Here is a 54,342-nt window from a genome sequence, read left to right as displayed (position 1 = left end):
GTGCCTTGCATCGAGCGCAACGCAATCGCTGCGGTGAAGGCAATCAACGCAACGCAAATGGCCCTGCGCGGCGACGGCAAACACTTCATTTCCCTGGATCGGGTGATCCGCACCATGCGCGATACCGGCGCCGACATGCACGACAAATACAAAGAAACTTCACGGGGCGGCCTGGCGGTGAGCTGGGTGGAGTGCTGAGGAGCATTCCCTGACCGTTCGCAACACGTGAGCCCGAGCAAGAATAATAACGAGGCAAAAACGATGACCGATGTACGTACACCTGCTGCCGATAATCCTGCTGTAGACCTGACCCGCAATAGCGAAATAACCCACAAAGGCTGGAGCAAACACGACACCACCTGGATGCTCGGCCTCTATGGCACGGCGATTGGCGCCGGCACGCTGTTCCTGCCGATCAACGCCGGTGTCGGTGGTTTCTGGCCGCTGCTGCTCCTGGCGGTACTGGCCTTTCCGATGACCTTCTTCGCCCACCGTGGCCTGACGCGCTTCGTGTTGTCCGGCCGTTCCGGGGACATTACCGAAGTGGTGGAAGAACACTTCGGCATCGGTGCCGGCAAGCTGATCACGCTGCTGTATTTCTTCGCGATCTTCCCGATTTTGCTGGTGTACAGCGTGGCGCTGACCAACACCCTGAGCAGCCTCATGGAGCACCAGTTGCACATGACCCCGCCTCCTCGGGCGATTCTGTCGCTGGGGCTGATTCTCGGCCTGATGGCGATCGTACGTTGTGGTCAGGGCGTCATCGTCAAATGCATGAGCGTGCTGGTTTACCCGTTCGTCGCGGCGTTGCTGCTGCTCGGCGTCAGCCTGATCCCGAACTGGAACGGCGCATTCTTCGCCACCGCCAGTGAAGGCATGCCGCTGCCGCTGTTCTTCAAGACCTTGTGGCTGGCGATCCCGGTAATGGTGTTCTCGTTCAACCATTCGCCGATCATCTCCGCCTTCGCCGTCGATCAGAAACAGCGTTACGGCGAGCAAGCCGAACGCAAAAGCAGCGGCATCCTCGCCATCGCCCACGCGATGATGGTGGTGACGGTGATGTTCTTCTGCTTCAGCTGCGTGCTGGCGCTGTCCCCGGCTGATTTGGCCGCCGCGAAGGCGCAGAACATTTCGATCCTGTCGTACCTGGCCAACCACTTCCAGACCCCGGTCATCGCTTACGCGGCGCCGTTGATTGCGCTGGTGGCGATCACCAAATCCTTCCTCGGCCATTACATCGGCGCCAGCGAAGGTTTTCAGGGCCTGATCGTGAAAAGCCTGCGTGGCCGTGGTCGCGTCATGTCCAGCAGTTGGCTGAACCGAGTCACTGCGCTGTTCATGATCCTCAGCTGCTGGGCCGTCGCGACCTTCAATCCAAGCATCCTGGGCATGATCGAAACCCTCGGCGGACCGATCATCGCGTGCCTGTTGTTCCTGATGCCGATGTACGCCATCCGCCGCGTGCCGGCGTTGCGCCAGTACTCGAATCAGGCCTCGAACGTGTTCGTGGTATTGATCGGCTTGATTGCACTGTCTGCGATCATCTACTCGTTCATGCCCTGAAACGGGCAGGCAAAAAGAAGGCGGGCCAGAGTACCCGCCATTTTTTTGCCGTATCCATTGTTCGACAATTTTTCCGGCATGCACCTTGCTATATCCCTTACGCAACACGGATGAAAGCACATGAACATGGAAGGCCGGTGGTCTGGTGTTGCGAACTAATCCCGATCACGGCCGTCAACAACTGCACGTTCAATCAGGCAGTGACGCATTATGGACAACCCTTTTCAGCTCATTACCGATGCCTTTGCACCGGATTATCAAGTCAACCTGAGCATTCAGGGTCTGGACGGCAGCATCATGCTGACCCTCTCCAAAAGTGGCCGCGTGGTGGCCAAACGGATGATCAGCGCCGAACAGCGCAATGATCCCAAGCGCCTCAAACGCCTGGTGCAAAGCATTCAATTCGGCATCGCCATCGAACAGGGCCACAGCGCCGTGGCCATCCTCGAAGCCATGACCGACGGCGACAATCGCAACCCGCCGCCGCCCTTGGTCAAATCCCGGCCCCGACCTTCAATGGGGCTTTAAAGCTCGCCCTTCTCCACTTCGGGATGCTCACCGGAACCCGCACCGATCTTGCGCTGCGGGTGTTCGATCTTCACCGAAGGGAATTGCGACGAGGCGTAACGCACCACCAGAATCGCAAACGCCAGCAGCAGAATCCCGCCGCACAGGTAGATAATCCCCACGTCTGGCGGATTGTGGTGCGAGACGTTGGAGATCAGCAGCCGCGTCAGTGCGGTGATCGCCACGTAGATCAGGAAGCGCACCGGCATGTGGTTGGTCTTGAAGTAAATCCCGACCATCGCCCCCAGTTCCAGGTAGATGAACAGCAGCAAGATGTCATCGATCTTGATGTGCCCCGCCTCGATCATCTGCAAGAATTCCATCACCGCCGCCCACGCGGTGACTGCACCGATGGCGAACAGCGCGAGGTAGTGGAAGGTCTCGACGAACAGGTTGCCCAGGGACTCGGCCAGTTGGTGCACGTTCTGCCGCAGATTCTCGGCCCAGTTGATTTTCACGATGATGGTTCCTTAGCTCGATTCGAGCGGATGATGCGGGTTGGACGTGACGGTTGTTCTGCATGCAGAAAAAAGGCCAGATACTGTTGGGTGAGATGATGGCTGCGTGATATGAGACACGTGAGTGGCATCAGGACGGACGCCTTCGCGGGCAAGTCGGATCGCCGCACCGCTCGCTCCTACAGCGTCCGATACAGTTCACCTGACAAACCCTGAAATCGGTCTACATTAAAAAGCCACTACCCAAAGCGCTGGGATTCGCTTATCCTTTTCGCTGTATATAAATACAGTAGTCGAAACAGACAACTAATGTGAAGGCATGTGAGGTGGTGAATGGCCGTCGAAGTGGTATACCGCAGCAGCCGAGATCTGGAGCGCTTGTTCATGGATAAAGCCGAAGCTGACCGTCATGACAAAATGCTCGAACTGGCCGAATTACTGGCTGAAGTGTTGCAAAAAGCCGTTCCGTCCCTGACCGAACAGCAAGTGGAAGAAGCCGGGATCTACATGGCGAAAAACCGCGATGTGTTCGCCAAGGCGTTCAAGAGCCAGCCGGACGCGCTGTCCGAATTACTCAATGTGCCAGCCGAAGTGACTGAACCGGTTGAAGTCGCTGCACCTGTTGAAGCGACGGGCGCTGAGCCGACCAAGCCAGCCAAAGCCGCCAAGACGCCAAAGTAAGCAATGCCCGAATTGAATAGGCCCTGAGTCAAATGACTCAGGGCCTTTTTCATGCCTGTGGAAAACTTAAGCTTCGGGTTGTTCCAGTGCCTCGACCAACGCCTTGAAGAATCGCGCCGCCTCGCCACCGGTGACCACACGGTGATCGAAGGTCAGGGACAACGGCAGGATCGGATGCACCACCACCGCCCCCTCGACCGCCACCGGTTCATCGCGGATCGCCCCGGCGGCGAGGATCGCCACTTGCGGCGGCACCACCACCGGGTTGGCGTAGCGGCCGAACAAGGTGCCGAAGTTCGACAGGGTCAGGGTCGCGCCCATCATTTCCTGGGGCGGGATCGAGCGCGCCTGAACATCGGCCCGCAGTCGCATCACACCTTCTTTCAAATCCGCCGCGGTGCGCTGACCGACATCGCGCAACACCGGCACAAACAAACCGTCCGGGGTATCCACGGCAATGCCCAGGTCGAGCCGTTCGTGCTGTTTGAGCGCCAGAGTTTTGCCATCGAAGGCGCTGTTGAGCACCGGTTCTATGGCGCAGGCCGCCGCCATGGCCTTGGCCAGACGAATCAGCGGTTCTCGTGCCTGCCCCCAGCGATGCAGATCGGCATCACCGAAAATCGTCACCGGCACCACTTCGGCATGGGACCTGGCCATGTTCAGCGCCATGCTGCGTCGCACTCCGCGCAGCTTCTCGCCGCCGAAGCGTTCGCGTTCGGTCTGGGCCGCGTTTTCCACGTCGCTGCGGGTGATCTGGCCGTCCTGACCGGAGCCGACCAAGGCGCTCAGTTCAATACCGAGCTGCCGAGCCAGTTGACGCACCGCTGGCGTAGCTCGGTTCGCCAGGTGCTCACGAGTCGAAGGTGCAGCGCCGATGAAAAATGCATCCTCCTGATTCGTACCACCGCCCTCAAGCCGCCCGACCACAGTGCCCGCATCCGCTTCGCCTTCGTAACCTAGCAGAGGTTCGCCAACGTGAAGGATGTCGCCCTCGCCACCGAATGTTTTCGCCACCACGCCGTCGTAGGGCGCGGGAATGTCCACCAGCGCCTTGGCGGTTTCCACCGACACCAGCAGTTGGTCAGCCTTGACGGTATCGCCGACCTTGACGCGCCAGCGGACGATTTCCGCCTCCTGCAAGCCTTCGCCCAGATCCGGCAGTTTGAAATATTTCATCGCAACCTCCTCGGCCTCAGGCGTCTCTTCAGGGGTAGTGCTGCATGACGGTGTCGCAGGCATGAAGAATGTCTTCGACGCCGGGCATGTACAGCGATTCCAGTCGATACAGCGGCGGCGGGATGTCTGGCGCGGTGACTCGCTGGATCGGTGCCTGCAATTCCAGAAATACCCGTTCGTAGAGGCTCGCGGCGATTTCCGCGCCGACCCCGCAGGAGCGTGGCGCTTCATGCACGATCACGCAGCGACCGGTCTTGCGCACCGAGGCTTCCATCGTGTCGAGGTCCAGCGGTTTGATACTGGCGACATCAATCACTTCCGCCGAGACGCCCTGCTCGGCCAGTTGCGTGGCGGCTTGCAGGGTTTCCATCACGCTGGCGCCCCAACTGATCAAGGTAAGGTCGCTGCCTTCACGCAGGGTGAAACAGCTGTCCAGCGGCAGGCGCTTGCCGTCATCCAGCAGTGGTTGCGGGTTCATTCGATAGAGTCGGGTGGGTTCGAGAAATATCACCGGGTCCGGGTCGTCAATGGCCGCGAGCAACAAGCCATAGGCCCGGGCCGGCGAAGACGGGATCACCACCCGCAGCCCCGGAATGTGCGCGAACAGCGCTTCGGTGCTTTCGCTGTGATGCTCCGGTGCGCGAATCCCTGCGCCCATCGGCGTGCGCATCACCATCGGGCAGGTGATCCGCCCGCGCGTGCGGTTGCGCATGCGACTGGCGTGGGACACCAGATGCTCCATGGTGGCGTAGATGAATCCCATGAACTGGATTTCCACCACCGGTTTCAGGCCTTGGGCCGCCATGCCCACCACCAGCCCGCCGAGCATGGTTTCGGCCAGCGGCGAGTCGATCACCCGCTTGAAACCAAAGCTGTCGCGCAGGCCCAGCGTGGCGCGGAATACGCCACCATTCACCCCGACGTCTTCACCGAGGACGATAACGTTTTCGTCTTCGCTCATGGCCCGATGCAACGCCAGATTCACCGCTTCCAGCAGCGTCACCTTACCGTTACTCATGGCCCGAACCTCCCGTCCGGCGCGCCACCCGCTCCAGAAATTCTTCGCGCTGTTCGGCCAGGGCTTGCGGCCACTGGGCGTAGACATGATCGATCACCGATTCCGGTGCCTGCAGGCCCGCCGCTTCGAAGTTATCCACAGCCCCCTGCACCAAGCCTTGGCATTCGCTGATCAGTGCCTGTTCGCGACCCTCGTCCCATACGCCTTGCCCGGCCATGAAGCGTTGCAGGCGTTTGATCGGTTCTTCGAGCCAGGCCTGTTTGACCTCGTCCGCCGACCGGTAGCGCGTGGCATCGTCGGCGGTGGTGTGATCGCCGAGGCGATAGCTCAGGCATTCGAGCAACACCGGGCCTTTACCGTGGCGCGCCCGTTCGAGGGCTGCTTGCATGCGGTCGTAAACGGCGAGCATGTCATTGCCGTCGACTTGCTCGCCGTGGAAGCCGGCGCCAATGGCTTTCTGCGCCAGGGTCGGGGCGCCGCACTGAATGCGTCGCGGCACCGAGATTGCCCATTGGTTGTTGTTGATCACAAACACCACCGGCAACTGCCAGGCACCAGCAACGTTGAGGGCCTCGAGGAAGTCCCCTTTGCTGGTTCCGCCGTCGCCGCACGTAGTGACGGCGACCCGATGCTCGCCACGGATTTTGAAGGCGCTGGCGACGCCGCAGGCATGCAGGGCCTGGGTGGCGATCGGCACACAGATCGGGAAATCCTGAGCGACCGCCGGGTCGGCAAAGTCGCTACCACGTTCATCTCCGCCCCAATACAAGAGGATTTCTTCCATGCGCACGCCGCGCATCAACTGCACAGCGGTGTCGCGGTAATACGGGATCAGTACGTCTTCGGCGTGCATCAGGCTGCCGACCGCGACGCCAATGGCTTCCTGACCCAAGGTCGGCGCGTAGGTGCCAATGCGTCCGGTGCGTTGCAGGGCGACAGCTTTCTGATCGAAAAGGCGGGTCAGGACCATCTGCCGATACAGGCGCGTCAACAGATTGAAATCGTCGGCCCAGTCGGGAAGATTGCCGAGTAACTGGCCGTCAGGGGATAGAAATCGGGTGTAAGGCAGCTCAACCTTGTGAAGCATCACAGGGCTCCTGGCACGCGTGAGTCGGCGTGCATTTGTCAGGCCCGACGTTTGTGGCGCAGGGCTTGGGGAGCAATGGCCGGATAGGCTCTCACTCCTTTCAAACTTTTCACCGGTACAGCGTCACCGGTACAACACTTTCTCCGCCAACTCATCCGCCACCCGGGCCGGAGAACGCTTTTCCGCCTGGGCATGGGCGAATACTTCGGTCAGCCGTGAACTGATTTTCGACAGGTGCGCGGTAATGGTCGTGAGCTCTTCCCCGCGGTGTTTGAGCGACACGTAGATCAGCCCGCCGGCATTGATCACGTAATCAGGCGCATACAAAATGCCCCGGCGCTCCAGCTGATCGGCGATTTCCAGATGGATCAGTTGGTTGTTTGCCGAACCGGCGACCGCCGAGCAGCGCAGTTGCGACACACTGTTGCTGTTAAGCACACCGCCCAGGCCGCAGGGCGCGAGTATGTCGCACGGTGTGCTGAGCAGAGCATCGTTTGCGATGGGATGAGCGCCCAATTGCTCCATGGCCAGCTGCACTTTGCCGTGATCGATGTCGCTGACCAGCAGCTCGGCACCGGCGGCGTGTAGCTGTTCGGCCAGGGCATAACCGACATTGCCCAGGCCTTGAATGGCTATGCGCAGTCCTTCGAGATTATCGCTGCCCAAACGGGCCATGGCGGTGCTGCGAATACCGGCAAATACGCCCATGGCCGCGTGCGGCGCAGGGTCGCCAGCGGCGGTGGTGCTGGTGACGAATTGGGTTTGCTGGGCGATGCAATCCATGTCCGCCACCGAAGTGCCGGCATCGATGGCGGTGATGTAGCGACCGTCGAGTTCGTTGACGCAACGCCCGAAGGCTTCAAATAGCGCGGCGCGGTTTTCCACATGGGCCGGGCGAACGATCACCGCAACGCCACCACCCTGAGCCAGGCCGGCCAGCGCCGCCTTGTAACTCATGCCTTGGGCAAGGCGCACGGCATCCTCGATCGCGGATTCATCGCTGGGGTAAGCAAGGTAACGACACCCGCCCAGGGCAGGTCCCAGACGGCTGTTGTGGATGGCAATCACCGCCTTCAACCCGGTGACCGGATCGACGCTCAGGTGCAGCGATTCAAGGCGAGTGCTTTGCATGAGAGCGAACATCGTAGGGCTCCCGAATCACTTCTTGTAGTCGCCAGTATAGGCTTGCGCACAAAAATTGCAGAAGCGCACCGGAATAAGCGGCGCCGCTTTGAACGCTTTCGGACATAACCTGTTACCACCTGTGTGCAGCACTGGACGAAAGCCTGTGACGGGGCTAAAACGAGGCATTCCCCGGAGATTTTGATGACCCCGCGCCAACGTTTTTTCGACTGTCTGCAACGATCACCGCCCGCGCTGTTCGAGGCGGCGCTATGGATCGCCGCCGAGCACGATAAAGAGCTGGATCCCGAGACGGTGCTGGCGGACTTCAAGGACCTGCAACAGCGGGTCAGCTACGGGTTGCCGATGCTGCCGGTGAGTGAATTGGCGCAACCGTTGTTGCGACGAATGAATGACCTGGGATTCGCCCAGGACGACTCCACGCCCTTGCGCCCGCAAGTGGCGTTACTCAATAAAGTGCTGGAACGTCGGCGGGGGCAGCCGCTGGTGCTGGGCCTGATTGCACTGGAACTGGCCAGAAGGCTGGAGATTCCCATGGTCGGGGTCAACTTTCCCGGGCATTTCCTGCTGCGGGTGCAAGGCGCCGATCACCTGCTCGACCCGTGCGGTGGGCGACGGCTGTATCCCAATGATTGTCGCGAATTGCTGCAACGTCAGTACGGCCCGAACATGAAGCTTGGCGCCGAGCATTTGCTGACCGCCGAACCGGCGCAGATGCTGCAGCGGTTGTCGCGCAACCTGCGCCAGTTGTACCTCACGAATGATGACTACATTGACGCCCTGATCGACGCCGAGCGCGTCCTTGAATTGGGCAACGCCAGCGCCTCCGACTATCTGGCCCGGGCCAGCCTTTATCAACGACTGGACTGCCCGAATGCCGAGCGCTTTGACCTGGAGCATGCGCTGCTGCTCAGTGACGATCCGATTCAGAGGATTCGCCTGACTGAACGACTCGGGCACCTACCGCCCAATTCGGTCGTGCATTAAAAGCAAAAGATCTTGTTTCTGACAACCTTGTTACGGGGTATCGGGCTGATTCGCCGGATGGGCCAGGAAGAAGGCTGGGTGTGTCGCTGCCAGCGCCGCCACTCGACGAATTCGCGGGTAGGCCTCAAGGGAAATATTGAAGCGCTCGGCCGCATACAACTGCGGGATCAAATAGACGTCCGCCAGCCCCGGTTGATCGCCAAAGCAGTAACCGGTGTCACCGATCAATTGCTCCACCGTCGCCAACCCTTGGCTGATCCAGTGACCAATCCACTCCACCACCTGCGGCTCATCGTGTCCCAACTGCCGAAGCTTGTTGAGCACGCTGACGTTGTGCAGCGGATGCACATCGCAACCGATCACCGCCGCCACGCCCCGCTCATGAGCGCGGGCAGCGAGGTCTTTGGACAGCAATGGCACCTGTGGATAACGTTCCTCCAGGTACTCGATGATCGCCGGTGACTGGATCAGCAACTCGCCTTCGTCGGTGCGCAAGGCTGGCACCCGGCCTTGCGGATTGATGCCCAGGTACGTCGGCTGCCGATGTTCGCCACCTTGCGGCGCGATCAGGTTGATTGGCAGCGCCTGGTAATCCAGCCCCTTCAACGCCAGCGCGATACGCACCCGGTAAGACGAGGTCGAACGGTAGTAGGTATAGAGTTCCATGACCTGACCCTCTTAGCGCGCTGGCAACACTTTGCCACGGCATTCGCCGAAACCGATGGAAGCAAAACCCTCGCGACTGCAACGCGCGCGCAAGATGATTTCGTCGCCATCCTCAAGAAATTTACGCACCTCGCCCGACGCCAGTTCGATCGGCTTTTTACCGCCCTCGGTGATTTCCAGCAGGCTGCCGAACTGACCGTTTTCAGGGCCCGACAGCGTGCCAGAACCGAACAGATCACCGGCCTGCAACTGGCAGCCGTTGACGCTGTGGTGCGCAACCAGTTGTGCAACGGTCCAGTACATGTGTTGGGTGTTGCTGAGGGTCAGGCGATGGGCTGGCAGATTTTGCTCGCGCATCGATTCGGTCAGTAGCAGCACTTCGAGTTCGATGTCGAAGGCACCGGCGGCCTGATCACGTTTGTCGAACAGGTACGGCAGCGGCTGCGGATCGCCTTCCGGGCGCGCAGGCTGGGCACGACGGAACGGCTCCAGCGCTTCGGCCGTCACCACCCACGGCGAAATGCTGGTGATGAAACTCTTCGACAGGAACGGACCCAGCGGCTGGTATTCCCAAGCCTGGATGTCCCGCGCCGACCAGTCGTTGAGCAGGCAGAAACCGGCGATGTGATCGGCGGCGTCACCGATGGCGATGGAGTCGCCCATCGCGTTGCCCTGACCGATCCAGATACCCAGTTCCAGTTCGTAGTCCAGACGTGCGCACGGACCAAATGTCGGCTCGGTCTGACCGGCCGGCAGGGTCTGGCCTTTCGGACGGCGAACGTCAGTGCCGGACGGGCGAATGGTCGAGGCACGGCCGTGGTAACCAATCGGCACGTACTTGTAGTTCGGCAGCAACGGGTTGTCCGGGCGGAACAGTTTGCCGACATTCTGCGCGTGCTCGATGCCGACGTAGAAATCGGTGTAGTCGTTGATCCTCGCCGGCAGGTGCATTTCGCAATCCGCCGCCAGCGGCAGCAGTTTGGCGCCTTGAGCCTCGATCTTGCCGTGCAGGGTGCTGCCTTCAGCAAACAGTTCCAGCAGACGTTCGCGCAAAGCGACACGAGCCTCGCGACCCAATTCGAAGAACGCATTCAACTGGCCGCCACGGGTGGCTTCGACTGCTTTCTTCGCAATGCCATCGAACAGGCCGGCATCCAGTGCCGCTTCCAGATCAAAAATGTGATCGCCGATCGCCACACCACTGCGCGGCGCGGAGCCCTTCACGCTGAACACGCCCAACGGCAGGTTCTGCAGCGGAAAATCCGCGTGGCCGTTGGCGGAGGCAACCCAGCTACGAGTGATGGAAGTCTGAGTCATGGGTTATCTCCGGGTCGGGTCGAAAGTGGCGGGCAGCGTGGCCCAGCAAGCGTCGTAATTGTTTTGCAGTTGCGGGCAATCCAGGGCGAATAGGCTCGGACGCAACACTTGGCTGGTCTCGAACATGAAGGCCATGGTGTTATCGATTTTAGCCGGCGCCAGTTCAGCGTTGATCGCCTTGGTGCAGGTCTCGCCGTCCGGGCCGTGGGCGCTCATGCAGCTGTGCAACGAGGCGCCGCCGGGTACGAAACCTTCGGCCTTGGCATCGTATTCGCCCTGGATCAGGCCCATAAATTCGTTCATCAGGTTGCGGTGGAACCACGGCGGACGGAATGTCTTCTCGGCCACCATCCAGCGTGGCGGGAAGATCACGAAGTCGAGGTTGGCCAAACCATGCACGCTGGTTGGCGAGGTCAGGACGGTGAAAATCGACGGATCCGGATGATCGAAACTGACCGTGCCAATGGTGTTGAAACGGCGCAGGTCATATTTGTACGGCACGTTATTGCCGTGCCAAGCGACCACGTTCAGCGGCGAATGATCGAGCTCGCAACCCCACAACTGGCCGAGGAATTTCTGCACCAGGGTGGTCGGTTGATTGAGGTTTTCGTAATGGGCCACTGGCGTCAGGAAGTCGCGGGGATTAGCCAGGCCATTACTGCCGATCGGCCCCAGATCCGGCAGGCGCAAAGGGGCGCCATGGTTTTCGGCGATATAGCCGCGGGCTTGCGGGTCGAGCAGTTCGACGCGGAATTTCAGCCCGCGAGGCAGGACGGCGATTTCCAGCGGTTCCAGCTCCAGCACGCCCAGTTCGGTGGCGATGCGCAAGCGGCCCAGTTCCGGCACCAGCAACAGTTCGCCATCGGCGTTGAAGAACACGCGCTCCATGGAACGGTTGGCGCGGTAGTTATAGATACTGATCCCGGAGGGTTTTTCCGCGCCCGAGTTGGCGGCCATGCTCACCAGCCCGTCGATGAAATCGGTCGGTTCGGTCGGAATGTCCAAGGGGTTCCAGCGCAGGCGATTGGGGGTTACTTCACCCAATGGGCCGCCGGCCAGCTGCCGATCCAGTTTGACGAATGCCGGGTGGTTGGCCGACGGCTGAATGCGGTACATCCAGGTCCGTCGTGCTTCGCTGCGCGCCATGGTAAAGGCCGTACCGGAGAACAGTTCGGTGTACAGGCCGTAAGGGGCTTTTTGCGGGGAGTTCTGGCCGACGGGCAGTGCGCCGGGCAATGCTTCGCTGCTGAATTCGTTGCCAAAGCCTGACTGATAAGCCAGCGCTGGCGCCGTTGAATCGAGGTTCATGGAGCCTCCTGAACGGGAGTAGACAATGGCCTGGCACTCTGCTGAAGAGGTCTTGGCACGCCTGGGTTATTTTTATCGTAATTAGATTACGCATAACGTAATTTGATTGGTATTGACCGTCAAGCTATAAAGACGCCCATTCGTCCCGGGATCACACCGCCTCCATGACCAGCGAAAGCAACGGTAAACAGAAAGTCCGCTCGGCCGAGGTCGGCACCGACATCCTCAAGGCGCTTGCCGAGTTGTCGCCTTCGACCTCATTGTCGCGCCTGGCCGAACACGTACAGATGCCGGCGAGCAAGGTTCACCGCTATCTACAGGCGCTGATCGCCAGCGGTTTTGCCGAGCAGAACACCGCCACCAACCACTATGGCCTCGGCCGTGAAGCGCTTCGGGTCGGCCTGGCTGCTTTGAACAGTATGGACGTGCTTAAAGTCGCCGCCCTGCCCTTGGCCGAGTTGCGTGATGAGCTGAATGAGACCTGCTTTATAGCGGTGTGGGGCAATCAGGGTGCGACAGTGGTGCACATCGAACCGGCGGTGCGGGCGGTGACGGTAGTGACGCAATTGGGCTCGGTTTTACCGTTGCTCAGCTCGTCGACAGGGCTGGTGTTCAGTGCCTATTTACCCCACCGCGAAACCGATGAGTTGCGCGATCTCGAAGTCCGCGCCGCCGACGTTCATCCGTTGGCCGATGAGCAGGCTTACGCCACATTGTGCGAACAGATCCGTGCACGCGGCTTGCACCATGTGCACGGCTTGCTGATGCCCGGCGTGGATGCGTTGTCGGCCCCGGTGTTCAATGCGGTCGGGCAAGTGGTGGCGGTGATGACCATCGTGGGCCCCACTTCGTTGTTCCATGCCGACGAAAGCGGCCCGGCGGCGCAGCGTTTGCTGGCAGCGACCCAGGCCGTGAGTTGGCGGATGGGGTATCAGGTTGACGATCCCGGTCGCTGAGCGGAACTACCACCTGCGGGCTGTCATTAGCGCCGGATGATGGTAGTTTTGCTGGTAGCGCTTTGAGGATCGTCGAGAACCTGCTGAATCACCGCCAGTGCCCGCTCATGCAGTTGAGGTTGGCCAGTGGCTTGGGTGAACAGCTTTTCCACGGTGTACACATCCCCCAGCAATCCGATCAGGTCCTGCTGCAATTTTGTGGGCTGCAAACTCCCATACCCCGACTTGCCCAGCGACGCCAACTCAATCAGCGCATCTCTGAAATGGATCAGGGCGTTGGCCCGATTGCCTACGGAGTAGGCCTCCACGCCTTGCACCAGATTCTTGCCCAGCAAGGCTGCGCCCAACGCGATACTGACGGGCGGAAAGACAATGCCAATGATGCTGACGGCCGTTACAACGGCGTCGTAGCTCAGACCAATAATGATTTCTTCAAGGCTTCGGGTTTTCTCGTCAACATCGGAGATGACCTTGCCCAGCACGTCGCTATAGCAGTAGTACAAGTCCGTGACCCGACTGTTACGCTCCAGCGTCGGCGCCTCGGAGAAGTTGGCCAATTGTTCAAGATCGGTCAGGTAAGTACCGACCTGCGGCTGATACTTCTCGTGTATTCGCTCGTAGAAATAGTCGCCCAGGCCGCGGGTTTTCACCCCACTTACGAAATCGTTGAATGGCCGCAGCTCGCAACCGTCCGGTGCGTCAGGCGTGTACAGGTATTCCTCGACCTTCCCGGCGAAATGCAGCCTGAAAACATACACCCCGACCACCAGACGTCCCTTGAGATGGAGTTGGAACAAGGCACTGTGACGCACATCTCCAGGTGCCTCGCCCACCGGCCAGTCCGGTTGCGAGTGATCAAATGCCACGACCACCTTCTTCAGCTCGTCGAAGTGTTCCTTCGGCAAGCGTCCGGCGAACAGCGCCTGCATGGCTGCCATGGTCATTTGACGTTTTATGATGCCTATGTAAATCCTTCGCTTGAAGATGCCGTCGGGATGGGAGCGGTTAACATAAGTCGTGCGCAACATATCGATGTACTGCTCGCCCGCGCGCAACGCTCTTGACCAACCGGCGATATCGCGGATATCAAGTGTGTCGAGTGACGGGTGGTCAGTCGCCACGGTAAAGCGCGGATACAGGTCCAGACCGACGTCGTCAGCGTAAAAGTGCACTTCGTCGGCAATCAGCCGAGTCAGTGTCATTTGTTGATTCTCACTGACTTGCACGTAAATTCGATCAGGGTCGATCACGACAACTTCGCCTCTGCCAAGAAGGACACCCTCCACACGCTGCTTGACCAGTTGATGGCAAAAACGCTCATAGGTGATAAAGCCGCCCTCACGGACTTCAATGGTTTTCAGCGCCTTGAGTTCGGTATTGATGCGCGCAAAGGTCTGACGCAACTCATTGGATGCGGTGCGATAGTAATAGGGCGTCTGGCTTTCTTCCTGCGCCACCAGCCACGCACGATGATTGAACACAACCGTATTCAGCACCTCGGCCCCTGTGTAGGGGGTTGGCACCGGCTCGACACCCCGCCATAGATCGGGACGTTGCGAGACCTTTTTCAGGTGGCCGCCGATCACTTCGCGATCCAGTGCATGGGCTCGCCAGAGCAGATAGTCGCGCCCTTCTGGCTTGGCCATCCAGCCGCAGATATCACCGCTCAGTCGCCTGAAACTCGGCAACTCATACCAGTCCTGTCCACCCGGCGAATCCGCAGCGTAGAGGAGCCAGTCATCCTGGCTGGGGCTGCGGCTTCCGATAGCAACCAGCCCCATGAACGGTCGAGTGTTTAGGGGGCTGTCACTCGTCAGCTTCAAAGACGCCAGCGTCAGGTTCGTATCACCACTCACGGCACGCCTGACCCGCTGAAAATTGGTGTCGGTGAGATGTCCACGAAGCTTCGCGGCAAATGCGCTCAGCAATAGCTGATCCCGGGTGACATTGTTCATCGCTGCGAGCACAGTGTGGCGTTCATACGCAGCACGAAAATCTCTGCCATAAGCCGCGCGCATGTCCTCGTCCAAGTATTCCTCCAGCCATTGCTGATTCAATCGGGCGGGAATGCCTTTACCCTCAAATGTGATGTTTGCCCGCTGGCCTTCCTCATGCTGCCCGCACAACAATAAATCCGTCAGGGAACGCTTGTCTTCCTGACTAATTGTGCAGCCGGCCTCCTCGAACCGATATTGGCTGGTGGTCATAAGTGTGTCGGGATCAAGGTCGCTGTCAAATTCCAACTGCAGAAGTTTGCTGGCCACATCCCGAGCATAAATCTGCAAACTGGCCTGCGCCCCAAGTTGTTTGTCCAGATCGACCTGATTGGCAATCAACTGCTGTTCCATTTCGCCATAATTAAGTTGATCGGCAACACTGGCACGTTCAAGCCATTGCGGACGATTGTCGATAGCGTGAGGAACGTATGCATTCATCATGTTCATTTTTTTGCCCTTGAAAAGTTTAATAACCAGACGCGACATTCGCCTAATCAAAACTAGTTCAGGGCCATTCAATATAAAAACAGTTAAGCGATACCAATCATTTACAACTTAAACCCTGTGTAACCGCCCCCCCGAATCTAACCGGAGGCCCACCTATTAATTTTCCGCTTAGTATAAGCTCGCCCCCCCTAATAACTTGGCCTTGGCCACGCTTGCGTCCTGCGCTCGACACGCCACTTTCCATGTATGCGCCGCGCGTGAGTTTTAACCGTATGCAGTGAAATAAAGAGTGTTTCGGCAATTTTTTGATTGGAATGACCCAGTGCAATCAGTTTCAGCACTTGCAGCTCACTGCTTGTTGGCATCGCATGCCCCAACTCGTGCCGACGAACTGTCGCTCGCTTTCGCCGATGTTGAATGAACGCCGGCACGGCTATTCCAGTATTGGGATCGAAAGGAATTCGATAGGCCGCAGGAAAAAAACATCCTTGTTAATAGAGGTAGACCTCGCACGCCTTCGTCGTCTTCTGGTCTCGGATTCTTCGGATGCGCCGCGCTTTGGCCATGCCGTAGGTCAGGAACACGCCACTTTGCGCGGCGGTGAAATCAGACGGTCGCGAAACTCCAGATAGTGCTCGAGCACCTGCGCCGGCGCTTCGATCTGCGGGTAATGGCCGATCTCAGACAACAGGACCGTGTCCGGGTCGGGAATCAGTTGCCGATAGCGCGCCACCATGTGCGCGCCGGAAACCGGATCGACCTCGCCATCGATGACCCGCAACGGCACCTCGCCACGCCGCATGGCACTGACCCAACGCTCACGCTGGACACGACGCTGCGGGATATAACTGATCAATTTGTGCATGACCCGTTGCCCGTGATTGCTGTCGACCAGGCTCCAGAAATCATCCAGTTCACTTTCCGTGGGCCGGGTCTGTGGACCGAAGATCTGCGTGAAACTCTTCACCAGAGCGTCACGGGTAAAGGCTCGCCCGATCATCCAGCCCAAGGGGCTGAGCAAGAGTTTTTGCACCAGCACCTGGCGATGGGTTTCAGGAAACAAGCCACCATTGAGGAACACGCAACTGGCGATATCAGCGCGCGCTTCGTAGTGCCGGGCCAACAGTTCCTGAGCCACGCTATCGCCATAATCGTGTGCCAGCACGTGAACGGGTTGCTCAACGTTCAGATGCACCAGTAAGGCCTGTTGCAAATCGGCCTGTTCCAGCAGGCTGTAGTCGTGATTCACCGGTTTGGCGGAATCGCCAAACCCAAGCATGTCACAGGCAATCACCCGATAGCGTTGCGTCAATGGCTGCCACAGGTAATGCCAGTCCCAACTGGCGGTCGGGAAACCATGGATCAGCAACAGCGGCTCGCCCTGCCCTGCGGTCCAATAGCGCAGAGTCTGGCCGCGAAATACGAACGTCTGACCGCGTTTGCGCCAGACACACAGTGGAATCTCGGCGAGTGCCATTTAGCGTTTATAACCCGTGTCTTGTTGATCGAGTTTGCGCAGCAACGCCGGCCAAGCCAGCGCGCCGCCCATCCCTTGAGCACTCCTGGTGACACCGCCGATCCTCGCCTTGGCGCCCGCGAGAATCTGCGGTTCGATGGCGATCAGCTCTGCGCCGTCGTCCCAATCCTGCAGAACGACCAGACGATAACAGGCAGCCAGATCGACACGGGCCAGCCATTCGGCGGCACTGACCTGGTCTTTGATGCTGTGTGGCGATTGGACAGAAGCTACGCTCACGGCAAGAATTCTCTTTTTTATTTTTCTGGTTTCTTATTGTTTTTACTGCGTTACAGCAGTCTAGTCAGCCCCCGGATTTCAGGTAGTTGCATTGGCAGCCAGCTTGATGGCCGAGCGAGTCAGTGCACGGGTGAGTCTGGATCCATGTCAAAGCACTCGCCGCCCATAAAGGCGCGAGCAGGCGGTCAGCCCCGCAAAACACTGACCAGTTCCGCCAGCCAAGGCTCGGCGTCGGTTTCCGGGGTCACGGTTTCGCTGGCGTCCAGACGCAGCATCGGCAGGACTTCGCGCACGCCCAGTTCACCGAACAATTCACGCATTTGCTCACCGCCACCGCAGAACGTATCGCCGTAACTGGAGTCGCCCAAACCGATCACCGCGCCCGGCAAACCACGCCAGGCCGCCGGCAACTGATCGCGGATAGCGAAATACAACGGATGCAGATTGTCCGGCAACTCGCCCATGCCGGTGGTCGAGGTCACCGCCAGAAATGCTTCGGGGCCAAACGCCTGAATATCGGCGAGTGTCGCGCGGGGGTTGTGGCAGGTTTCAAAACCGGCGGCGTTCAAAATGCTTGCAGCGTGGCGGGCGACTTCTTCAGCCGTGCCGTACACCGAGCCGGAAAGGATGGCGACTTTCATCAATCTGATCCTGAAGCTGAGTAAAAGGTCGAGATATTAACAGCACGTCCCGCATTGATCTTTTAGAATGCAGCGTATCAATCCATACGCAAAGGACTCTGCGATGATCAATGCCTCATTGCTGCAAATGGTGATCGATGCGTCCAATGACGGCATCGTGGTTGCCGAAAAGGAAGGCGAACAGGACAACATTCTGATTTACGTAAACCCGGCGTTCGAGCGCCTGACGGGTTATACCCGCGAAGAAATCCTCTACCAGGATTGCCGTTTTTTGCAGGCAGGCGACCGGGATCAGGCAGCCCTCGCATCGATTCGCCAAGCACTGGGCAATGAGGGTTCCTGCCGGGAAATCCTCAGGAACTACCGCAAGGACGGCACCCCGTTCTGGAACGAACTGTCGCTTGCCACGGTAAAAAATCCGCACGACGGCCAGACCTATTTTGTCGGGGTGCAGAAAGACATCACGGTTCAGGTCAAGGCGCAGCAGCGAGTCGCGCAGCTTGAAGCGCAATTGGCCGAGGCACAGGCAGAAATTATCGCACTCAAAACGACGAACGGCTCAAACCAATCCGCGAATTAGTGGTCATTTACTACAATCACCGATGACTTTGTAATTATTCCTTTCGAGCAAATCATGCAGCGCGACGCACTCCTGACGCAGGATGAGCTGGATTTTATCCAGAACATGCAACACAACCCGCAACTCAATGTGCGGGATGCGACGTCGAGCCTGCTCGTCAACGGTGGTTCGCAGATTCGTGACTTACTCACACGCCTGGCCGCTCATGAGCAAGTTACCATCCAGGCCAATTTCGAAAATCAGCAAATAACCTTCCCGTTGCACCTGGTGGAAGATGAATTTCATGCCATGCATCTGCGCCTCGGCGTCCCCAGCATCTATGAAGACGGGCCGATGATCAGGCCTTGGCGCCTGGCGCTCGAAGAGCCGGTGGCACTGGAAAATGCCAAGGGCCAGCCCGGCACGATGTGGGTGCACGAAATTTCGTTCAAGGGAGTTTTGCTGGAAGTTCGCAACAAGACCAAGGCGCCCAAGCACTTCGCGTTGTGGTTCAGCCCCTCAGGTTATGAGCGGATTGCGTTGCGCGGCACTTTCGAGCGTGAAACCGAGCAGGGTTTCTATGCCTATGAGTTAAGCCAGAGCGACACGGACGAAACCGAGCGCCTACGTCAGTACATTCTTCAGCAGCATCGTCTGACGCATCCCGCCCTGCATATCTGATCTCTGCGTCTACTTACGCTCATGTATCCAGGTTGCCCGCCAGGAACTGTTTCAGACGTTGGCGCATCAGCCCCCCCTCGCGTCCCAGACACCCGATTGACGATCCGGCGAGGCTCTCCTGTGCCAGGTCCGATGCATCCCCGGCCAGCAACACCTGACAATCCAGGCTCATCGCCAAGCGTTTCAAACGTCGAGGCAATTCGCCGGCCGGCGCGTGATTGGAAACCAGCACCAATGCCTGGGGGTTGACCTTCTCACAAACCAGGATCAATTCGTCGAAGGGCTGGCCAATCGCCAACAACTGAATAGCCGAATCGACACTGCTCAGATACAGCGCAGTGACCAGCATTTCGAGTTCACTACATTGGTCGGCCAAGGCGCAGACAATCACTCGTCGCGGTTGCATGACACGTACCAGCAGCAGGCGTTGCAACACTCGAGAACGCAGAAAACCATCCAGGAAAAGCCACTCGCTGGTCTGACCGAATGCTTCATGGCGTTGGACCAATAGCTTCCAGACCGGAATCAGAATGTCCTGAAACACCACTGTCAGCGGGTAACTGGAAAAAATCTGACCGTAGACTTGCTCCAGTTGAACTTCATCAAAAACACTCACCGCAGCCTTGACCCGCTGCTGCCATTGGCCGTAGTCGTCCTGAACGAGTTCGTTGGGAATGATCTGCGCCAGCACCCTGAGCGGTTCGGTCTTGGCCAGTATCTTGCCGATTTTGCTGACCGCGACGCCGCGTTCTATCCAGCCGAGGATGCTGCGAACACGCTCGATATCGGTCATCGAATACAAACGGTGCCCGCTTGCGGTGCGCGTCGGCTGGATCAGTCCGTAGCGTCGCTCCCATGCTCTTAGCGTGACCGGGTTGACCCCGGTCAGGCGCGCGACCTCACGGATCGGAAACAGCTCTTCTCGCATCAACGAGGTATTGGGGGGCGAGCCAGGAGCAACGTCAGTCAGCACAGCCATCTTGGGATTTACGTCCATGTATAAAATCTCGATACATTTAACGCTCCTACCCCGCTAGCATTCAAGACGTTGATATACGACGAAGGTCGCTGACGTTATCGTCAGAATCAGGAATAATCCTTGCTTGTCCCGAGACGCAGCCCACCACCCCGGTGCTGTGTCTGGCGAAGCTCTTACCCGGAGCGACGCGTTAGTAATATGGAGATACACAATGTCTACCTCACCCGTCACGCTGATGGTTGCGCGCCGCGTCGCCAATGGGCGTTATCAGGACCTGATGGCCTGGTTGCGCGAAGGCGAACAACTGGCCACCGACTTCCCCGGTTACCTCGGCTCTGGTGTGCTCGCTCCACCGCCCGAAGACGACGAATTCCAGATTATCTTTCGCTTCGCCGACGAGCAGACCATGAACGCCTGGGAGCATTCCGCATCGCGCACTGCCTGGCTGGGACGCGGCAGTGATCTGTTTGCCAACCCCTCGGAGCATCGGGTCAGTGGCATTGATGGCTGGTTCGGTGCGGTCGGTCAACGTCCGCAACGCTGGAAACAGGCCGTGGCTATCTGGCTGGCGTTCTTCCCGGTTTCCCTGCTGTTCAACTTTGTATTGGGGCCGCTGCTGGCTGAAACAGGTTTGCTGACCCGCGTGTTTGTCAGCACCCTATGCCTGACGCCGTTGATGGTCTATTTCTTCATTCCGCTGTCGACGCGCCTGCTGGCCGGGTGGTTGCACACTCCATCTGCGCGTCGGTTGCCCGCAGCACCCACCACCCAAAATCAATAATCCCCATGTAGGAGCGACGCGATCGCAGGACGTAGGTGAACAACTCTCGTCGCTGGTATAGTTTTGCTCTTACCGCGACGCGAGCCGTTCATGACCTCTTCCGTAGCCCCAATCCTCATCACCGGTGCCGGACAGCGTGTCGGTCTGCACTGTGCGCAGCGTTTACTCGAAGACGGCCATCCGGTCATTTTCAGCTACCGCAGCGAGCGCCCGGGTGTGCAAACCCTTCGTGATCTTGGGGCGAGCGCGGTGTTTGCGGACTTTTCCAACGAGGCTGGAATCCTTGCGTTCATCGGCGAACTGAAAAACCACACCGACAGTTTGCGGGCGATTGTCCATAACGCTTCTGAATGGCTGGCCGAAACCCCGGGCACCGAAGCCGCAGCCTTCACCCGCATGTTCAGCGTGCACATGCTGGCGCCCTACCTGATCAACCTGCACTGTGCTGACTTGCTACGGCGTTCAAGTCCCGCCGACATCGTACACATCAGCGATGATGTGACCCGCAGAGGCAGCAGCAAGCATATCGGCTACTGCGCCAGCAAAGCCGGGCTCGACAGCCTGACCCTGTCCTTTGCCGCGAAATACGCGCCCGGCATCAAGGTCAACGGTATCGCCCCAGCCCTGCTACTGTTCAATCCCGACGACGACGCGGTGTACCGCGCCAGGGTTCTGGCCAAATCGGCACTGGGCATCGAGCCCGGCAGCGAAGTGATCTACCAGAGCCTGCGCTATTTGCTCGACAACCCTTATGTCACCGGCACGACCCTGACCGTCAACGGCGGACGGCACGTCAAATAAGCCGCTCCCGCGAGGATGTCCCATGACGTTATTTCTGCCTCAGAACACCCTGTCCCAGAGTTATCGCGAAATCCTGATCGGCCTCGGTGAAAACCCCGACCGCGAAGGACTGCAAGACACCCCGGTTCGCGCCGCCAAGGCGATGCAATACCTGTGTCATGGTTACGAACAAAGTGTCGAAGAAATCGTCAACGGCGCGCTGTTTGCCTCAGACAACGATGAAATGATCATCGTCGACAACATCGAGCTGTACTCGCTCTGTGAACATCACATGCTGCCCTTCATCGGCAAGGCTCATGTGGCTTATATTCCAACGGGCAAGGTGCTGGGCCTGTCGAAGATTGCGCGGCTTGTGGATATGTTCGCCCGCCGACTGCAAATCCAGGAAAACCTCACCCGGCAAATCGCCGACGCGGTGCAGCAAGTGACCGATGCCGCCGGAGTCGCGGTGGTCATCGAAGCCCAGCACATGTGCATGATGATGCGCGGCGTCGAAAAACAGAATTCGACCATGAACACCTCGGTGATGCTCGGCGCCTTCCGCGAGTCGAGTAATACCCGCCAGGAGTTCCTGCAATTGATTGGACGGAGCAAGTAGCAATGCCACAACTTCAACCAGGAATGGCACGCATCCGGGTCAAGGACCTGTGTTTGCGAACTTTCATCGGGATCAACGAGGACGAGATCCTCAACAAGCAGGATGTGCTGATCAATCTGACCATTCTGTACGCCGCCCAGGATGCAGTGCGTGACAACGATATCGATCATGCCCTGAACTACCGCACCATCACCAAGGCGATCATTGCTCATGTGGAGGGCAATCGCTTTGCCCTGCTCGAACGCTTGACCCAGGAGGTGCTGGATCTGGTCATGGTCAACGAGTCGGTGCTGTACGCCGAAGTCGAAGTCGACAAGCCCCACGCCTTGCGCTTCGCCGAATCGGTATCGGTTACGCTCGCGGCAAGCCGCTAAGCTTCAAGCTTCAAGCTTCAAGCGGTAAGCTAAAGAGCACCGCAACCCATCTTGCAGCTTGAAGCTTGCCGCTCAAAGCTGTCTCGCAGAGACCCCCATGAACGATCAACAACGCCTGGAACTTGAAGCCGCCGCCTTTCGCCGGCTGGTTGCCCACCTGGACAGCCGCAAGGACGTGCAGAACATCGACCTGATGAACCTCTCGGGTTTCTGCCGCAACTGCCTGTCCAAGTGGTACAAGGCCGCTGCCGACGAACGCCAGATCGACGTCAGCCTCGATGAAGCCCGCGAAGTGGTTTACGGCATGCCGTACGCCGAGTGGAAAGCCCAATACCAGAAAGAAGCCAGCGCCGAGCAACAAGCGGCGTTCGCCAAAGGAAAACCCAATGAGTGATTTGAACACCCTGCGCGCCAGCCTCAAGAGCGGCGAACACGCTTTCGCCGATACCTTGGCGTTCATTGCCGCCGGTTACGACTATCAGCCCCAGGCGTTCAATAACGGCGGCGTGGAAAATGCCGCTGGGCAGAACGAGGGTTCGTGCAAGACCCTGGGTCTGGCATTGCTGGAAGGCTTGAGTGACGAAGAAGCGCTGTTGGCATTTGGCGAGCATTACCGCTCGGTAGTGGCCACGCCGGAAGGCAGCGATCACGGCAATATCCGCGCGCTGATCGCCCATGGCTTGGCCGGTGTGAAGTTCACTCAGCAGCCGCTGACTCGCCGCTGACTGAAGCCCGCAAAACATTCATGAGTGACACTGAACCTGTGGCGAGAGAGCTTGCTCCCGTTGGACCGCGCAGCGGTCCCCTTCTTTTTTAAGATAAGCAGGGTCGCTTCGCGACCCAACGGGAGCAAGCTCCCCTCGCCACAGATTATGCGTCGCCATCGATCGGGGCACATCCCGACTTTTAATATTGACCCGGCAACTTTATTTCGTTTGCCGGGCACCTCTGCTCGCGGCTTAGATAAAAAGAAGCATCCCTTCTTCTGAGTCCAGTATCCATGAGCAGCGAAAACATCAGTCGGTCAATCAACATCGTTCATCCCGTCACGCTCAGCCACGGCAAAAACGCCGAGGTCTGGGACACCGACGGTAAACGCTACATCGACTTTGTCGGCGGCATCGGCGTGCTGAACCTCGGCCATTGCCACCCGCGCATCGTCGAGGCCATTTGCGAACAAGCCACCCGGCTGACCCACTACGCGTTCAACGCCGCCCCGCATGAGCCTTACCTCGAACTGATGGATCGCCTGACAGCGTTTATTCCGGTGGATTACCCGGTCAGCGGCATGCTCACCAACAGCGGTGCGGAAGCAGCGGAAAACGCCCTGAAGATCGTCCGTGGCGCCACCGGTCGCACGGCAGTCATCGCCTTCGACGGCGCCTTCCACGGTCGCACGCTTGCCACCCTCAACCTCAACGGCAAAGTCGCGCCCTACAAACAGAAGGTCGGTGTGCTGCCGGGGCCGGTGTACCACCTGCCCTTCCCCAGTAAAGACAATGACGTGACTTGCGCCGAGGCCCTGAAAGCCATGGAGCGGCTGTTCAGCGTCGAGATCGACGTTGAGGACGTGGCCTGTTTTATTGTCGAACCGGTTCAGGGCGAAGGTGGTTTTCTGGCGATGGACGTGGAATTCGCCCAGACGCTGCGACGCTTCTGTGATGACAAAGGCATCCTGTTGATCGCCGATGAAATCCAGTCCGGCTTCGGTCGTACCGGCCAGCGGTTTGCGTTCTCACGATTGGGTATTGAACCGGACCTGATCCTGCTGGGCAAAAGCATTGCCGGCGGCGTGCCGCTGGGGGCGGTTGTCGGGCGTAAGTCGCTACTCGACAACTTGCCCAAGGGCGGATTGGGCGGCACCTACTCGGGCAACCCCATCGCCTGCGCCGCCGCGTTGGCGACCCTGGACGAAATGAGTGACGTGCATCTGCACGCCTGGGGTGCGCAACAGGAAGAGGCGATTGTCAGCCGCTACGAATCCTGGCGAGCTCGCGAACTGTCACCGTATCTGGGCCGTTTGACCGGCGTCGGCGCAATGCGTGGCATCGAGCTGATCAATGCCGACGGCTCGCCAGCCTCGGCGCAACTGACACAGTTGCTGGCTCTTGCACGAGATTCGGGCTTGCTGCTGATGCCCAGCGGCAAGTCGCGCCACATCATTCGGTTGCTGGCGCCGTTGACGACTGAGGCCACCGTGCTGGAAGAAGGGCTGGATATTCTTGAGGCGTGCCTGAAGAAACTGGCCTGACCCCAAAGTCCCACAGGTATTTTGATCGGTAATAAATCGCACGCACAAAAAAACCGGCCAAGGCCGGTTTTTCATTTCTACGGAATCAGAACGAAACGTTCTGCAGGCCGTCGAGGTAACGCTCGGTGTCCAGTGCCGCCATGCAACCGGCACCGGCCGAGGTGATGGCCTGACGGTAAACGTGGTCAGCCACGTCACCGGCGGCGAAGATGCCTTCGACGCTGGTGGCCGTTGCGTTGCCGTCACGGCCGCCCTGCACAACCAGGTAGCCGTCTTTCAACGTCAGCTGACCTTCGAACAACGAAGTGTTCGGGGTGTGGCCGATGGCGATGAACACGCCGTCGACTTTCAGCTCGTCGAAGCTGCCGTCGTTGTTCTTCAGACGAGCACCGGTCACGCCCATGTTGTCGCCCAGCACTTCGTCCAGGGTCGAATTCAGCTTCAGGATGATCTTGCCTTCGGCAACCCGGGCATTCAGCTTATCGATCAGGATCTTCTCGGCGCGGAAAGTTTCGCGACGGTGGATCAAGGTTACGGTGCTGGCGATGTTGGCCAGGTACAGGGCTTCTTCCACAGCAGTATTACCGCCACCGACCACAGCCACTGGCTTGTTGCGATAGAAGAAACCGTCGCAAGTTGCGCAGGCCGAAACGCCTTTGCCCATGAACGTTTCTTCCGACGGCAGGCCCAGGTAGCGGGCGCTGGCGCCGGTAGCGATGATCAGTGCGTCGCAGGTGTAAGTCGCGCTGTCGCCAATCAAGGTGTATGGCTTGGCGGCGAAGTCCACGGCATTGATGTGATCGAACACGATCTCGGTTTCAAAGCGCTCGGCGTGCTCTTTCATCCGCTCCATCAGCGCCGGGCCGGTCAGACCGTGGACATCACCCGGCCAGTTGTCAACTTCGGTGGTGGTGGTCAATTGACCGCCAGCCTGCATGCCCGTGATCAGCAGTGGCTTGAGGTTGGCACGAGCCGCATAGACCGCGGCGCTGTAACCGGCAGGGCCGGAACCGAGAATAATCACTCGCGAATGACGAACTTCAGACATGACCTGCTCCTGTTGACCGGCCCGAAACACTGGGCGCGGAACGCCGGATTGCCGGCGGGAATAAAAAAGGACCGTTGAAAGCACTTGGGGAAGGCTTGGGCTCGACAGTCCTGTAAAAGAATGGGTGCAGCGTATCGAGGGGGCGAAGATTAAGGAAATACGGTTTAACAATCCAGCTCATAGGCGGTCTCTATGTCGTTGCAGTGAATGTATAGACGCCTTTGTTACAGTTAATGTCGATGCCGCTACCGCGCTTTCGCCTGTCAGGCAAAGCCGGTAAGGTCGGCGCGTTTACCCTTTGCTCGGAGCACGTTATGCCCGCCCCCGTTCTGTCTGGCCCGCAATACCTGCGCGAGGGCCTCAAGCTGGTCCTGAGCCCCAGCCTGCGCTTGTTCGTGTTGTTGCCGCTGGCAATCAACCTGGTGCTGTTCGTCGGATTGATCTATCTGGCCGGCCATCAGTTCAGTATGTGGGTCGATACGCTGATGCCGTCCCTGCCCGATTGGCTGAGCTTTCTCAGCTACATCCTCTGGCCGATATTCGTCGTGTTGGTGGTGTTGATGGTGTTCTTCACCTTCACCATGCTGGCCAACGTTATCGCCGCGCCATTCAATGGCTTCCTGGCGGAGAAAGTCGAAGTGGTGGTGCGCGGCACCGACGACTTCCCGGCCTTCAGTTGGGGCGAACTGATCGCCATGATCCCGCGCACCCTGTCCCGGGAAATGCGCAAGCTCGGCTATTTCCTGCCCAGGGCCATCGGGCTGTTCATTCTGTCGTTCATCCCGGTGGTCAACATCATCGCCGCGCCGCTGTGGCTGTTGTTCGGGGTGTGGATGATGGCGATCCAATACATCGATTACCCGGCGGACAACCACAAACTCGGCTGGAACGAAATGCTCGCCTGGCTGCGGCAGAAACGCTGGCAGAGCATGAGTTTTGGCGGGAGTGTTTATCTGGTGTTGCTGATTCCGGTGGTCAACATTCTGATGATGCCGGCGGCGGTGGCTGGGGCGACGTTGTTCTGGGTGCGTGAGCGTGGCGCGGAAAATCTGGTGGCAGAGCGCCGCTGATCGCGTCACAAATGCATCACTCAACCGTCACAATGACGACATGGCCTCAGCCGACACTGAGGTCATGACGACAACTCTGCATATCACCCTGATCACCGAAACCTTCCCCCCGGAAATCAACGGCGTGGCCAATACCCTTGGCCGCTTGTTCGATGGTTTGCGCGCGCGCGGGCATCAGGTCGAGTTGGTGCGGCCACGCCAGGATGGCGACCCGCTCATAGGCAGTAACGATGAATTGCTGTTGTGTCAAGGCTGGCCGTTGCCGGGTTATCCCGGCCTGCAGTGGGGTCAATCTTCGATGCACAAACTGCTGCGACGCTGGAAACGCCATCGCCCGGACGTGTTGTACATCGCCACCGAAGGACCGTTGGGGTTGTCCGCATTGCGCGCGGCACGGCGCTTGGGGATTTCGGTGGTCAGCGGCTTTCATACCAATTTTCAGCAGTACTCCAGCCAGTACGGCCTCGGGCTGCTGACGCGCTTACTGACTCACTACCTGCGCTGGTTTCACAATCACTCGACCCTGACCCTGGTGCCCAGCACCAGCCAGCGGCTGGAGCTGGAACGCCGCAGTTTCGAGCGCCTGGCGTTGCTCTCTCGAGGCGTCGACAGTCAGTTGTTCCATCCGGCCAAACGGCTGAAACCGCTGCGCGAGCAATGGGGACTGGCCGAGGATGATATTGCCTTCATCCACGTAGGACGCCTGGCCCAGGAGAAGAATCTTGGCTTGCTCAAGCGCAGTTTCGACACGCTGAAAATGACTTATCCACAACGAAAAATGAAATTGATTGTGGTCGGTGATGGTCCGCAACGATCGATGCTGGAGAAGGAATTGCCCGAGGCGATTTTCTGTGGCTCACAACGCGGCGAAGCCTTGGCCAGTCACTATGCGTCGGGGGATGTGTTTCTGTTTCCGAGCCTGACCGAAACCTTCGGCAATGTGGTGCTTGAGGCATTAGCCTCGGGGCTGGGGGTGGTGGCGTACGATCAGGCCGCGGCGGCCCAGCATATTCGCCATGGCTACAACGGCGTGCTGGCCATGCCCGGGGATGAAGAGGCGTTCTGCGATGCGGCACGTTGGCTGCTGGAGGAGCGCGAAACCTTGCGTTGCGTGCGTCTTAATGCGCGCCAGCATGCGAGTCGTCAGGGGTGGGCGGCGATTATCGAGCAGTTCGAGGGGCAGTTGCGCGGGGCTTGTGTTGGGGAGCAGGTGGTTCCTGATGCACAGACATTACCCTGAATCCTTGATGACATTGAGTCAGACTTCGCGAGCAAGCCCGCTCCCACCTTGATCGCATTCCCCTGAGAGAACTCGGTCAAATGTGGGAGCGGGCTTGCTCGCGAAGGCGTCAGTCCAGTCGCCGCTTAAACCAGCGTCATCAACGCCTCACGGCTAAACGGCAGAATATCTTCCTCACGACCGTCCCGCACTTTCTGCGCCCAGTCCGGGTCCACCAACAATGCACGCCCCACTGCCACCAGATCGAACTCATCGTTGTTCAAACGCTCCAGCAGTTTTCCCAGGCTGGCCGGTTGCGCGATCTTGTCGGTGTTGACCATGAATTGCAGGAACTCGCCATCCAGGCCGACGCTGCCGACGGTGATGGTTGGCTTGCCGGTGAGCTTGCGGGTCCAGCCGGCCAGGTTGAGTTCGGAACCGTCGAATTCCGGCTCCCAGAAACGCCGCGTCGAGCAGTGGAAAATGTCCACTCCGGCGTCGGATAACGGCTTGAGGAATTCACCTAAGGCTTCCGGGGTTTGCACCAGGCGCGCGGTGTAGTCCTGCTGCTTCCACTGGGAGAAACGGAAGATGATCGGGAAACCCTCACCGACCGCTGCACGCACCGCCTGAATCAGTTCGATGGCGAAGCGCGAACGGTTCGCCAGGCTGCCACCGTATTCGTCAGTGCGCTGATTGCTGCCTTCCCAGAAAAACTGGTCCACCAGATAACCGTGGGCCCCGTGAATTTCCACGCCGTCCATGCCGATGCTCTGAGCGTCTTTGGCAGCCTGGGCGAACGCGGCGATCACCTCCTGAATGTCCTGCTGGGTCATGCCGTGAACCACGACTTGACCGTCCTTCAATTTCTCCGACGGACCGTAACCCGGCACGCTGGCGTCCGGCTCGGTGCCGATGCGTCGCACGCTGCCCACATGCCACAGCTGCGGAACGATTTTGCCGCCTTCGGCATGTACCGCATCGACGACTTTCTTCCAGCCGGCCAATGCCGCTTCGCCGTAGAAGTGCGGCACGTTCGGATAGCCGTTGGAGGCCTTGTGACCGACAGTGGTGCCTTCGGTGATGATCAGCCCAACCCCGGCGGCGGCACGACGACGGTAGTACTCGATCACTTTGGAGTTGGGTACACCACCTGGCGAAAACGAGCGGGTCATCGGCGCCATGACAACGCGGGTCGGCAACTCGAGAGCGCCTAGGTGAAAAGGCTTGAACAGGGCTTTGACTGGCATGGGACGCTCCACGAGACATAGACTTTATGACGGCGATAATATGGAGGATCGCAAGGCTTGAACAGCACTATTGATTTGGGTGATTAAGGATTAAAAGACAGAAAACATTTGTAGGAGCGAGCGGTGCGGCGATCCGAGTTGCCCGCGAAGGCGTCAGGTCAGTCAGTGATGATGTCGACTAACGGCCGTCTTCGCGGGCAACTCGGATCGCCGCACCGCTCGCTCCTACACAGAGGGGAAACTCAGCCCAGCGCTTTTTCGATCGCCTGGACGACCGAATGATCATCCGGCGCCGTTCGAGGCGAGAACCGCGCCAGCACGCGACCGTCCTTGCCCAACAGGAATTTCTCGAAGTTCCAGGTGATGTCACCCGGGAACTCCGCGCCCTCGCCCGCCAATAAACGGTACAACTGATGACGCTCATGACCGTTGACTTCCAGCTTGCTGGACAACGGAAAGGTCACGCCATAGTTGAGGCTGCAGAAATCCTGGATCTCTTGTTCGGTGCCCGGTTCCTGCCCTGCAAACTGGTTGCATGGCAAGCCCAGCACACTGAAACCCTTGTCCTTGTATTGCTGGTAGAGTTTTTCCAGCGCCGCGTACTGTGGGGTCAAACCACATTTGGAGGCGACGTTGACCACCAGCACGACACGCCCCTTGAAGGGCGCCAGAGGTAGCTCCTGACCATCCAGGGCTGTCAGTTTAAGGTCGTGAAAAGCACTCATGACGAACTCCAAATTCCCGTGTTCTTCTCGAAACAGCCACTTGGCGGTGCCATCAAGGACAGCCGCGGACTAAAAAGGCGCCCTCGGGCGCCTCTCCAGATCTCGAAAGCTTAGCGCAGAAAATCAGTGGTGATGGCCACCTTCGCCATGGACGTGACCATGAGCGATTTCTTCCTGGCTGGCGTCACGGATGTCGATGATCTTGACCTGGAAATTCAGGCGCTGACCGGCCAACGGGTGGTTGCCGTCGACAGTGACATCGTCGCCGTCCAGATCGCGAATGGTGACGATCTGCATCTGGCCGTCCGGAGCGGAAGCGTGGAACTGCATGCCCACTTCCAGTTCGTCGACGCCTTCGAACATGCTGCGGCTCAAGGTGCTGACCAGTTCGGCAGCGTATTCGCCGTAGGCATCTTCAGGTTCTACAGCGACAGTCAGTTCGTCACCGACTGCTTTGCCTTCCAGTGCCTTTTCCAGGCCCGGGATAATATTACCTGCGCCTTGCAGGTAGACCAGCGGCGCGCCGCCGGCGGAGCTGTCGATGACCTCACCAGCGTCGTTGGTCAGGGTATAGTCGATGGAGACAGCCTTATTGGCGGCGATCAGCATGGGGCGAGACCTTTTGCATAAGAATATAGAAAGACCAAGTTTAGCGAAGCAATCGCCCGAAAGCGAACACAACCCGGACAGACGGGGCGCGACGAAAGTTTCGCTCGTCACCGGCTTTCATCAGGATGAGGAAGGGCACTGGGTCGCCGAACTTTCCTGCGGCCATACCCAACACCTGCGGCATCAGCCTCCGTGGCAATCCCGGGCCTGGGTGCTGGACCCTTCGCTGCGTAATGAAAAAATAGGCCAGCCCTTTGATTGTGGTTGGTGCGCACAAGGCTCGGTTAGCGATAACCTTGGCGACTGAATTTCGGTAGATCGTCAGATATAGATGATCACCTGGCGGCCACGGCTGCCCACATGCACTTCCAGAGAATCCGCATGCAAACTTTTTTTATCGCGCCCACCGATTTTGGTGTGGGTCTGACCTCCATCAGCCTCGGGCTGGTGCGTACGCTTGAGCGGGCCGGTCTCAAAGTCGGCTTTTTCAAACCGATTGCCCAGCCGCACCCGGGCGACACGGGCCCTGAACGCTCCACCGAATTGGTAGCGCGCACCCACGGTTTGAAACCGCCTCAGCCGCTGGGCCTCGCCCATGTCGAGCGGATGCTCGGCGACGGTCAGCTGGACGAGTTGCTCGAAGAAATCATCACCCTTTATCAGCAAGCCGCTGTCGGCAAGGACGTGCTGATCGTCGAAGGCATGGTCCCGACCCGCAGCGCCAGTTACGCGGCGCGGGTCAACCTGCATTTGGCCAAGAGCCTGGACGCCGACGTGATTCTGGTCTCGGCACCGGAAAACGAAGTGCTGACTGAATTGTCCGGCCGAGTGGAGTTGCAGGCGCAATTGTTCGGCGGGCCAAAAGACCCGAAAGTCCTTGGCGTAATCCTCAACAAGGTCAAGACCGACGAAAGCATGGACGCCTTCGCCTCGCGCCTGAAGGAGCACTCGCCGTTGCTGCGCAGTGGCGACTTCCGCCTGCTCGGCTGCATCCCGTATCAACCGGAACTGAACGCGCCGCGCACCCGCGACGTGGCCGATCTGATGAGCGCTCAGGTGCTCAACGCCGGCGATTACGAAACCCGGCGCATGACCAACATCATCATCTGCGCCCGCACCATGCGCAACACCGTGGAGCTGCTCAAGCCCGGTGTGCTGGTGGTGACTCCCGGCGATCGGGACGACATCATCCTCGCGGTCAGCCTCGCGGCGATGAACGGCGTGCCCCTGGCCGGTCTGTTGCTGACCAGCGACACGCTGCCCGATCCGCGCATCATGGATCTGTGCCGTGGCGCCTTGCAGGCCGGCTTGCCGGTGTTGTCGGTTAGCACCGGTTCTTATGACACCGCCAACCAGTTGAACGGTTTGAACAAGGAAATCCCCATCGACGACCGCGAACGTGCGGAGATCATCACCGATTTCGTCGCCGGTCACCTCGACGCCAATTGGTTGCACCAGCGCTGCGGCACTCCACGGGAAATGCGCCTGTCGCCAGCGGTGTTCCGCTACCAACTGATCCAGCGTGCCCAGGCCGCCAACAAACGCATCGTGTTGCCCGAAGGCAGCGAGCCGTTGACCGTGCAAGCTGCGGCGATTTGTCAGGCGCGCGGCATTGCCCGTTGCGTGTTGCTGGCCAAACCGGCGGACGTCGAAGCAGTCGCCCGCGCCCAAGGCATCGAGTTGCCACCGGGCCTGGAAATCCTCGACCCGGACTTGATTCGTGAGCGCTACGTCGAGCCGATGGTTGCACTGCGCAAGACTAAAAGCCTCAACGCGCCGATGGCCGAACAACAATTGGAAGACACTGTGGTGATCGGCACCATGATGCTGGCGCTGGATGAAGTCGATGGGCTGGTGTCCGGAGTCATTCACTCCACCGCCAACACCATCCGACCAGCCCTGCAACTGATCAAGACCGCGCCGGGCTGCACGCTGGTGTCTTCGGTGTTCTTCATGCTGTTTCCGGAGGAAGTGCTGGTTTACGGTGACTGCGTGATGAACCCGCACCCGAGTGCCAGCGAACTGGCCGAGATCGCCTTGCAAAGCGCCGATTCGGCGGCGGCGTTCGGTATCACTCCGCGCGTGGCGATGATCAGTTACTCCAGCGGTGAATCGGCCAGCGGCGAAGAAGTCGAAAAGGTTCGCGAGGCCACATTACTTGCCCACGAACAGCAACACTCGCTGCTGATCGACGGCCCGTTGCAATACGATGCCGCCGCCAACGAAACCGTGGCCAAGCAACTGGCACCGAACAGTCAGGTGGCTGGCCGCGCTACGGTGTTCGTGTTCCCCGACCTGAACACCGGCAACACCACCCACAAAGCCGTGCAGCGCAGCGCCGACTGCGTCAGCCTCGGGCCGATGCTGCAAGGCCTGCGCAAACCGGTGAACGACTTGCCGCGCGGCGCGCAGGTCGACGACATCGTCTACACCATCGCGTTGACCGCGATCCAGGCCGCCAACCGACCTATGGATGTTTAAATGCTGGATTTTCTCCCTGCCCCCCTGCGCGGCGTGATCGCCTCGTTGTTGTTGGCGCTGAACACGATATTGCTGTGTTCGTTTCTTTTCTGCGTGGCGCTTTTCAAGGCGTTGCCATTCGCCCTCACCCAGCGCATCGCGCGCTGGCTGATGAGCCATACCCATGAAGCCTGGATCAGCAACAACAAAGGCTGGATGAATCTAGTCTGCCGCACACGCTGGCACATCAGCGGTCTGCAAGGCCTCGACTATCAGCACTCGTACCTAATCACCAGCAACCACCAGAGCTGGGTCGACATCATGGTGTTGCAGTACGTGCTCAACCGCCGCATCCGCCCGCTGAAGTTTTTCCTCAAACAGCAACTGATCTGGGTGCCGGTAATTGGTCTGGCGTGGTGGGCTCTCGGTTTCCCGTTCATGAAGCGATACTCCAAGGCCTATCTGGAAAAGCATCCAGAGAAGAAAGGCAAAGACCTGGAAACCACCCGCAAGACCTGCGACAAGTTCCGCAATAACCCGGTGGGGATTTTCAACTTCGTCGAAGGCACACGCTTCACCAAAGGCAAGCACGTACAACAGGGTTCACCGTTCCGCTATCTGCTCAAGCCGAAAGCGGGCGGCATTGCCTTCGTGCTGGATGCCATGGGCGATCAGCTGGAGTCGATCGTCAATGTGACCATTCACTACCCGGCTGGGCGTCCGGGTTATTGGGATTTGCTCTGTGGGAATGTGAAAGACGTGGTGGTGCATTTTCAGGAGCTGAAGATTCCACCGCAGTTCGTCGGCAAGAACTACGACCAGGACGGTGTGTATCGCCTGGAGTTTCAGGGTTGGATCAATCAGCTGTGGAATGACAAGGATGCGCTGCTGGGGCAGATGCACCGGGAGTATCCGTCTAACTGATCATTCCCACGCTCCGCGTGGGAACGATCATCTCAAGAACAAAAAAAACCCGCAGACGATCACTCATCTGCGGGTTTTTTATTGGCAGCTAACGCTTAGATCGCGCCACGCTTACGCAGCAGATCCAGCACTTGCTTGACGCTTTCTTCCAGCGACAGCGACTGGGTGTCGATCACCAGATCGGCATTCAGCGGCACGTCGTACGGGAAGGATTCGCCCGGGATGTTGTCGCCACCCGCCGCGTACAGACCTTGCGGATCACGTTCGGCACAGACCGTCGGAGAGGCCTGGACGTAGACCGTCAGCAGACGCTCCTTACCGATCAGTTCCCTGGCCTGCTCACGACCTTCAGCACTCGGCGCAACGAAGGCTGCCAATGTCAGCAAACCGGCTTCGTTGAACTGACGCGCAACGTGCGCCGCGCGACGCCAGTTTTCGGTACGCCCGGCACGATCGTTTGGCAGACCTTTGTTGAGGTCGTGGCGCAGGTTCTGGCCATCGAGCACAAACACCGCACGACCCAGGTCGAACAACTTGCGTTCAACCGCGTAGGCCAGGGTGCTTTTGCCAGCGCCCGACAGGCCGCTGAACAACACGGTGGCCGGTTGCTGACCGAAGCGCTGGGCACGTTCTTCGGTAGCCACGTGAGCCAGTTTGCCGTGGTGGGTGCTGGTGCCATGGCTCAACGGCTGGGCGATGATCATGCCGGCTGCGACCGTGCCATTGGTCAGTCGATCGATAACGATGAACGAACCGGTGGTGCGGTTGCTATCGTAACCGTCCAGCGCGATGGCCGCGTCGAGGCTGATCTTGACCCGACCGATCTCGTTCAGCTGCAGCGAGCTCGCCGGCCCTTCGGCCAAGGTGTTCACGTCCACGCGATTGACGATGCTGGTGATCGAACCCGGCACGTAAGTGGTGGCGCGTTTGATGTCGTATTTCTTGCCCGGCAGCATCGGTTCTTCAGCCATCCACACCAGCATGGCGTCGAAGGCGTCGGTCACTTGTGGCTGGTTGTCGGCGTGCACCAACAAGTCGCCACGGGAGATATCGATCTCGTCTTCCATGGTCAGCGTCACCGCTTGACCAGGACCTGCATGCTCCAGCTCACCTTCGAAGGTGACAATGGATTTCACGCGGCTGCTCTTGCCCGACGGCAACACAACGACTTCATCGCCCTTGTGCACGATGCCGCTGGCCAGGGTGCCGGCGAAACCACGGAAGTTCAGGTTCGGACGATTGACGTACTGCACCGGGAAACGCAAATCGGTGTAGTTACGGTCATTGGCGATTTCGACGGTTTCGAGGATTTCCATCAGCGACTGGCCGGTGTACCACGGCGAGCGCTCGGACTTGTTCACGACGTTGTCGCCCTTGAGCGCGGACATCGGCACGAACGCCATGGTGGTCGGCTTGAACGCGATGCCTTCGGCGAACTTCAGGTAATCGGCCTTGATCGACTCGAACACGCTTTCGTCGAAGCCGTTGAGGTCCATCTTGTTGATGGCGACAACGATGTGCTTGATGCCCAGCAACGAGGCGATAAAGCTGTGGCGACGGGTCTGGGTCTGCACGCCGTAACGGGCGTCGACCAGGATGATCGCCAGGTCACAGGTGGACGCACCGGTGGCCATGTTGCGGGTGTACTGCTCATGGCCGGGGGTATCGGCGATGATGAATTTGCGCTTGGCGGTGGAGAAATAGCGGTAGGCGACATCAATGGTGATGCCCTGCTCACGCTCGGCCTGCAAGCCGTCGACCAGCAACGCCAGGTCGATGTCTTCGCCAGTGGTGCCGACTTTTTTCGAGTCGCGGGTAATGGCTTCCAGGTGATCTTCGTAGATCATTTTGGAGTCGTGCAGCAGACGCCCGATCAGGGTGCTCTTGCCGTCGTCGACGTTGCCACAGGTAAGAAAGCGCAGCATTTCCTTGCGTTCGTGCTGGCCCAGATAGGCGAGGATGTCCTCGCTGATCAAATCAGATGCGTGCGACATGACAACCCCTTAGAAATAACCCTGACGTTTCTTTTCTTCCATCGAACCTGCGCCATCGTGATCGATGACTCGGCCCTGGCGTTCGGAAGTTCGCGTCAGGAGCATTTCCTGAATGATGTCGGTCAGGCTGGTGGCCTCGGACTCGACCGCACCGGTCAACGGGTAGTCGCCCAGCGTACGGAAACGGACCTTCTTCTTGACGATGCGCGCCTTGTCTTCGTCGCTCAAGTGATTGAGCAGGCGCTCGTCGTCGATCATGATCCAGGTGCCATTCATCTCGATAACGTCGCGCTCTGCGGCGAAATACAGCGGCACGATCGGGATGCCTTCGAGGTAGATGTACTGCCAGATGTCCAGCTCGGTCCAGTTCGACAATGGGAATACGCGGATCGATTCGCCCTTGTTGACCTTGCCGTTGTAGACGTTCCACAACTCGGGACGCTGGTTTTTCGGGTCCCAGCGGTGCTTGGTGTCACGGAAGGAATACACGCGCTCTTTTGCTCGGGATTTCTCTTCGTCGCGACGGGCGCCACCGAATGCCGCATCGAAGCCGTACTTGTCGAGGGCCTGTTTGAGGCCTTCGGTCTTCATGATGTCGGTGTGCTTGGCACTGCCGTGGGTGAGCGGGTTGATACCCTGCGCAACACCCTCGGGATTCACGTGCACCAGCAGGTCCAGGCCGAGTTCTTCGACCATGCGGTCGCGGAACGCGTACATTTCCTTGAACTTCCACTGGGTGTCGACGTGCATCACCGGAAACGGAAGTTTGCCCGGGAAGAATGCCTTGCGCGCGAGGTGCAGCATCACGGCGGAGTCTTTACCGACGGAGTACAGCATCACCGGGTTATCGAACTCGGCGGCGACCTCGCGGATGATGTGGATGCTTTCGGCCTCCAGCTGTTTCAGATGCGTCAGTTTGTCGACCATGGCTACTCACGAAAACGATCTTATGGACGGCCGGCGGGCCGTGTTCGAGCGGGGAATCCTAGCACAGCGTCCCCTTCTAATCAGGACCACGGCTAGATCGAAAGAGTATATGAATATACCTGCCCGTTCGGGTGTTCGAGGATCGGTGTGGGAGCCGGTGTTCATCAAAAATCCGCCCGTCAGATGGGGTTCGGGCAATCGATGAAGATGTGCTCGAGGGCGAAACGTCGCGCCAGGTAATCACCCAAAGCCTGCACACCATAACGCTCGGTGGCGTGGTGACCGGCGGCGATGAAGCTGATGTCGTTTTCCCGGGCGCTGTGGAACGTCTGCTCGGAGGCCTCGCCGCTGAGGTACAAGTCGACGCCAGCCAACACCGCCTGATCAATGTAACCCTGGCCGCCACCGGTGCACCAGCCGACCCGACGAATCATCTCGCTACCTTCGATCAACAATGGCTCGCGCCCCATGACTTCCTGCACGCGACGGGCGAAATCGCGAGGGGTCATGGGCTCGCTCAACGAGCCGACCAGGCCAACGACTTTCAGATCGTCCGGATCAAGCGGGCCTTCAACAGTGATATCCAGTTGCCGGGCAAGCTGCACGTTGTTACCGACTTCCGGGTGCAGATCCAGCGGTAAGTGATAGGACAGCAGGCTGATATCGTGCTTGAGCAAGGTTTTCAACCGGCGCTGCTTCATGCCGGTGATGCACGGGTTCTCGCCTTTCCAGAAATAGCCATGATGCACCAGCACCAGATCGGCCTGGGCCTCCACCGCAGCGTCCAGCAACGCCTGGCTGGCGGTGACACCGCTGACGATGCGCATCACTTGCGGCCGGCCTTCGACCTGCAAACCGTTGGGGCAGTAATCGGCGATCTTCGAACTGGCAAGATAGCGGTCGGCTTCTTCGACCAGGGTGCTCAGGGCGACGGCCATAAAAGACTCCTAAATATCCCGTTCAGAGGCGCGCGCGGCCTCGTATAATGCGCGACATTATGGGCGGTCTCACACCGCCTGCAACCTCTGTAGGACGTGCTTAATGCTCAAGGCGCTGCGTTTTTCCGGCTGGCCGCTGTTGGCCGGCGTGCTTATCGCTCTATTGATTATGCAGCGTTATCCGGAGTGGGTCGGGCTACCGAGCCTGGACGTCAATCTGCAGCAAGCCCCGCAAACCCTCGGTCTGCAGCAGGGCCCGGTGTCCTATGCCGACGCGGTGACCACGGCCGCGCCGTCGGTGGTCAACCTGTACACCACCAAAGTGGTCAACAAACCCAGCCATCCGTTGTTCGAAGATCCGCAGTTCCGCCGCTTCTTCGGCGACAACTCGCCCAAGCAGAAGCGCATGGAGTCGAGCCTCGGTTCGGGCGTGATCATGAGCCCGGAAGGTTACCTGCTGACCAACAACCATGTGACCAGCGGTGCCGACCAGATCGTGGTGGCGCTCAAGGATGGCCGTGAAACCCTGGCCCGGATCATCGGCAGCGACCCGGAAACCGACCTCGCGGTGTTAAAGATCGACCTGAAAAACCTGCCATCGATCACCGTCGGCCGTTCCGACAATATCCGCATCGGCGACGTGGCCCTGGCCATCGGCAACCCGTTCGGTGTCGGCCAGACCGTGACCATGGGCATCATCAGCGCCACCGGGCGCAATCAGCTCGGGCTGAACAACTACGAAGACTTCATCCAGACCGACGCCGCGATCAACCCCGGCAACTCCGGCGGTGCGCTGGTGGACGCCAACGGCAACCTGACCGGCATCAACACGGCGATCTTCTCCAAGTCCGGCGGTTCTCAGGGCATCGGCTTCGCGATCCCGGTCAAACTGGCGATGGAAGTGATGAAGTCGATCATCGAACACGGTCAGGTGATTCGCGGCTGGCTCGGCATCGAAGTACAACCGTTGAGTCAGGAACTGGCGGAATCGTTTGGTCTGTCAGGACGTCCGGGGATTGTGGTCGCGGGGATTTTCCGTGACGGCCCGGCGCAGAAGGCTGGCCTGCAACTGGGCGACGTGATCCTCAGCATTGACGGTGAACCGGCCGGCGACGGTCGTAAATCAATGAATCAGGTGGCGCGAATCAAGCCGACCGACAAGGTCACCATTCAGGTCATGCGTAACGGCAAAGAACTCAAGCTCACGGCAGAAATCGGTCTGCGTCCGCCACCCGCGCCGCTCAAGGAAAAAGAAGAGGAGTAAGCGGTAGGCGCTGCCGAAGGTTCGGGCCGCGTTCGGACGATCTTTTACGCCCTCGGTAGCTCCGTAACTCCACAACTGTTAACAGCAGACATTCTCATTGGGCATGTTATATTGTTCCAACACCACTGTTGGAGCAACCTGACATGTCGCCTCGAACAATCGCCTCCCCCGCAGGCCTGGCCCTCGGCTTGCTGGCGGATCCGGTCTTCGCCGAAGAATCGCATGGACGCCATCAACGTCACCTCCGACTACGAATCCCCCAGCGGCCCGGTCAAGGGTTACCGTGCGACGCGCTCTTCCAGCGCGACCAAAACCGACACGGCCCTTCGCAATATCCCGCAATCGATCAGTGTGACTCCCGTCAGTGTGCTCAAGGATCTGGTCAGCACCAGCGTCGAGCGCACTGGATTTTGGACGAGAAATACTTCGAACGCTCTTCCGGCAATTACTGGGTCAGTCCCGGTGAGCCGCGCGATTTCACTGTCAGCCTGACACTCAATCTGTAAAAGGAAAAATCACCATGCAACAAGCCAAACCACTGATTCTGCTGGGTCTGCTCGGCGCGATGTTCACCACTCACGCCTCAGCCCATGGCCTGTGGACCGAACAACGTCGCGGCAACATCGAAGCCATCTACGGTGATGGCGCTGAGGACAACGCTTTCAAGGCGCAGAAAATCAGCGGCGCCTGGGCCTACGACACGGAGGGCAAGATGATCCCGGTTACCGTGGAACGCCTGGCCGACCATGCTCGCCTGCAACCACTCAAACCGCCTGCGGCGCTAGCCGTCGCACTGGACAATGGCATGTGGTCGCTGACCGCCGACAAAAAGTGGATCAACGAAGGACGCAGTAAGGTCCCAGGAGCGATTGAGTCGACCGAGACGTTCAAATACAGCCTGGCGATTTACCAGCCGGGGGTGAAGTTGCCGAAGCTCGATCAGATGAAATTGGTGATTTTGCCGGAAGTCGATCCGCTGACGGTCGGGCCTGGCAAGTCGTTGCCGGTTCGAGTGCTATTGGACGGCAAGCCGGCGGCGGGCGTGAAGTTGGTGGGCGACTATCGCAGCGCGCCAAGTACCTTGAGCACCGAGACCGACGCAGAGGGTCGGGCGCAAGTATTGGTGCGTAATGAGGGGTTGAATGTGATTGCGGCGCAGGTGGAAGTACCGGTGAAGAATAGCCCGGATGTGAGCAGTCGCGGACTGTTCACGTCGCTGACCTTCCTTGGCGAACCGCATCACGAATAACCCACAAAACCCTGTAGGAGCGAGGCTTGCCCGCGAAGAACGATTACACGGCTTACCTGTTACACCGAGTTATCGTTCTTCGCGGGCAAGTTGGATCGCCGCACCGCTCGCTCCTACGGGATCAGCGGCGAATTATAGGTCGCCCAGTCCGTCAATCAGTGCCTGATTCTGTCCTGGCGTACCGATGCTGATCCGCAGGAACTGGGCAATCCGCTCCTGCTTGAAGTGCCGAACGATCACACCTTGTTCGCGCAACTTCGCCGCCAGCCCTGCCGCGTCGTGCTTCGGATGACGCGCAAAGATGAAGTTCGCCGCCGACGGCAATACGTCAAACCCCTTCGCTTCCAACTGCGCGACCACCTTCTCGCGACTCTCGATGACCAACCGGCAGGTCTTGCCGAAATACTCGCGATCCTCGAACGCCGCCGCAGCCCCGACAATCGCCAGACGATCCAGCGGGTAGGAGTTGAAGCTGTTCTTGATCCGCTCCAGCGCCTCGATCAGGTCTGGGTGCCCCACCGCCAGGCCAACCCGCAGGCCCGCCAGCGAACGGGACTTGGACAGGGTCTGCGTCACCAACAGGTTCGGATAACGGTCCACCAGCGTGATCGCCGTTTCACCGCCGAAATCGATGTAAGCCTCATCGACCACGACCACCGAATCCGGGCTGGCCTTGAGGATTTGCTCAACCGCGTCCAGCGCCAGCAGGCAACCGGTTGGCGCATTCGGGTTAGGGAAAATAATCCCGCCGTTCGGCTTGGCGTAGTCCGCCGGGTTGATCTGGAACTGTTCATCCAGCGGCACCGCGTCGAACTCGATGCCGTACAACCCGCAGTAAACCGGGTAGAAACTGTAGCTGATATCCGGGAATAGCAGCGGCTGATCGTGTTGCAACAAACCGTGGAAAATGTGTGCCAGGACTTCATCGGAACCGTTGCCGAGGAACACCTGATTGCCCTGCACGCCGTAGTACTTGGCAACAGCCTGCTTGAGCAGGTCGCTGTTCGGGTCCGGGTACAGACGCAGGTTGTCGTTCAGTTCGGTCTGCATCGCGGCCAACGCTTTGGGCGATGGACCGTACGGGTTTTCGTTGGTGTTGAGCTTCACCAGTTTCGCCAGCTTCGGCTGCTCGCCCGGCACGTAAGGCACCAGGTTCTTGACGAAGGGACTCCAGAATTTACTCATGCTTAGTTGCCCTTCTTATCGTCAACGATGCGGTATTCGGCGCTCCGCGCGTGAGCGGTCAGCGATTCGCCACGGGCCAGCACGGAAGCGGTTTTACCCAGTTCGGAGGCACCCTGCTCGGAGCAGAAGATAATCGACGAACGTTTCTGGAAATCGTAAACACCCAGCGGCGAAGAGAAGCGCGCGGTGCCGGACGTCGGCAACACGTGGTTCGGACCTGCGCAATAGTCACCCAAGGCTTCGGACGTGTGACGGCCCATGAAGATCGCGCCGGCGTGACGAATCTGCGGCAACCAGGCCTGCGGGTCGGCGACCGACAACTCCAGGTGTTCTGGCGCGATACGGTTAGCCACTTCGATGGCTTGCTCCATGTCGCGAACCTTGATCAGCGCACCGCGACCATTGATCGAGGTTTCGATGATTTCGGCGCGCTCCATTGTCGGCAGCAGTTTGGCGATGCTGGCGGCAACCTTGTCGAGGAACACGGCGTCCGGGCTGACCAGAATCGCTTGGGCGTCTTCGTCATGCTCGGCCTGGGAGAACAGGTCCATGGCAATCCAGTCCGGATCGGTCTGGCCGTCACACACCACCAGAATCTCCGACGGGCCGGCGATCATGTCGATGCCGACTTGACCGAACACGTGGCGCTTGGCGGTGGCGACATAGATGTTGCCCGGGCCAACCACCTTATCGACCTTCGGCACGCTTTCGGTGCCGTAAGCCAGCGCCGCAACGGCCTGGGCGCCGCCGATGGTGAACACCCGGTCAACGCCGGCAATGCAGGCTGCGGCCAGCACCAGTTCGTTGATTTCGCCGCGCGGCGTCGGCACGACCATGACCACTTCGGTCACGCCGGCAACCTTGGCCGGAATTGCGTTCATCAGCACCGAGGACGGGTACGACGCCTTGCCGCCTGGCACATACAGACCGGCGCGATCCAGCGGCGTGACCTTCTGGCCCAGCACCGTGCCGTCGGCTTCGGTGTAGCTCCAAGAATCCTGTTTCTGTTTTTCGTGGTAGCTGCGCACGCGGGCCGCGGCTTTTTCCAGGGCTTCGCGCTGAGGCACGGTGATGCGGGTCAATGCCAGCTCCAGGCGTTCGCGCGGCAGGATCAGGTCTGCCATGGAGGCGACTTGCAGGCCGTCGAACTTCTGGGTGAATTCCACCAGCGCCGCGTCGCCACGCTCGCGCACAGCCTTGATGATGTCCAGCACCCGCTGATTGACCGAGTCGTCAGACACACTTTCCCAGCTCAGCAGATGATCCAGATGATGTGCGAAATCCGGGTCAGCAGCGTTGAGTCGGCGAATTGCAGTCGGTGCGGTCATAGCGAGAGCCTCATAGGATTGGCAAAAACTCAGGCGCCCGAAGCTAACATTCGATCCGCTTGGGCACCTGAGAATTCTGGCTATGAGGCGGATAGACGGCGCGACTCAAGGTCGCGCAGGTAGATCAGCCGCGGTGTCGAGACTCCACTGCCTTGCGCAGGGTGTCGATCAACGCCTGGATACGGGCGTGTTGCATTTTCATCGAAGCTTTGTTGACGATCAGCCGCGAGCTGATGTCGGCAATGAAATCCTGGGGTTCCAGGCCATTGGCACGCAGGGTGTTACCGGTGTCGACCACGTCAATGATCTTGTCCGCCAGACCGATCAGCGGCGCCAGCTCCATCGAACCGTAGAGCTTGATGATGTCGACCTGACGGCCCTGCTCGGCGTAGTAACGCTTGGCGACGTTGACGAATTTGGTCGCCACCCGCAGACGGCCCTTGGGCTCGACATCGCCGACACGGCCGGCGGTCATCAGCTTGCACAGCGCAATTCGCAGATCCAGAGGCTCGTACAGACCCTGACCACCGTATTCCATCAGCACGTCTTTACCGGCGACGCCCAGGTCGGCGGCACCATGCTCGACGTAGGTCGGCACATCGGTGGCGCGCACGATCAGCAAGCGCACGTCGGCCTGGGTCGTGGGGATGATCAGCTTGCGGCTCTTGTCCGGATTCTCGGTCGGCACGATGCCCGCTTCAGCCAGAAGCGGCAAGGTGTCGTCAAGGATGCGGCCCTTGGACAGTGCGATAGTCAGCATGGGAAACGTCAGTCCTTATCAAGGTACTCATGCCCGGTCGCAAATGGCGCCGGACACACATCGAGGGTGTCACCACCCTCGACTCATAACAAATTCAGTAGGCGCGTCCTTGCGCCCATACGGCAACTACTAGCCCGGAACGCGACGGATCTTGGCGCCCAGCATCTGCAGTTTCTCTTCGATGCACTCGTAACCACGGTCGATGTGGTAGATGCGGTCGATCAGGGTATCGCCTTCGGCGATCAGCGCCGAGATTACCAGGCTGGCCGAAGCACGCAGGTCGGTGGCCATCACCGGCGCACCCTTGAGCTTTTCGATACCGGTGACGATGGCGGTGTTGCCTTCGACCTGGATATGAGCGCCCATGCGGTGCAGTTCGTAAACGTGCATGAAGCGGTTTTCGAAGATCGTCTCGATCACCGCACCCGTGCCTTCGGCAATGGCATTGAGGGAGATGAACTGCGCCTGCATGTCGGTCGGGAACGCCGGGTATGGAGCGGTCCGCACGTTGACGGCTTTCGGCCGCTTGCCGTGCATGTTCAGCTCGATCCAGTCTTCGCCGCAGGTGATTTCAGCACCCGATTCGCGGAGCTTTTCCAGAACGGCTTCAAGGATGGTCGGATCGGTGTCCTTGACCTTCACGCGGCCGCCGGTGACCGCGGCCGCCACCAGGTAGGTGCCGGTCTCGATACGGTCAGGCATCACTTTGTAAGTGGTGGTGTGCAAACGCTCGACGCCATCAATGGTGATGGTATCGGTGCCGGCACCGGAAACCTTCGCGCCCATGGCGTTCAGGAAGTTCGCCAGGTCGACGACTTCAGGCTCGCGAGCGGCGTTTGCCAGCACGCTGCGGCCCTTGGCCAGAGCGGCGGCCATCATGATGTTCTCGGTACCGGTCACGCTGACGGTATCGAAGAAGAAGTGCGCACCGCGCAGGCCGCCTTCAGGGGCCTTGGCCTTGATGTAGCCGCCTTCGACGTCAATGACCGCGCCCATGGCTTCGAGGCCACGGATGTGCAGGTCGACCGGACGCGAACCGATGGCGCAACCGCCAGGCAGTGCGACTTCGGCTTCGCCGAAACGGGCAACCATCGGGCCCAGCACCAGGATCGAGGCACGCATGGTTTTCACCAGTTCGTACGGCGCGATCAGGGTCTTGATGGTGCGCGGGTCGATTTCGACGCTGAGCTTCTCGTCGATCACCGGCTCGATGCCCATGCGACCGAACAGCTCGATCATGGTGGTGATGTCGTGCAAGTGCGGCAGGTTGGCAACGGTAACCGGGCCATCGCACAGCAGGGTTGCAGCCAGGATTGGCAGGGCAGAGTTCTTTGCCCCGGAGATGCGGATCTCGCCATCAAGACGAGCGCCACCGGTAATAATCAATTTATCCATAAGAATCTCGACGCCCTTGGGCTCAGGTGCGCTCGGCCCAGGCCGCGCTGCTGAAAAATTTCATAGTAACCGCATGGATGCTGCCATCGGTGATCCATGGGTTCAAATGGGCATAGATCTGCTGCTGACGCTTGACCGGGCTCAACGCCGCCAGTTCATCGCTAATCACATTCAGCTGAAAGTTGCAGCCTTCGCCCTCAACTTCTACCAACGTTCCGGGCAGCTTTCCTTCAAGGAAGCTCTTCACTTCTACGGCCTGCATGCTCAACCTCAATCGGCGCCCTGTGCGCGCGGGTCGGACATCATACAAAAAAGCCCCGCGCCTGCGAACCCCGCTAAGCAGGACTCTGACGGGGGGCTTCTTTATAGATGCGGTTCAGGGATGCGCCAACAGCTCGGTCAGTTCGCTGACCTGAGCAATTTCGCGCATATCGTCGGGTATCGCACGAATGCTCAGGGCCTTGCCGGCCGCCTGGGCATCGCGCATGAAGCACAGCAGCAGCGACAAACCGACACTGCTGGACTTCTCTACTGCGGAGCAATCAACCACCAGCGCAGCCGCATTGCTGGACTTGATCAGCGCCTGCCCCTGCTTGCGCAGGTTCGGGCCTGTCCGGTAATCCAGTACGCCACTGAGCAACAGCTCGCCGGCTTCGCTCATGCGAATGGCCGACTCACTCATTGGGTTTGCTTCTCGGTAGATTGTCCGGTGGTTTCCTGGGCTTTGGAAGCTTCCTTGGCTTTGGCGACTTCCCCGGCCCAACCGTCGATAGTCTTTTGCAGGTCATTGCCATTGCGCTGCATGGCATCGGCGAACTGATCACGGAACAATTTGCCAATGTTGATGCCGTTGATGATCACGTTGCGCAGCTTCCACTCGCCATTGATCTTTTCCAGCGTGTAAGACACGGGATAAATAGCGCCACTGCTGCTTTTGACCGTCATGCCAACGCTCGTCCGGTCTCCCGATTCGTCCTTGGCAGGTTCAACGGTGATGCCCTGGTTGTTGTACTCGAGCAAGGCATTGCCATAGAACTGGAACAGCCCCTTTTTGAAGTTCTCTTCAAAAGCCTTCATCTGCTCGGGCGTGGCCTTGCGCGAGTATTTGACCGTCATGATGCTTTTGGAAATGCCCTCGGCATCCACCACCGGCCCGACGATGCTGTTCAGTGCCGCATAAAAGTCTTGCGGGTCCTGCTTGTACTTCTCTTTGTTGGCCGCCAGATCGGCCAGCATCCGATTGGTCGTGTCCTGTACCAGATCATGCGCGGAAGGCGCCGCCACGGCATTAGCCATCAACGGCAAGGCCGCGAGTATTACCAACAGGCCACGTCGCAAGATAGAGATCATTCAAAAGCTCCTCATTTGGCGTCTTTGCTAACGGTATTGAGCAGGAATTTACCGATCAGGTCCTCGAGCACCAGTGACGACTGCGTATCGTGGATGGTTCCACCATCCTTGAGCGGGGTTTCCTCCCCGCCCACGCTGATACCGATGTACTTCTCACCCAACAGGCCAGCGGTCAGGATAGATGCGGTGGAATCAGTCGGCAGATTATCTACGCGCTTTTCCAGTTGCATGGTCACCCGACCGGTGAAGCTGTCGCGGTCCAGATCGATCGCCGTGACCTTGCCGATGGTCACACCGGCCATGGTCACTTTAGCTCTGACCGTCAAACCGGCGATATTGTCGAAATACGCATAAAGTTTATAAGTATCGGTGGCGGCGCTCGGGGACAGACCACTGACCCGCAACGCAAGCAACAGCAAAGCCAGGATGCCAGCCAGCAAGAAAAGGCCGACACCGATTTCCAGGGTGCGGTTTTGCATCAGAAATCTCCAAACATCAAGGCGGTCAGAATAAAGTCCAGGCCGAGTACAGCCAAAGAGGCATACACCACGGTCTTGGTAGTGGCACGACTGATCCCCTCGGAAGTGGGCTCGCAGTCATAGCCTTGGAAGACGGCGATCCAGGTCACGACGAAGGCAAAAACGATGCTTTTGATAATGCCGTTGAGCACATCGTCGACAAACGTCACGCTGTTTTGCATGTTCGACCAGTAGGAGCCTTCATAGACCCCTAGCCAGTCGACGGCCACCCAGGAACCGCCCCAGATACCCACCACGCTGAAAATCATCGCCAGCACCGGCAGGGAAATGAAGCCGGCCCACAGGCGCGGGGCAATGATGTACTTGAGCGGGTCGACCCCGATCATCTCCAGGCTGGATAACTGCTCGGTGGACTTCATGTTGCCAATTTCGGCGGTCAGTGCCGAACCCGCGCGGCCGGCGAACAGCAAGGCCGTGACCACCGGGCCCAGTTCACGCAGCAGCGTCAGCGCAACCATTTGCCCAACGGCCTGTTCCGAACCGTAGCTGGACAGAATATTGAAGCCCTGCAGGGCCAGCACCATGCCGATGAATACACCGGAGACCACGATGATCACCAGGGACATCACGCCCACCGAATGCAGTTGTTTGACCAGCAGGCCGAAACCACCACCGATACCGCCACGACCGAGCAAGGCATGAAACAGGAACAGCGCCGAACGCCCGAATACCGCCAGCACATCGATGCCGGCGTGGCCGAAGCGGCGCACTCTTTCTATTAATGAAATCTTGCGCATCAGCGCTTCCCCAGAAGATCTGCGCGGTAATCCGTCGCTGGAAAGTGGTATGCGACCGGGCCGTCGGGTTCGCCTGTCAGGAATTGACGAATACGTGGCTCGTCCGATTTCATCAAATCCTTGGGTGCGCCCTGGCCCAACACTTGTCCGTCGCCCACCACGATGAGGTAGTCGGCGATGCTCGCGGTCTCGGCCAGATCGTGAGAAACCACGATACTGGTGATGCCCAGCGCATCGTTGAGCAGGCGAATCAGGCGTACCAGCACGCCCATGGCGATCGGGTCCTGGCCGACAAAGGGCTCGTCGTACATGAGGATTTGCGGATCAAGCGCAATGGCCCGGGCCAGCGCGACACGACGCTTCATCCCACCGGACAATTCGTCAGGCATCAGGTCGATGGCGCCACGCAAGCCCACGGCCTGCAATTTGAGCAGGACAATGTCGCGAATCATTTCTTCCGGCAGCCCGGTATGAACCCGCAGCGGAAAAGCGACGTTCTCGAATACATCGAGATCGGTAAACAGTGCACCGCTCTGAAACAGCACACCCATGTGCTTGCGCGCATCGAACAGATCGCTGCGCGACAACGTCGGCAGGTTCTGGCCATTGACCCAGACTTCGCCATTGGTAGGGCGCAGCTGTGCGCCTATCAGCCGCAACAGCGTGGTCTTGCCACACCCGGAAGGTCCCATGATGCCGGTGACCTTGCCGCGTGGTATGCGGATATCGACGTTATTGAAAATGCTGCGCGCACCGCGCTTGAAGGTCAGTCCCTTCAGCTCGACCGCGTAGGCGTTATCGGCACTCATCTAAACTCCTTGCGATGCAGCCTCTCACTCGGACGCCTGGCTTTCTGGCGAAAGCACATACCTCCCCGGGCAGGCCGAACTGGCGGCGAACTATATCACTGCAAAGGCCAAGCGCCCAAGGCCAAAGCCGGGCATGTTCAGCAACATGACCGCCTGAAATCATCTATTTAGAGAGATTCGGTGACAAGGAATGACAAACCGTGACGAACTTGCGTGAGGCTTTCGATCATTACCGTTATAATCGCCGCCTTTTCATCAGGCTATCCGATTTCCGACATGAACCAATCCAGCGACCTGATTCAATCCGCACAACGTACCATCCGCCTCGAACTGGAAGCCGTACAAGGCTTGCTACCCCATATCGATGCGGATTTCGTACGTGCTTGCGAGATGATTCTGGCCAGCAAAGGCCGTGTGGTCGTGGTCGGCATGGGCAAATCGGGGCACATCGGCAACAAGATTGCCGCCACCCTCGCCAGCACCGGCACCACGGCTTTCTTCGTGCACCCGGCCGAGGCCAGCCATGGCGATATGGGCATGATCACCCGTGACGACATTATTCTGGCGCTGTCGAACTCCGGGTCCACCAATGAAATCGTCACCTTGCTGCCGCTGATCAAGCGCCAGGGCATTCAGATGATCAGCCTGACCGGCAACCCCGAGTCGCCGCTGGCCAAGGCTGCGGAAGTCAACCTCAATGTAAGCGTCGAACACGAAGCCTGTCCGCTGAATCTGGCGCCCACCTCATCGACCACCGCAGCCCTGGTCATGGGCGACGCTCTCGCCGTTGCCTTGCTTGAAGCTCGTGGTTTTACTGCTGAAGATTTCGCTTTTTCCCACCCGGGTGGTGCCCTTGGCCGCCGTTTGTTGCTGAAAGTGGAAAATGTCATGCATGCCGGCACCGAATTACCGCAAGTGATGTGCGGTACGCTGCTCAAGGATGCCTTGATGGAAATGACCCGTAAGGGGTTGGGCATGACCGTTGTACTGAGCACGGATGGAAAGCTTGCCGGGATCTTCACCGACGGCGACCTGCGCCGCACTCTGGACCGCACCATTGATATCCACAGCACGACCATTGATGAAGTGATGACCGCCCACGGCAAGACCGCCCGCGCCGAGATGCTTGCCGCCGAGGCGCTGAAAATCATGGAAGACCACAAGATCAACGCGCTGGTAGTAGTCGACAGCGAAGACCGCCCGGTCGGCGCCTTGAACATGCACGACTTGCTGCGCGCAGGAGTAATGTAATGAGCACGGACCTGCTGCAACGCGGCAAACAGATCAAACTGGCGGTATTCGACGTCGATGGCGTGCTGACCGACGGGCGCCTGTATTTCCTCGAAGACGGTAGCGAATTCAAGACGTTCAACACCCTCGACGGCCAGGGCATCAAGATGCTGATGGCCGCTGGCGTACAGACCGCTATCATTAGCGGCCGCAAGACCCCGGTGGTCGAACGGCGCGCGAAGAACCTCGGCATTCCACACCTTTACCAGGGTCGCGAAGACAAACTGGTGGTGCTCGACGAACTTCTTGCCCAGCTCAACCTGAGCTATGAACAAGTGGCCTACCTGGGCGACGACCTGCCAGACCTGCCGGTGATTCGCCGTGTCGGCCTTGGCATGGCGGTGGCCAGCGCTGCCAGTTTCGTGCGCGAACATGCCCACGGCATTACCCAGGCCCGCGGTGGCGAGGGTGCCGCTCGCGAATTCTGTGAATTGATCCTGCGCGCCCAGGGCCGCCTCGATGCGGCCAACGCCGCGTACCTGTGAGCCCATCATGCTGAGCAAAAAAATTCGCAACATCCTGGTGTTCGGTTGCATCGCAGCGATTTTTGCAGCGGTTGGCTATTGGAACATCAGCCCGGAACGCTTTCTCGACAAACCGGTGGTGAAGGTCGATGAAAGCGCGATCGACTATTACGCAATCAACGCCCATAGCGTGCAGTATCTGCCCGACGGCAAACTGCAATACGAAATGACGTCAGACAAGGTCGAACACCTGAAAGCGACCGAAGTGACGTTGCTGACCAATCCTGACCTGAACATGTTCCGTGGCACCGAATTCCCCTGGCACGTCCAGAGCGAGCGCGGCGAAGTCAACCCGGACGGCACTCAGGTCGAGCTGATTGACTCGGTACGCATCACGCGTTTCGACGAAAAAAACCGCAAAACCCTGATTACCACCACCCGTATGACAGTGTTCCCGCAGCAGCAATATGCGCAGACCGATCAACCCGTTAGAATCGACGGCGCTGGCGGTGTATCGACAGGCAACGGAATGAAAGCGTACTTGAAAGAAAGCAGGATACACCTGCTATCGAACGTAAGAGGACAGTATGAGGCTCGTTAAAACTCTCCCTATTTTGCTCAGTCTGGGCGCAGCACTGGGAAGCGTGAGCGCCTGGGCTCTGCCGAACGATCAAGAGCAGCCTATCCGCATTCAGGCCGACGATGCCCAACTGGACGACAAGAATGGCGTTGCCACCTATAAAGGCGACGTGATCATCACCCAGGGCTCGATGAAGGTTACCGGCAACACCGTAACCATCACCCGCACCCCGGCCGGAGACATCGACGTGGTGACTTCGGTGGGCAACCTCGCCTACTTCGAGCAACTGCAAACGGCGGGCGACACCAAGCCGGTTCAGGGTTACGGAGTGACTATCCAGTACCACGCCTCGCAAAATCGCGTTGTACTGATCGATCGCGCCAAAGTCATCGATAAGGACAACAACGTTACCCAAGGCGAGAAAATCGTCTACGACACGGTCAAAAAGCTTGCGAGTGCCGGTCGCGCCACGGGCAACAAGGTCACCGAAGCGCGTCCTCGCATCGACATGGTGATCCAGCCGAAGAAGAAAACCGACGAGCAAAAGGCCCAGTAATGGCAACTCTGAAAGCTCAGCATCTGGCCAAGAGCTACAAGAGCCGTCAGGTCGTGCGCGACGTCAGCCTGTCCATCGACAGCGGTCAGATCGTCGGCCTGCTTGGTCCTAACGGTGCCGGTAAAACCACTTGCTTCTATATGATTGTCGGCTTGGTGCAGGCCGATCAGGGCCGCGTCCTGATCGATGACCTGGACGTGAGCCACCAGCCTATGCACGGTCGTGCGAAGGCGGGTATCGGTTATCTTCCGCAAGAAGCGTCGATCTTCCGCAAACTGTCGGTGGCCGACAACATCATGGCCATCCTCGAGACCCGCAAGGAACTCGACAAGGCCGGTCGTCGCCAGGAGCTGGAAAGCCTGCTGCAGGAATTTCACATCCACCACATACGCGACAACCTCGGCATGAGCCTGTCCGGTGGTGAACGCCGCCGCGTGGAAATCGCCCGGGCGCTGGCCACCAATCCGAAATTCATCCTCCTCGACGAACCCTTCGCCGGTGTGGACCCTATTTCGGTGGGCGACATCAAGCAGATCATTCATCATCTCAAGGCCAAAGGCATTGGTGTGCTGATCACGGACCACAACGTCCGTGAAACCCTGGATATCTGCGAAACCGCCTACATCGTCAACGATGGTCAACTGATCGCTGAAGGTGACTCCGCCACCATCCTGGCCAATGAACTGGTCAAGGAAGTGTATCTGGGTCATGAGTTCCGCCTGTAAGCACTCAGGTGCCCGGGCCGCCGAGAGAGCGCTGACTTCAATAAAAAATCAATAACTTTTTATTGTTACAGCGCTCTAGGCAAACACTTCAGTTTCGGGCATATAATTTGCTTATGTTTGGCGCTTCGGCGCCCTGTAGTGGATGGCGCATGTGCGCCGGCGAATAAGGTGTTAAGCCCCTGCCATGAAACCATCGCTAGTCTTGAGAATGGGCCAGCAGCTGACGATGACACCGCAGCTGCAACAGGCCATCCGCCTGCTCCAATTGTCGACCCTGGACCTGCAACAGGAAATCCAGGAGGCCCTGGAGTCCAATCCGATGCTCGAACGCCAGGAAGAAGGCGACGACTTCGATAACGCCGACCCCTTGGCCGATAGCGCCGAACAGAAACCCAACGCCGACATTCAGGAACCCTCCTACCAGGAAACCGCCCCAACGGTGGATAACCTCGAAGAAGGCGACTGGAATGAGCGCATTCCTAACGAATTGCCCGTCGACACGGCCTGGGAAGACGTCTACCAGACCAGCGCCAGCAGCCTGCCGAGCAACGATGACGACGAGTGGGATTTCACCACCCGCACATCGGTCGGTGAAAGCCTGCAAAGCCATTTGCTCTGGCAACTGAACCTGGCACCGATGTCCGACACCGATCGCCTGATCGCCGTGACCCTGATCGACTGCATCAACAATCAGGGATACCTGGACGAAACCCTCGAGGAAATCCTCGAAGCGTTCGACCCGGAACTGGACATCGAACTGGACGAAATCGAAGCCGTCCTGCACCGCATCCAACAATTCGAACCCGCCGGCATCGGTGCTCGCAACCTCGGTGAATGCCTGCTGCTGCAACTGCGCCAGCTGCCCGCCAAGACCCCTTGGCTGGCCGAGGCCAAGCGCCTGGTCACCGACTACATCGACCTGCTCGGCGGCCGCGACTACAGCCAGCTGATGCGCCGCATGAAGCTCAAGGAAGATGAACTGCGTCAGGTCATCGAATTGGTCCAGAGCCTCAACCCGCGCCCGGGCTCGCAGATCGAGTCAGCCGAAGCCGAATACGTCGTGCCCGATGTGATCGTGCGCAAGGACAACGAGCGCTGGCTGGTGGAGCTGAACCAGGAGTCGGTACCACGCCTACGGGTCAACGCCCAATACGCCGGTTTCGTACGTCGTGCCGATACCAGCGCTGACAATACCTTCATGCGCAATCAGCTGCAGGAAGCTCGTTGGTTCATCAAGAGCCTGCAAAGCCGCAATGAAACCCTGATGAAAGTCGCCACCCAGATCGTCGAGCATCAGCGCGGCTTTCTTGAATACGGCGACGAAGCCATGAAGCCGCTGGTGCTGCATGACATCGCCGAAGCGGTGGGCATGCACGAATCGACGATTTCACGGGTGACCACGCAAAAATTCATGCATACCCCACGGGGCATCTATGAACTGAAATACTTTTTTTCCAGTCACGTCAGCACCTCCGAAGGCGGTGAATGCTCGTCCACGGCGATTCGCGCGATCATCAAAAAACTGGTTGCCGCGGAAAATCAGAAAAAGCCGTTGAGTGACAGCAAGATCGCTGGTTTACTGGAGGCACAAGGCATTCAGGTAGCCCGTCGCACCGTCGCCAAGTACCGCGAATCCCTGGGGATCGCGCCTTCCAGCGAACGGAAGCGGTTGATGTAACCGCCGGGCTCGCCACAGCGTTCCAGTGGCAGGCATTTCTGCCTGCCGCTTTATGCACTGGCAACGAAGGAGAAGCTGTATGCAAGTCAACATCAGTGGACACCAACTGGAAGTGACCGAACCCCTGCGCACCTACATCGGCGAAAAACTCGACCGATTAGAGAGGCATTTCGACAAGATCACCAATGTGCAAGTCACGATGAACGTCGAAAAACTGCTGCAGAAAATCGAAGCCACGCTGCATATTCCCGGCGGAGAAGTGGTCGCCAATGCCGAGCATACGGACATGTATGCCGCCATCGACCTGCTGACCGACAAGCTGGATCGCCAACTCAAAAAGCATAAGGAAAAGACCCAGAGCCTCCTCCAGGGCGCGACCGGTCGCTAACACCCCCAATCCATGATCCGACTAGAAACCATCCTGACCCCCGGCCGTTCCCAAGTGAACGCGCCGGGTGGCAGTAAAAAGAAAGCCCT

Annotated in this window: 58 protein-coding genes and 4 pseudogenes (2 of these 62 running past the window's edge); 31 read left to right on the top strand and 31 right to left on the bottom strand. The window is 59.0% G+C overall.

Translation table 11 applies throughout. The annotated features are described in order from the left end of the window. From LOY56_RS04365 to LOY56_RS04355, 3 genes are all read left to right on the top strand, one after another. A protein-coding gene (locus LOY56_RS04365; RefSeq protein WP_258620136.1) for an L-serine ammonia-lyase crosses the window boundary here: on the top strand, positions 1–198 show its 3' portion. It extends 1,179 nt beyond the left edge of the window; only the last 198 of its 1,377 coding nucleotides appear in the window; its start codon lies off the left edge, out of view; the stop codon is at positions 196–198. Positions 199–261: 63 nt separating this feature from the next. Further along, entirely contained in the window at positions 262–1,563 is a 1,302-nt protein-coding gene (locus tag LOY56_RS04360; protein WP_258620135.1) for a serine/threonine transporter, read from the top strand. Positions 1,564–1,773: 210 nt separating this feature from the next. After that, on the top strand, positions 1,774–2,091 hold the full coding sequence (locus tag LOY56_RS04355; protein ID WP_123496706.1) for a DUF3509 domain-containing protein: 318 nt from the start codon (positions 1,774–1,776) through the stop codon (positions 2,089–2,091). Here the strand turns inward: LOY56_RS04355 and LOY56_RS04350 are convergent. Then, entirely contained in the window at positions 2,088–2,588 is a 501-nt protein-coding gene (locus tag LOY56_RS04350; protein WP_258620134.1) for a phosphate-starvation-inducible protein PsiE, read from the bottom strand. The genes LOY56_RS04355 and LOY56_RS04350 overlap by 4 nt on opposite strands. 333 nt (positions 2,589–2,921) lie before the next feature. On the opposite strand from LOY56_RS04350, the pseudogene LOY56_RS04345 reads away from it, so the two are divergent. Further along, a pseudogene (locus LOY56_RS04345) lies at positions 2,922–3,161 on the top strand (YebG family protein); the annotation flags it as partial. A gap of 174 nt (positions 3,162–3,335) precedes the next feature. On the opposite strand, the gene LOY56_RS04340 reads toward LOY56_RS04345, so the two are convergent. The 4 genes from LOY56_RS04340 to LOY56_RS04325 all read right to left on the bottom strand — a co-directional run bounded on the left by LOY56_RS04340 (position 3,336) and on the right by LOY56_RS04325 (position 7,693). Continuing rightward, positions 3,336–4,445, bottom strand: coding sequence for a dihydrolipoamide acetyltransferase family protein (locus LOY56_RS04340; protein ID WP_258620132.1), 1,110 nt, complete (start codon positions 4,443–4,445; stop codon positions 3,336–3,338). A gap of 28 nt (positions 4,446–4,473) precedes the next feature. Beyond that, positions 4,474–5,463 (bottom strand): alpha-ketoacid dehydrogenase subunit beta, encoded by a 990-nt coding sequence (locus LOY56_RS04335; protein WP_123355787.1) that lies wholly within the window; start codon positions 5,461–5,463, stop codon positions 4,474–4,476. After that, positions 5,456–6,550: a pyruvate dehydrogenase (acetyl-transferring) E1 component subunit alpha gene (pdhA, locus tag LOY56_RS04330; RefSeq protein WP_258620126.1), complete on the bottom strand. Its 1,095-nt coding sequence runs from the start codon at positions 6,548–6,550 to the stop codon at positions 5,456–5,458. The genes LOY56_RS04335 and pdhA overlap by 8 nt, the downstream gene beginning before the upstream one ends. Before the next feature lie 123 nt (positions 6,551–6,673). After that, the gene (locus LOY56_RS04325; RefSeq protein ID WP_258620124.1) at positions 6,674–7,693 is read right to left on the bottom strand and encodes a Glu/Leu/Phe/Val dehydrogenase dimerization domain-containing protein; all 1,020 of its coding nucleotides are present in this window, start codon (positions 7,691–7,693) and stop codon (positions 6,674–6,676) included. Between the two features lie 183 nt (positions 7,694–7,876). Between LOY56_RS04325 and LOY56_RS04320 the strand changes: the two genes are divergently transcribed. Next, entirely contained in the window at positions 7,877–8,680 is an 804-nt protein-coding gene (locus tag LOY56_RS04320) for a SirB1 family protein (protein ID WP_258620122.1), read from the top strand. Between the two features lie 30 nt (positions 8,681–8,710). Here the strand turns inward: LOY56_RS04320 and maiA are convergent, their stop codons facing one another. The 3 genes from maiA to hmgA are packed head-to-tail and all read right to left on the bottom strand — an operon-like array spanning position 8,711 to position 11,971. Continuing rightward, a complete protein-coding gene (gene maiA / locus LOY56_RS04315) occupies positions 8,711–9,346 on the bottom strand; it encodes a maleylacetoacetate isomerase (protein WP_123719972.1) in 636 nt (211 codons plus the stop codon). 12 nt (positions 9,347–9,358) lie between these two features. Beyond that, on the bottom strand, positions 9,359–10,663 hold the full coding sequence (fahA, locus tag LOY56_RS04310; protein WP_258620121.1) for a fumarylacetoacetase: 1,305 nt from the start codon (positions 10,661–10,663) through the stop codon (positions 9,359–9,361). 3 nt (positions 10,664–10,666) lie between these two features. Further along, complete coding sequence (gene hmgA, locus LOY56_RS04305; RefSeq protein ID WP_258620120.1) at positions 10,667–11,971, bottom strand: homogentisate 1,2-dioxygenase; 1,305 nt, start codon at positions 11,969–11,971, stop codon at positions 10,667–10,669. A 164-nt stretch (positions 11,972–12,135) separates the two neighbouring features. On the opposite strand from hmgA, the gene LOY56_RS04300 reads away from it, so the two are divergent. Next, a complete protein-coding gene (locus tag LOY56_RS04300) occupies positions 12,136–12,927 on the top strand; it encodes an IclR family transcriptional regulator (protein ID WP_258620119.1) in 792 nt (263 codons plus the stop codon). A gap of 26 nt (positions 12,928–12,953) precedes the next feature. Here the strand turns inward: LOY56_RS04300 and LOY56_RS04295 are convergent, their stop codons facing one another. From LOY56_RS04295 to LOY56_RS04275, 5 genes and pseudogenes are all read right to left on the bottom strand, one after another. Beyond that, positions 12,954–15,410 carry a dermonecrotic toxin domain-containing protein gene (locus LOY56_RS04295; protein WP_258620118.1) on the bottom strand — a complete coding sequence of 819 codons (2,457 nt, stop codon included), beginning with the start codon at positions 15,408–15,410 and terminating at the stop codon, positions 12,954–12,956. A 129-nt stretch (positions 15,411–15,539) separates the two neighbouring features. Then, positions 15,540–15,721 (bottom strand): annotated as a pseudogene (locus LOY56_RS04290) (response regulator transcription factor); the annotation flags it as partial. Positions 15,722–15,945: 224 nt separating this feature from the next. Further along, a complete protein-coding gene (locus LOY56_RS04285; protein ID WP_258620117.1) occupies positions 15,946–16,848 on the bottom strand; it encodes an alpha/beta fold hydrolase in 903 nt (300 codons plus the stop codon). Continuing rightward, positions 16,849–17,010 (bottom strand): annotated as a pseudogene (locus tag LOY56_RS26965) (class II aldolase); the annotation flags it as partial. Positions 17,011–17,312: 302 nt separating this feature from the next. Continuing rightward, positions 17,313–17,768, bottom strand: coding sequence for a flavodoxin (locus LOY56_RS04275; RefSeq protein WP_258620115.1), 456 nt, complete (start codon positions 17,766–17,768; stop codon positions 17,313–17,315). A gap of 103 nt (positions 17,769–17,871) precedes the next feature. Here LOY56_RS04275 and LOY56_RS04270 point away from each other — a divergent pair, with 103 nt between their 5' ends. Then, positions 17,872–18,348, top strand: coding sequence for a PAS domain-containing protein (locus LOY56_RS04270; protein ID WP_258620114.1), 477 nt, complete (start codon positions 17,872–17,874; stop codon positions 18,346–18,348). Between the two features lie 54 nt (positions 18,349–18,402). Next, positions 18,403–19,008, top strand: coding sequence for a hypothetical protein (locus LOY56_RS04265; RefSeq protein WP_052965544.1), 606 nt, complete (start codon positions 18,403–18,405; stop codon positions 19,006–19,008). Positions 19,009–19,027: 19 nt separating this feature from the next. On the opposite strand, the gene LOY56_RS04260 is transcribed toward LOY56_RS04265, so the two are convergent. Then, the gene (locus tag LOY56_RS04260) at positions 19,028–20,005 is read right to left on the bottom strand and encodes a MerR family transcriptional regulator (RefSeq protein WP_258620113.1); all 978 of its coding nucleotides are present in this window, start codon (positions 20,003–20,005) and stop codon (positions 19,028–19,030) included. A gap of 193 nt (positions 20,006–20,198) precedes the next feature. Here LOY56_RS04260 and LOY56_RS04255 point away from each other — a divergent pair, with 193 nt between their 5' ends. From LOY56_RS04255 to LOY56_RS04225, 7 genes are all read left to right on the top strand, one after another. Beyond that, positions 20,199–20,768 carry an antibiotic biosynthesis monooxygenase gene (locus LOY56_RS04255; RefSeq protein WP_258620111.1) on the top strand — a complete coding sequence of 190 codons (570 nt, stop codon included), beginning with the start codon at positions 20,199–20,201 and terminating at the stop codon, positions 20,766–20,768. Between the two features lie 90 nt (positions 20,769–20,858). Continuing rightward, positions 20,859–21,569 carry a dihydromonapterin reductase gene (gene folM / locus LOY56_RS04250; RefSeq protein ID WP_095055671.1) on the top strand — a complete coding sequence of 237 codons (711 nt, stop codon included), beginning with the start codon at positions 20,859–20,861 and terminating at the stop codon, positions 21,567–21,569. A 22-nt stretch (positions 21,570–21,591) separates the two neighbouring features. Continuing rightward, positions 21,592–22,167 carry a GTP cyclohydrolase I FolE gene (gene folE / locus LOY56_RS04245; protein WP_095055672.1) on the top strand — a complete coding sequence of 192 codons (576 nt, stop codon included), beginning with the start codon at positions 21,592–21,594 and terminating at the stop codon, positions 22,165–22,167. A gap of 2 nt (positions 22,168–22,169) precedes the next feature. Continuing rightward, positions 22,170–22,541, top strand: a complete 372-nt coding sequence (gene folX / locus LOY56_RS04240) for a dihydroneopterin triphosphate 2'-epimerase (protein ID WP_258620110.1) — start codon at positions 22,170–22,172, stop codon at positions 22,539–22,541. Positions 22,542–22,638: 97 nt separating this feature from the next. Further along, positions 22,639–22,935, top strand: a complete 297-nt coding sequence (locus LOY56_RS04235) for a DUF1244 domain-containing protein (RefSeq protein WP_223486204.1) — start codon at positions 22,639–22,641, stop codon at positions 22,933–22,935. Beyond that, positions 22,928–23,266: a HopJ type III effector protein gene (locus LOY56_RS04230; RefSeq protein ID WP_027924562.1), complete on the top strand. Its 339-nt coding sequence runs from the start codon at positions 22,928–22,930 to the stop codon at positions 23,264–23,266. Before LOY56_RS04235 ends, LOY56_RS04230 begins: the two co-directional genes overlap by 8 nt. A 275-nt stretch (positions 23,267–23,541) precedes the next feature. After that, positions 23,542–24,792, top strand: a complete 1,251-nt coding sequence (locus LOY56_RS04225) for an aspartate aminotransferase family protein (protein WP_258620109.1) — start codon at positions 23,542–23,544, stop codon at positions 24,790–24,792. Between the two features lie 85 nt (positions 24,793–24,877). On the opposite strand, the gene trxB is transcribed toward LOY56_RS04225, so the two are convergent. Then, on the bottom strand, positions 24,878–25,840 hold the full coding sequence (gene trxB / locus LOY56_RS04220) for a thioredoxin-disulfide reductase (RefSeq protein ID WP_258620107.1): 963 nt from the start codon (positions 25,838–25,840) through the stop codon (positions 24,878–24,880). 314 nt (positions 25,841–26,154) lie between these two features. Here trxB and cysZ point away from each other — a divergent pair, with 314 nt between their 5' ends. Beyond that, the gene (cysZ, locus tag LOY56_RS04215) at positions 26,155–26,910 is read left to right on the top strand and encodes a sulfate transporter CysZ (protein ID WP_258620106.1); all 756 of its coding nucleotides are present in this window, start codon (positions 26,155–26,157) and stop codon (positions 26,908–26,910) included. A 40-nt stretch (positions 26,911–26,950) separates the two neighbouring features. After that, the gene (locus LOY56_RS04210) at positions 26,951–28,150 is read left to right on the top strand and encodes a glycosyltransferase family 1 protein (RefSeq protein ID WP_258620105.1); all 1,200 of its coding nucleotides are present in this window, start codon (positions 26,951–26,953) and stop codon (positions 28,148–28,150) included. Positions 28,151–28,275: 125 nt separating this feature from the next. Here the strand turns inward: LOY56_RS04210 and LOY56_RS04205 are convergent, their stop codons facing one another. From LOY56_RS04205 to LOY56_RS04195, 3 genes are all read right to left on the bottom strand, one after another. Then, positions 28,276–29,379 (bottom strand): NADH:flavin oxidoreductase, encoded by a 1,104-nt coding sequence (locus LOY56_RS04205; protein ID WP_258620103.1) that lies wholly within the window; start codon positions 29,377–29,379, stop codon positions 28,276–28,278. Positions 29,380–29,621: 242 nt separating this feature from the next. Further along, on the bottom strand, positions 29,622–30,104 hold the full coding sequence (locus LOY56_RS04200) for a glutathione peroxidase (protein ID WP_258620102.1): 483 nt from the start codon (positions 30,102–30,104) through the stop codon (positions 29,622–29,624). 123 nt (positions 30,105–30,227) lie between these two features. Next, on the bottom strand, positions 30,228–30,713 hold the full coding sequence (locus LOY56_RS04195; protein WP_007901600.1) for a peptidylprolyl isomerase: 486 nt from the start codon (positions 30,711–30,713) through the stop codon (positions 30,228–30,230). Here LOY56_RS04195 and LOY56_RS04190 point away from each other — a divergent pair. The 3 genes from LOY56_RS04190 to LOY56_RS04180 all read left to right on the top strand — a co-directional run bounded on the left by LOY56_RS04190 (position 30,682) and on the right by LOY56_RS04180 (position 34,097). Further along, positions 30,682–31,020: a DUF3565 domain-containing protein gene (locus LOY56_RS04190; protein ID WP_258620100.1), complete on the top strand. Its 339-nt coding sequence runs from the start codon at positions 30,682–30,684 to the stop codon at positions 31,018–31,020. The two genes, LOY56_RS04195 and LOY56_RS04190, sit on opposite strands and share 32 nt — an antisense overlap. 74 nt (positions 31,021–31,094) lie before the next feature. Continuing rightward, positions 31,095–33,194, top strand: a complete 2,100-nt coding sequence (gene pta / locus LOY56_RS04185) for a phosphate acetyltransferase (RefSeq protein WP_258620099.1) — start codon at positions 31,095–31,097, stop codon at positions 33,192–33,194. Further along, on the top strand, positions 33,195–34,097 hold the full coding sequence (locus LOY56_RS04180; RefSeq protein WP_258620098.1) for an acyltransferase: 903 nt from the start codon (positions 33,195–33,197) through the stop codon (positions 34,095–34,097). A 95-nt stretch (positions 34,098–34,192) separates the two neighbouring features. On the opposite strand, the gene cysN is transcribed toward LOY56_RS04180, so the two are convergent. The 3 genes from cysN to LOY56_RS04165 form a co-directional block, all read right to left on the bottom strand. Next, the gene (cysN, locus tag LOY56_RS04175) at positions 34,193–36,091 is read right to left on the bottom strand and encodes a sulfate adenylyltransferase subunit CysN (RefSeq protein ID WP_258620097.1); all 1,899 of its coding nucleotides are present in this window, start codon (positions 36,089–36,091) and stop codon (positions 34,193–34,195) included. A gap of 9 nt (positions 36,092–36,100) precedes the next feature. Then, positions 36,101–37,018 (bottom strand): sulfate adenylyltransferase subunit CysD, encoded by a 918-nt coding sequence (gene cysD / locus LOY56_RS04170; RefSeq protein WP_008008639.1) that lies wholly within the window; start codon positions 37,016–37,018, stop codon positions 36,101–36,103. Positions 37,019–37,197: 179 nt separating this feature from the next. After that, positions 37,198–37,956, bottom strand: a complete 759-nt coding sequence (locus LOY56_RS04165) for a Nif3-like dinuclear metal center hexameric protein (protein ID WP_258620096.1) — start codon at positions 37,954–37,956, stop codon at positions 37,198–37,200. 103 nt (positions 37,957–38,059) lie between these two features. On the opposite strand from LOY56_RS04165, the gene algW reads away from it, so the two are divergent. The 3 genes and pseudogenes from algW (at position 38,060) to LOY56_RS04150 (ending at position 40,469) form a co-directional block, all read left to right on the top strand. Next, on the top strand, positions 38,060–39,220 hold the full coding sequence (gene algW / locus LOY56_RS04160; protein ID WP_258620095.1) for a Do family serine endopeptidase AlgW: 1,161 nt from the start codon (positions 38,060–38,062) through the stop codon (positions 39,218–39,220). A gap of 143 nt (positions 39,221–39,363) precedes the next feature. After that, positions 39,364–39,622 (top strand): annotated as a pseudogene (locus tag LOY56_RS04155) (TonB-dependent siderophore receptor); the annotation flags it as partial. Between the two features lie 118 nt (positions 39,623–39,740). After that, on the top strand, positions 39,741–40,469 hold the full coding sequence (locus tag LOY56_RS04150; protein ID WP_258620094.1) for a DUF4198 domain-containing protein: 729 nt from the start codon (positions 39,741–39,743) through the stop codon (positions 40,467–40,469). Between the two features lie 132 nt (positions 40,470–40,601). Here the strand turns inward: LOY56_RS04150 and hisC are convergent, their stop codons facing one another. The 10 genes from hisC to LOY56_RS04100 form a co-directional block, all read right to left on the bottom strand. Next, a complete protein-coding gene (gene hisC / locus LOY56_RS04145) occupies positions 40,602–41,654 on the bottom strand; it encodes a histidinol-phosphate transaminase (RefSeq protein ID WP_258620093.1) in 1,053 nt (350 codons plus the stop codon). A 2-nt stretch (positions 41,655–41,656) separates the two neighbouring features. Next, positions 41,657–42,982 (bottom strand): histidinol dehydrogenase, encoded by a 1,326-nt coding sequence (hisD, locus tag LOY56_RS04140; RefSeq protein ID WP_258620091.1) that lies wholly within the window; start codon positions 42,980–42,982, stop codon positions 41,657–41,659. A gap of 124 nt (positions 42,983–43,106) precedes the next feature. Then, positions 43,107–43,742 carry an ATP phosphoribosyltransferase gene (hisG, locus tag LOY56_RS04135; RefSeq protein ID WP_007901570.1) on the bottom strand — a complete coding sequence of 212 codons (636 nt, stop codon included), beginning with the start codon at positions 43,740–43,742 and terminating at the stop codon, positions 43,107–43,109. Positions 43,743–43,871: 129 nt separating this feature from the next. Then, complete coding sequence (gene murA / locus LOY56_RS04130) at positions 43,872–45,137, bottom strand: UDP-N-acetylglucosamine 1-carboxyvinyltransferase (protein ID WP_008070575.1); 1,266 nt, start codon at positions 45,135–45,137, stop codon at positions 43,872–43,874. Positions 45,138–45,159: 22 nt separating this feature from the next. Continuing rightward, the gene (locus LOY56_RS04125; RefSeq protein WP_007912386.1) at positions 45,160–45,399 is read right to left on the bottom strand and encodes a BolA family protein; all 240 of its coding nucleotides are present in this window, start codon (positions 45,397–45,399) and stop codon (positions 45,160–45,162) included. 114 nt (positions 45,400–45,513) lie between these two features. Next, positions 45,514–45,819: a lipid asymmetry maintenance protein MlaB gene (locus LOY56_RS04120; RefSeq protein WP_258620090.1), complete on the bottom strand. Its 306-nt coding sequence runs from the start codon at positions 45,817–45,819 to the stop codon at positions 45,514–45,516. After that, a complete protein-coding gene (locus tag LOY56_RS04115) occupies positions 45,816–46,487 on the bottom strand; it encodes a phospholipid-binding protein MlaC (RefSeq protein WP_258620089.1) in 672 nt (223 codons plus the stop codon). Before LOY56_RS04115 ends, LOY56_RS04120 begins: the two co-directional genes overlap by 4 nt. A gap of 11 nt (positions 46,488–46,498) precedes the next feature. Beyond that, entirely contained in the window at positions 46,499–46,966 is a 468-nt protein-coding gene (gene mlaD, locus LOY56_RS04110; RefSeq protein WP_258620088.1) for an outer membrane lipid asymmetry maintenance protein MlaD, read from the bottom strand. Next, on the bottom strand, positions 46,966–47,763 hold the full coding sequence (mlaE, locus tag LOY56_RS04105) for a lipid asymmetry maintenance ABC transporter permease subunit MlaE (protein ID WP_007901556.1): 798 nt from the start codon (positions 47,761–47,763) through the stop codon (positions 46,966–46,968). The genes mlaD and mlaE overlap by 1 nt, the downstream gene beginning before the upstream one ends. Continuing rightward, positions 47,763–48,572 carry an ATP-binding cassette domain-containing protein gene (locus tag LOY56_RS04100; RefSeq protein ID WP_258620087.1) on the bottom strand — a complete coding sequence of 270 codons (810 nt, stop codon included), beginning with the start codon at positions 48,570–48,572 and terminating at the stop codon, positions 47,763–47,765. Before LOY56_RS04100 ends, mlaE begins: the two co-directional genes overlap by 1 nt. A 276-nt stretch (positions 48,573–48,848) precedes the next feature. Between LOY56_RS04100 and LOY56_RS04095 the strand changes: the two genes are divergently transcribed. The 8 genes from LOY56_RS04095 to ptsN form a co-directional block, all read left to right on the top strand. Then, on the top strand, positions 48,849–49,823 hold the full coding sequence (locus LOY56_RS04095) for a KpsF/GutQ family sugar-phosphate isomerase (RefSeq protein ID WP_258620086.1): 975 nt from the start codon (positions 48,849–48,851) through the stop codon (positions 49,821–49,823). Further along, the gene (locus tag LOY56_RS04090) at positions 49,823–50,347 is read left to right on the top strand and encodes an HAD family hydrolase (protein WP_008008625.1); all 525 of its coding nucleotides are present in this window, start codon (positions 49,823–49,825) and stop codon (positions 50,345–50,347) included. The genes LOY56_RS04095 and LOY56_RS04090 overlap by 1 nt, the downstream gene beginning before the upstream one ends. 7 nt (positions 50,348–50,354) lie before the next feature. Beyond that, positions 50,355–50,927 carry an LPS export ABC transporter periplasmic protein LptC gene (gene lptC / locus LOY56_RS04085; RefSeq protein WP_258620085.1) on the top strand — a complete coding sequence of 191 codons (573 nt, stop codon included), beginning with the start codon at positions 50,355–50,357 and terminating at the stop codon, positions 50,925–50,927. Then, positions 50,914–51,462 carry a lipopolysaccharide transport periplasmic protein LptA gene (lptA, locus tag LOY56_RS04080; RefSeq protein WP_030128010.1) on the top strand — a complete coding sequence of 183 codons (549 nt, stop codon included), beginning with the start codon at positions 50,914–50,916 and terminating at the stop codon, positions 51,460–51,462. The genes lptC and lptA overlap by 14 nt, the downstream gene beginning before the upstream one ends. Then, complete coding sequence (gene lptB, locus LOY56_RS04075; protein WP_030128011.1) at positions 51,462–52,187, top strand: LPS export ABC transporter ATP-binding protein; 726 nt, start codon at positions 51,462–51,464, stop codon at positions 52,185–52,187. Before lptA ends, lptB begins: the two co-directional genes overlap by 1 nt. Before the next feature lie 184 nt (positions 52,188–52,371). Beyond that, positions 52,372–53,865: an RNA polymerase factor sigma-54 gene (locus LOY56_RS04070; RefSeq protein ID WP_258620084.1), complete on the top strand. Its 1,494-nt coding sequence runs from the start codon at positions 52,372–52,374 to the stop codon at positions 53,863–53,865. 79 nt (positions 53,866–53,944) lie between these two features. Further along, positions 53,945–54,253, top strand: coding sequence for a ribosome hibernation-promoting factor, HPF/YfiA family (hpf, locus tag LOY56_RS04065; RefSeq protein ID WP_003178005.1), 309 nt, complete (start codon positions 53,945–53,947; stop codon positions 54,251–54,253). 12 nt (positions 54,254–54,265) lie between these two features. Continuing rightward, a protein-coding gene (gene ptsN, locus LOY56_RS04060) for a PTS IIA-like nitrogen regulatory protein PtsN (RefSeq protein ID WP_007901530.1) crosses the window boundary here: on the top strand, positions 54,266–54,342 show its 5' portion. 388 nt of this gene lie beyond the right edge of the window; only the first 77 of its 465 coding nucleotides appear in the window; it begins with the start codon at positions 54,266–54,268; its stop codon lies off the right edge, out of view.

This window comes from Pseudomonas sp. B21-048, from assembly GCF_024748615.1.
Taxonomy (GTDB): domain Bacteria; phylum Pseudomonadota; class Gammaproteobacteria; order Pseudomonadales; family Pseudomonadaceae; genus Aquipseudomonas.
The sequence above is the reverse complement of the archived record's forward strand: the minus strand, read 5'-3'. Positions and strand labels throughout refer to the sequence as shown.

What these genes read in the sequence shown, in the direction of transcription:
- cysZ (WP_258620106.1), top strand. Translation starts at nt 26,155, where the DNA reads ATGCCCGCCCCCGTTCTGTCTGGCCCGCAATACCTGCGCGAGGGCCTC.
- LOY56_RS04210 (WP_258620105.1), top strand. Translation starts at nt 26,951, where the DNA reads ATGGCCTCAGCCGACACTGAGGTCATGACGACAACTCTGCATATCACC.
- LOY56_RS04355 (WP_123496706.1), top strand. Translation starts at nt 1,774, where the DNA reads ATGGACAACCCTTTTCAGCTCATTACCGATGCCTTTGCACCGGATTAT.
- LOY56_RS04180 (WP_258620098.1), top strand. Translation starts at nt 33,195, where the DNA reads ATGCTGGATTTTCTCCCTGCCCCCCTGCGCGGCGTGATCGCCTCGTTG.
- fahA (WP_258620121.1), bottom strand. Translation starts at nt 10,663, where the DNA reads ATGACTCAGACTTCCATCACTCGTAGCTGGGTTGCCTCCGCCAACGGC.
- maiA (WP_123719972.1), bottom strand. Translation starts at nt 9,346, where the DNA reads ATGGAACTCTATACCTACTACCGTTCGACCTCGTCTTACCGGGTGCGT.
- LOY56_RS04295 (WP_258620118.1), bottom strand. Translation starts at nt 15,410, where the DNA reads ATGTCGCGTCTGGTTATTAAACTTTTCAAGGGCAAAAAAATGAACATG.
- LOY56_RS04095 (WP_258620086.1), top strand. Translation starts at nt 48,849, where the DNA reads ATGAACCAATCCAGCGACCTGATTCAATCCGCACAACGTACCATCCGC.
- folX (WP_258620110.1), top strand. Translation starts at nt 22,170, where the DNA reads ATGCCACAACTTCAACCAGGAATGGCACGCATCCGGGTCAAGGACCTG.
- LOY56_RS04285 (WP_258620117.1), bottom strand. Translation starts at nt 16,848, where the DNA reads ATGGCACTCGCCGAGATTCCACTGTGTGTCTGGCGCAAACGCGGTCAG.
- pta (WP_258620099.1), top strand. Translation starts at nt 31,095, where the DNA reads ATGCAAACTTTTTTTATCGCGCCCACCGATTTTGGTGTGGGTCTGACC.
- LOY56_RS04100 (WP_258620087.1), bottom strand. Translation starts at nt 48,572, where the DNA reads ATGAGTGCCGATAACGCCTACGCGGTCGAGCTGAAGGGACTGACCTTC.
- LOY56_RS04335 (WP_123355787.1), bottom strand. Translation starts at nt 5,463, where the DNA reads ATGAGTAACGGTAAGGTGACGCTGCTGGAAGCGGTGAATCTGGCGTTG.
- LOY56_RS04090 (WP_008008625.1), top strand. Translation starts at nt 49,823, where the DNA reads ATGAGCACGGACCTGCTGCAACGCGGCAAACAGATCAAACTGGCGGTA.
- LOY56_RS04340 (WP_258620132.1), bottom strand. Translation starts at nt 4,445, where the DNA reads ATGAAATATTTCAAACTGCCGGATCTGGGCGAAGGCTTGCAGGAGGCG.
- LOY56_RS04190 (WP_258620100.1), top strand. Translation starts at nt 30,682, where the DNA reads ATGGAGACAGCCTTATTGGCGGCGATCAGCATGGGGCGAGACCTTTTG.
- LOY56_RS04265 (WP_052965544.1), top strand. Translation starts at nt 18,403, where the DNA reads ATGCAGCGCGACGCACTCCTGACGCAGGATGAGCTGGATTTTATCCAG.
- LOY56_RS04195 (WP_007901600.1), bottom strand. Translation starts at nt 30,713, where the DNA reads ATGCTGATCGCCGCCAATAAGGCTGTCTCCATCGACTATACCCTGACC.
- mlaD (WP_258620088.1), bottom strand. Translation starts at nt 46,966, where the DNA reads ATGCAAAACCGCACCCTGGAAATCGGTGTCGGCCTTTTCTTGCTGGCT.
- LOY56_RS04255 (WP_258620111.1), top strand. Translation starts at nt 20,199, where the DNA reads ATGTCTACCTCACCCGTCACGCTGATGGTTGCGCGCCGCGTCGCCAAT.
- LOY56_RS04300 (WP_258620119.1), top strand. Translation starts at nt 12,136, where the DNA reads ATGACCAGCGAAAGCAACGGTAAACAGAAAGTCCGCTCGGCCGAGGTC.
- LOY56_RS04115 (WP_258620089.1), bottom strand. Translation starts at nt 46,487, where the DNA reads ATGATCTCTATCTTGCGACGTGGCCTGTTGGTAATACTCGCGGCCTTG.
- hmgA (WP_258620120.1), bottom strand. Translation starts at nt 11,971, where the DNA reads ATGAACCTCGATTCAACGGCGCCAGCGCTGGCTTATCAGTCAGGCTTT.
- hisG (WP_007901570.1), bottom strand. Translation starts at nt 43,742, where the DNA reads ATGCTGACTATCGCACTGTCCAAGGGCCGCATCCTTGACGACACCTTG.
- LOY56_RS04125 (WP_007912386.1), bottom strand. Translation starts at nt 45,399, where the DNA reads ATGCAGGCCGTAGAAGTGAAGAGCTTCCTTGAAGGAAAGCTGCCCGGA.
- hisD (WP_258620091.1), bottom strand. Translation starts at nt 42,982, where the DNA reads ATGACCGCACCGACTGCAATTCGCCGACTCAACGCTGCTGACCCGGAT.
- LOY56_RS04320 (WP_258620122.1), top strand. Translation starts at nt 7,877, where the DNA reads ATGACCCCGCGCCAACGTTTTTTCGACTGTCTGCAACGATCACCGCCC.
- LOY56_RS04120 (WP_258620090.1), bottom strand. Translation starts at nt 45,819, where the DNA reads ATGAGTGAGTCGGCCATTCGCATGAGCGAAGCCGGCGAGCTGTTGCTC.
- pdhA (WP_258620126.1), bottom strand. Translation starts at nt 6,550, where the DNA reads ATGCTTCACAAGGTTGAGCTGCCTTACACCCGATTTCTATCCCCTGAC.
- cysD (WP_008008639.1), bottom strand. Translation starts at nt 37,018, where the DNA reads ATGGTCGACAAACTGACGCATCTGAAACAGCTGGAGGCCGAAAGCATC.
- folM (WP_095055671.1), top strand. Translation starts at nt 20,859, where the DNA reads ATGACCTCTTCCGTAGCCCCAATCCTCATCACCGGTGCCGGACAGCGT.
- LOY56_RS04260 (WP_258620113.1), bottom strand. Translation starts at nt 20,005, where the DNA reads ATGGACGTAAATCCCAAGATGGCTGTGCTGACTGACGTTGCTCCTGGC.
- hisC (WP_258620093.1), bottom strand. Translation starts at nt 41,654, where the DNA reads ATGAGTAAATTCTGGAGTCCCTTCGTCAAGAACCTGGTGCCTTACGTG.
- LOY56_RS04325 (WP_258620124.1), bottom strand. Translation starts at nt 7,693, where the DNA reads ATGTTCGCTCTCATGCAAAGCACTCGCCTTGAATCGCTGCACCTGAGC.
- LOY56_RS04275 (WP_258620115.1), bottom strand. Translation starts at nt 17,768, where the DNA reads ATGAAAGTCGCCATCCTTTCCGGCTCGGTGTACGGCACGGCTGAAGAA.
- lptA (WP_030128010.1), top strand. Translation starts at nt 50,914, where the DNA reads ATGAGGCTCGTTAAAACTCTCCCTATTTTGCTCAGTCTGGGCGCAGCA.
- LOY56_RS04200 (WP_258620102.1), bottom strand. Translation starts at nt 30,104, where the DNA reads ATGAGTGCTTTTCACGACCTTAAACTGACAGCCCTGGATGGTCAGGAG.
- LOY56_RS04270 (WP_258620114.1), top strand. Translation starts at nt 17,872, where the DNA reads ATGATCAATGCCTCATTGCTGCAAATGGTGATCGATGCGTCCAATGAC.
- folE (WP_095055672.1), top strand. Translation starts at nt 21,592, where the DNA reads ATGACGTTATTTCTGCCTCAGAACACCCTGTCCCAGAGTTATCGCGAA.
- LOY56_RS04165 (WP_258620096.1), bottom strand. Translation starts at nt 37,956, where the DNA reads ATGGCCGTCGCCCTGAGCACCCTGGTCGAAGAAGCCGACCGCTATCTT.
- algW (WP_258620095.1), top strand. Translation starts at nt 38,060, where the DNA reads ATGCTCAAGGCGCTGCGTTTTTCCGGCTGGCCGCTGTTGGCCGGCGTG.
- LOY56_RS04225 (WP_258620109.1), top strand. Translation starts at nt 23,542, where the DNA reads ATGAGCAGCGAAAACATCAGTCGGTCAATCAACATCGTTCATCCCGTC.
- LOY56_RS04150 (WP_258620094.1), top strand. Translation starts at nt 39,741, where the DNA reads ATGCAACAAGCCAAACCACTGATTCTGCTGGGTCTGCTCGGCGCGATG.
- lptB (WP_030128011.1), top strand. Translation starts at nt 51,462, where the DNA reads ATGGCAACTCTGAAAGCTCAGCATCTGGCCAAGAGCTACAAGAGCCGT.
- mlaE (WP_007901556.1), bottom strand. Translation starts at nt 47,763, where the DNA reads ATGCGCAAGATTTCATTAATAGAAAGAGTGCGCCGCTTCGGCCACGCC.
- lptC (WP_258620085.1), top strand. Translation starts at nt 50,355, where the DNA reads ATGCTGAGCAAAAAAATTCGCAACATCCTGGTGTTCGGTTGCATCGCA.
- trxB (WP_258620107.1), bottom strand. Translation starts at nt 25,840, where the DNA reads ATGTCTGAAGTTCGTCATTCGCGAGTGATTATTCTCGGTTCCGGCCCT.
- LOY56_RS04235 (WP_223486204.1), top strand. Translation starts at nt 22,639, where the DNA reads ATGAACGATCAACAACGCCTGGAACTTGAAGCCGCCGCCTTTCGCCGG.
- LOY56_RS04070 (WP_258620084.1), top strand. Translation starts at nt 52,372, where the DNA reads ATGAAACCATCGCTAGTCTTGAGAATGGGCCAGCAGCTGACGATGACA.
- LOY56_RS04205 (WP_258620103.1), bottom strand. Translation starts at nt 29,379, where the DNA reads ATGCCAGTCAAAGCCCTGTTCAAGCCTTTTCACCTAGGCGCTCTCGAG.
- cysN (WP_258620097.1), bottom strand. Translation starts at nt 36,091, where the DNA reads ATGTCGCACGCATCTGATTTGATCAGCGAGGACATCCTCGCCTATCTG.
- LOY56_RS04360 (WP_258620135.1), top strand. Translation starts at nt 262, where the DNA reads ATGACCGATGTACGTACACCTGCTGCCGATAATCCTGCTGTAGACCTG.
- hpf (WP_003178005.1), top strand. Translation starts at nt 53,945, where the DNA reads ATGCAAGTCAACATCAGTGGACACCAACTGGAAGTGACCGAACCCCTG.
- murA (WP_008070575.1), bottom strand. Translation starts at nt 45,137, where the DNA reads ATGGATAAATTGATTATTACCGGTGGCGCTCGTCTTGATGGCGAGATC.
- LOY56_RS04230 (WP_027924562.1), top strand. Translation starts at nt 22,928, where the DNA reads ATGAGTGATTTGAACACCCTGCGCGCCAGCCTCAAGAGCGGCGAACAC.